Annotated in this window: 56 protein-coding genes (2 of these 56 cut by a window edge); 38 read left to right on the forward strand and 18 right to left on the reverse strand. The window is 71.9% G+C overall.

Going from position 1 to position 56,629, the window contains the following annotated elements:
- From VA596_RS35415 to VA596_RS35430, 4 genes are all read left to right on the forward strand, one after another.
- Positions 1–456, forward strand: partial view of an aminotransferase class I/II-fold pyridoxal phosphate-dependent enzyme gene (locus tag VA596_RS35415; protein WP_323332945.1) — the 3' portion only. The gene continues 789 nt to the left of window position 1, outside the view; only the last 456 of its 1,245 coding nucleotides appear in the window; its start codon lies beyond the left edge, outside the window; it ends in the stop codon at positions 454–456.
- A gap of 116 nt (positions 457–572) precedes the next feature.
- Positions 573–1,547 (forward strand): ferritin-like domain-containing protein, encoded by a 975-nt coding sequence (locus tag VA596_RS35420; protein ID WP_323332947.1) that lies wholly within the window; start codon positions 573–575, stop codon positions 1,545–1,547.
- A gap of 68 nt (positions 1,548–1,615) precedes the next feature.
- A complete protein-coding gene (locus VA596_RS35425; RefSeq protein ID WP_323332949.1) occupies positions 1,616–2,722 on the forward strand; it encodes an NAD(P)/FAD-dependent oxidoreductase in 1,107 nt (368 codons plus the stop codon).
- Positions 2,719–3,639 (forward strand): aminoglycoside phosphotransferase family protein, encoded by a 921-nt coding sequence (locus VA596_RS35430; RefSeq protein WP_323332951.1) that lies wholly within the window; start codon positions 2,719–2,721, stop codon positions 3,637–3,639. Before VA596_RS35425 ends, VA596_RS35430 begins: the two co-directional genes overlap by 4 nt.
- Here VA596_RS35430 and VA596_RS35435 read toward each other — a convergent pair.
- Entirely contained in the window at positions 3,617–4,654 is a 1,038-nt protein-coding gene (locus tag VA596_RS35435; RefSeq protein WP_323332952.1) for a LacI family DNA-binding transcriptional regulator, read from the reverse strand. The two genes, VA596_RS35430 and VA596_RS35435, sit on opposite strands and share 23 nt — an antisense overlap.
- Before the next feature lie 160 nt (positions 4,655–4,814).
- Here VA596_RS35435 and VA596_RS35440 point away from each other — a divergent pair, with 160 nt between their 5' ends.
- The 4 genes from VA596_RS35440 to VA596_RS35455 are packed head-to-tail and all read left to right on the forward strand — an operon-like array spanning position 4,815 to position 9,290.
- Entirely contained in the window at positions 4,815–6,086 is a 1,272-nt protein-coding gene (locus VA596_RS35440; protein ID WP_323332954.1) for an extracellular solute-binding protein, read from the forward strand.
- The gene (locus VA596_RS35445; RefSeq protein ID WP_323332956.1) at positions 6,086–7,018 is read left to right on the forward strand and encodes a carbohydrate ABC transporter permease; all 933 of its coding nucleotides are present in this window, start codon (positions 6,086–6,088) and stop codon (positions 7,016–7,018) included. Before VA596_RS35440 ends, VA596_RS35445 begins: the two co-directional genes overlap by 1 nt.
- A gap of 9 nt (positions 7,019–7,027) precedes the next feature.
- A complete protein-coding gene (locus VA596_RS35450; RefSeq protein WP_323332958.1) occupies positions 7,028–7,915 on the forward strand; it encodes a carbohydrate ABC transporter permease in 888 nt (295 codons plus the stop codon).
- A 16-nt stretch (positions 7,916–7,931) separates the two neighbouring features.
- Positions 7,932–9,290: a GH1 family beta-glucosidase gene (locus tag VA596_RS35455; RefSeq protein ID WP_323332959.1), complete on the forward strand. Its 1,359-nt coding sequence runs from the start codon at positions 7,932–7,934 to the stop codon at positions 9,288–9,290.
- 3 nt (positions 9,291–9,293) lie between these two features.
- Here the strand turns inward: VA596_RS35455 and VA596_RS35460 are convergent, their stop codons facing one another.
- On the reverse strand, positions 9,294–11,090 hold the full coding sequence (locus VA596_RS35460; RefSeq protein WP_323332960.1) for an AMP-dependent synthetase/ligase: 1,797 nt from the start codon (positions 11,088–11,090) through the stop codon (positions 9,294–9,296).
- 132 nt (positions 11,091–11,222) lie between these two features.
- On the opposite strand from VA596_RS35460, the gene VA596_RS35465 reads away from it, so the two are divergent.
- Genes VA596_RS35465 through VA596_RS35490 form a run of 6 tightly spaced genes read left to right on the forward strand, consistent with a single transcriptional unit; the run spans position 11,223 to position 15,403 of the window.
- On the forward strand, positions 11,223–11,636 hold the full coding sequence (locus tag VA596_RS35465; protein ID WP_410171952.1) for a polyketide cyclase / dehydrase and lipid transport: 414 nt from the start codon (positions 11,223–11,225) through the stop codon (positions 11,634–11,636).
- Between the two features lie 12 nt (positions 11,637–11,648).
- Positions 11,649–12,443, forward strand: coding sequence for a metallophosphoesterase family protein (locus VA596_RS35470; RefSeq protein WP_323332962.1), 795 nt, complete (start codon positions 11,649–11,651; stop codon positions 12,441–12,443).
- A 26-nt stretch (positions 12,444–12,469) separates the two neighbouring features.
- Positions 12,470–12,904 (forward strand): SRPBCC family protein, encoded by a 435-nt coding sequence (locus VA596_RS35475; protein ID WP_323332963.1) that lies wholly within the window; start codon positions 12,470–12,472, stop codon positions 12,902–12,904.
- A gap of 4 nt (positions 12,905–12,908) precedes the next feature.
- Positions 12,909–14,036, forward strand: a complete 1,128-nt coding sequence (locus VA596_RS35480; RefSeq protein ID WP_323332964.1) for an ArsA family ATPase — start codon at positions 12,909–12,911, stop codon at positions 14,034–14,036.
- Positions 14,033–14,449: a hypothetical protein gene (locus VA596_RS35485; RefSeq protein WP_323332965.1), complete on the forward strand. Its 417-nt coding sequence runs from the start codon at positions 14,033–14,035 to the stop codon at positions 14,447–14,449. The genes VA596_RS35480 and VA596_RS35485 overlap by 4 nt, the downstream gene beginning before the upstream one ends.
- Before the next feature lie 15 nt (positions 14,450–14,464).
- Positions 14,465–15,403 carry an ROK family protein gene (locus VA596_RS35490; protein ID WP_323333092.1) on the forward strand — a complete coding sequence of 313 codons (939 nt, stop codon included), beginning with the start codon at positions 14,465–14,467 and terminating at the stop codon, positions 15,401–15,403.
- A gap of 177 nt (positions 15,404–15,580) precedes the next feature.
- Here VA596_RS35490 and VA596_RS35495 read toward each other — a convergent pair whose 3' ends face one another.
- Positions 15,581–16,057 carry an SMI1/KNR4 family protein gene (locus VA596_RS35495; protein ID WP_323332967.1) on the reverse strand — a complete coding sequence of 159 codons (477 nt, stop codon included), beginning with the start codon at positions 16,055–16,057 and terminating at the stop codon, positions 15,581–15,583.
- 27 nt (positions 16,058–16,084) lie between these two features.
- Here VA596_RS35495 and VA596_RS35500 point away from each other — a divergent pair, with 27 nt between their 5' ends.
- Positions 16,085–16,939 (forward strand): NUDIX domain-containing protein, encoded by an 855-nt coding sequence (locus tag VA596_RS35500; RefSeq protein WP_323332968.1) that lies wholly within the window; start codon positions 16,085–16,087, stop codon positions 16,937–16,939.
- Here the strand turns inward: VA596_RS35500 and VA596_RS35505 are convergent.
- Genes VA596_RS35505 through VA596_RS35515 form a run of 3 tightly spaced genes read right to left on the reverse strand, consistent with a single transcriptional unit; the run spans position 16,929 to position 19,391 of the window.
- A complete protein-coding gene (locus tag VA596_RS35505; RefSeq protein ID WP_323332969.1) occupies positions 16,929–18,068 on the reverse strand; it encodes a glutamate--cysteine ligase in 1,140 nt (379 codons plus the stop codon). The two genes, VA596_RS35500 and VA596_RS35505, sit on opposite strands and share 11 nt — an antisense overlap.
- Positions 18,069–18,078: 10 nt before the next feature.
- A complete protein-coding gene (locus tag VA596_RS35510; RefSeq protein WP_323332970.1) occupies positions 18,079–18,627 on the reverse strand; it encodes a hypothetical protein in 549 nt (182 codons plus the stop codon).
- On the reverse strand, positions 18,624–19,391 hold the full coding sequence (locus VA596_RS35515) for an alpha/beta hydrolase (protein ID WP_323332971.1): 768 nt from the start codon (positions 19,389–19,391) through the stop codon (positions 18,624–18,626). Before VA596_RS35515 ends, VA596_RS35510 begins: the two co-directional genes overlap by 4 nt.
- 210 nt (positions 19,392–19,601) lie before the next feature.
- On the opposite strand from VA596_RS35515, the gene VA596_RS35520 reads away from it, so the two are divergent.
- A complete protein-coding gene (locus VA596_RS35520) occupies positions 19,602–20,363 on the forward strand; it encodes a lysophospholipid acyltransferase family protein (protein ID WP_323332973.1) in 762 nt (253 codons plus the stop codon).
- Between the two features lie 17 nt (positions 20,364–20,380).
- Positions 20,381–20,869, forward strand: coding sequence for a polyadenylate-specific 3'-exoribonuclease AS (locus tag VA596_RS35525; RefSeq protein WP_323332975.1), 489 nt, complete (start codon positions 20,381–20,383; stop codon positions 20,867–20,869).
- A gap of 7 nt (positions 20,870–20,876) precedes the next feature.
- Here VA596_RS35525 and VA596_RS35530 read toward each other — a convergent pair whose 3' ends face one another.
- A complete protein-coding gene (locus VA596_RS35530; protein ID WP_323332977.1) occupies positions 20,877–21,959 on the reverse strand; it encodes a 3-deoxy-7-phosphoheptulonate synthase in 1,083 nt (360 codons plus the stop codon).
- Positions 21,960–22,246: 287 nt separating this feature from the next.
- On the opposite strand from VA596_RS35530, the gene VA596_RS35535 reads away from it, so the two are divergent.
- Positions 22,247–23,272 carry a 6-phosphofructokinase gene (locus VA596_RS35535; protein WP_323332978.1) on the forward strand — a complete coding sequence of 342 codons (1,026 nt, stop codon included), beginning with the start codon at positions 22,247–22,249 and terminating at the stop codon, positions 23,270–23,272.
- Positions 23,273–23,341: 69 nt separating this feature from the next.
- Here VA596_RS35535 and VA596_RS35540 read toward each other — a convergent pair whose 3' ends face one another.
- Both VA596_RS35540 and VA596_RS35545 read right to left on the reverse strand, forming a co-directional pair.
- Complete coding sequence (locus VA596_RS35540; protein ID WP_323332980.1) at positions 23,342–24,778, reverse strand: aromatic amino acid ammonia-lyase; 1,437 nt, start codon at positions 24,776–24,778, stop codon at positions 23,342–23,344.
- A gap of 51 nt (positions 24,779–24,829) precedes the next feature.
- Entirely contained in the window at positions 24,830–25,474 is a 645-nt protein-coding gene (locus tag VA596_RS35545) for a group II truncated hemoglobin (RefSeq protein ID WP_323332982.1), read from the reverse strand.
- Positions 25,475–25,541: 67 nt separating this feature from the next.
- Here VA596_RS35545 and VA596_RS35550 point away from each other — a divergent pair, with 67 nt between their 5' ends.
- A complete protein-coding gene (locus VA596_RS35550; RefSeq protein WP_323332984.1) occupies positions 25,542–25,934 on the forward strand; it encodes a winged helix-turn-helix transcriptional regulator in 393 nt (130 codons plus the stop codon).
- A gap of 74 nt (positions 25,935–26,008) precedes the next feature.
- Here VA596_RS35550 and VA596_RS35555 read toward each other — a convergent pair whose 3' ends face one another.
- Positions 26,009–26,317, reverse strand: coding sequence for an ArsR/SmtB family transcription factor (locus VA596_RS35555; protein ID WP_323333094.1), 309 nt, complete (start codon positions 26,315–26,317; stop codon positions 26,009–26,011).
- A 170-nt stretch (positions 26,318–26,487) separates the two neighbouring features.
- On the opposite strand from VA596_RS35555, the gene VA596_RS35560 reads away from it, so the two are divergent.
- From VA596_RS35560 to VA596_RS35595, 8 genes are all read left to right on the forward strand, one after another.
- A complete protein-coding gene (locus VA596_RS35560) occupies positions 26,488–27,711 on the forward strand; it encodes a glycoside hydrolase family 18 protein (protein WP_323332986.1) in 1,224 nt (407 codons plus the stop codon).
- A gap of 86 nt (positions 27,712–27,797) precedes the next feature.
- Positions 27,798–28,463 (forward strand): DUF2461 domain-containing protein, encoded by a 666-nt coding sequence (locus tag VA596_RS35565; protein ID WP_323332987.1) that lies wholly within the window; start codon positions 27,798–27,800, stop codon positions 28,461–28,463.
- Between the two features lie 82 nt (positions 28,464–28,545).
- On the forward strand, positions 28,546–29,970 hold the full coding sequence (pyk, locus tag VA596_RS35570; protein WP_323332989.1) for a pyruvate kinase: 1,425 nt from the start codon (positions 28,546–28,548) through the stop codon (positions 29,968–29,970).
- Positions 29,971–30,006: 36 nt separating this feature from the next.
- A complete protein-coding gene (locus VA596_RS35575) occupies positions 30,007–30,903 on the forward strand; it encodes an acyl-CoA thioesterase (RefSeq protein ID WP_323332990.1) in 897 nt (298 codons plus the stop codon).
- A gap of 380 nt (positions 30,904–31,283) precedes the next feature.
- Complete coding sequence (locus tag VA596_RS35580) at positions 31,284–32,186, forward strand: helix-turn-helix domain-containing protein (protein ID WP_323332991.1); 903 nt, start codon at positions 31,284–31,286, stop codon at positions 32,184–32,186.
- A 14-nt stretch (positions 32,187–32,200) separates the two neighbouring features.
- Entirely contained in the window at positions 32,201–32,404 is a 204-nt protein-coding gene (locus tag VA596_RS35585; protein ID WP_323332993.1) for a DUF397 domain-containing protein, read from the forward strand.
- A gap of 173 nt (positions 32,405–32,577) precedes the next feature.
- Positions 32,578–32,787: a hypothetical protein gene (locus tag VA596_RS35590; protein ID WP_323332995.1), complete on the forward strand. Its 210-nt coding sequence runs from the start codon at positions 32,578–32,580 to the stop codon at positions 32,785–32,787.
- 124 nt (positions 32,788–32,911) lie between these two features.
- Positions 32,912–35,944, forward strand: coding sequence for a helix-turn-helix transcriptional regulator (locus tag VA596_RS35595; protein WP_323332997.1), 3,033 nt, complete (start codon positions 32,912–32,914; stop codon positions 35,942–35,944).
- 6 nt (positions 35,945–35,950) lie between these two features.
- Here the strand turns inward: VA596_RS35595 and VA596_RS35600 are convergent, their stop codons facing one another.
- The 3 genes from VA596_RS35600 to VA596_RS35610 all read right to left on the reverse strand — a co-directional run bounded on the left by VA596_RS35600 (position 35,951) and on the right by VA596_RS35610 (position 39,384).
- Positions 35,951–37,561, reverse strand: coding sequence for a succinic semialdehyde dehydrogenase (locus tag VA596_RS35600; RefSeq protein WP_323332999.1), 1,611 nt, complete (start codon positions 37,559–37,561; stop codon positions 35,951–35,953).
- 93 nt (positions 37,562–37,654) lie between these two features.
- On the reverse strand, positions 37,655–38,665 hold the full coding sequence (locus VA596_RS35605; protein ID WP_323333001.1) for a hypothetical protein: 1,011 nt from the start codon (positions 38,663–38,665) through the stop codon (positions 37,655–37,657).
- 101 nt (positions 38,666–38,766) lie between these two features.
- Positions 38,767–39,384: a TetR/AcrR family transcriptional regulator gene (locus VA596_RS35610; RefSeq protein WP_323333002.1), complete on the reverse strand. Its 618-nt coding sequence runs from the start codon at positions 39,382–39,384 to the stop codon at positions 38,767–38,769.
- 105 nt (positions 39,385–39,489) lie between these two features.
- Between VA596_RS35610 and VA596_RS35615 the strand changes: the two genes are divergently transcribed.
- The gene (locus VA596_RS35615) at positions 39,490–40,641 is read left to right on the forward strand and encodes an acyl-CoA dehydrogenase family protein (protein WP_323333004.1); all 1,152 of its coding nucleotides are present in this window, start codon (positions 39,490–39,492) and stop codon (positions 40,639–40,641) included.
- A 13-nt stretch (positions 40,642–40,654) separates the two neighbouring features.
- A complete protein-coding gene (locus tag VA596_RS35620) occupies positions 40,655–41,791 on the forward strand; it encodes a CaiB/BaiF CoA transferase family protein (RefSeq protein WP_323333005.1) in 1,137 nt (378 codons plus the stop codon).
- Here the strand turns inward: VA596_RS35620 and VA596_RS35625 are convergent.
- Positions 41,788–42,318, reverse strand: coding sequence for a GNAT family N-acetyltransferase (locus VA596_RS35625; RefSeq protein WP_323333007.1), 531 nt, complete (start codon positions 42,316–42,318; stop codon positions 41,788–41,790). The genes VA596_RS35620 and VA596_RS35625 overlap by 4 nt on opposite strands.
- 310 nt (positions 42,319–42,628) lie before the next feature.
- Positions 42,629–43,402: a crotonase/enoyl-CoA hydratase family protein gene (locus tag VA596_RS35630; protein ID WP_323333009.1), complete on the reverse strand. Its 774-nt coding sequence runs from the start codon at positions 43,400–43,402 to the stop codon at positions 42,629–42,631.
- Between the two features lie 102 nt (positions 43,403–43,504).
- Here VA596_RS35630 and VA596_RS35635 point away from each other — a divergent pair, with 102 nt between their 5' ends.
- From VA596_RS35635 to VA596_RS35655, 5 genes are all read left to right on the forward strand, one after another.
- Positions 43,505–43,672: a hypothetical protein gene (locus tag VA596_RS35635; RefSeq protein WP_323333010.1), complete on the forward strand. Its 168-nt coding sequence runs from the start codon at positions 43,505–43,507 to the stop codon at positions 43,670–43,672.
- Between the two features lie 363 nt (positions 43,673–44,035).
- A complete protein-coding gene (locus VA596_RS35640; protein ID WP_323333012.1) occupies positions 44,036–44,518 on the forward strand; it encodes a helix-turn-helix transcriptional regulator in 483 nt (160 codons plus the stop codon).
- A 124-nt stretch (positions 44,519–44,642) separates the two neighbouring features.
- A complete protein-coding gene (locus VA596_RS35645; RefSeq protein WP_323333013.1) occupies positions 44,643–45,557 on the forward strand; it encodes a lytic transglycosylase domain-containing protein in 915 nt (304 codons plus the stop codon).
- A gap of 163 nt (positions 45,558–45,720) precedes the next feature.
- Positions 45,721–46,113, forward strand: a complete 393-nt coding sequence (locus VA596_RS35650; protein WP_410171953.1) for a hypothetical protein — start codon at positions 45,721–45,723, stop codon at positions 46,111–46,113.
- A 23-nt stretch (positions 46,114–46,136) separates the two neighbouring features.
- The gene (locus VA596_RS35655) at positions 46,137–46,481 is read left to right on the forward strand and encodes a DUF3817 domain-containing protein (protein ID WP_323333015.1); all 345 of its coding nucleotides are present in this window, start codon (positions 46,137–46,139) and stop codon (positions 46,479–46,481) included.
- Here the strand turns inward: VA596_RS35655 and VA596_RS35660 are convergent.
- Positions 46,459–47,892, reverse strand: a complete 1,434-nt coding sequence (locus VA596_RS35660; protein ID WP_323333017.1) for an MFS transporter — start codon at positions 47,890–47,892, stop codon at positions 46,459–46,461. The two genes, VA596_RS35655 and VA596_RS35660, sit on opposite strands and share 23 nt — an antisense overlap.
- Before the next feature lie 133 nt (positions 47,893–48,025).
- On the opposite strand from VA596_RS35660, the gene VA596_RS35665 reads away from it, so the two are divergent.
- A complete protein-coding gene (locus VA596_RS35665) occupies positions 48,026–48,592 on the forward strand; it encodes a TetR/AcrR family transcriptional regulator (protein ID WP_323333019.1) in 567 nt (188 codons plus the stop codon).
- A 30-nt stretch (positions 48,593–48,622) separates the two neighbouring features.
- Here the strand turns inward: VA596_RS35665 and VA596_RS35670 are convergent, their stop codons facing one another.
- A complete protein-coding gene (locus VA596_RS35670; RefSeq protein ID WP_323333021.1) occupies positions 48,623–50,221 on the reverse strand; it encodes a solute symporter family protein in 1,599 nt (532 codons plus the stop codon).
- Complete coding sequence (locus VA596_RS35675) at positions 50,218–50,652, reverse strand: DUF485 domain-containing protein (RefSeq protein ID WP_323333022.1); 435 nt, start codon at positions 50,650–50,652, stop codon at positions 50,218–50,220. Before VA596_RS35675 ends, VA596_RS35670 begins: the two co-directional genes overlap by 4 nt.
- A gap of 1,011 nt (positions 50,653–51,663) precedes the next feature.
- Here VA596_RS35675 and VA596_RS35680 point away from each other — a divergent pair.
- The 3 genes in view from VA596_RS35680 to VA596_RS35690 are tightly spaced (at most 7 nt apart) and all read left to right on the forward strand, a layout consistent with a single transcriptional unit that may run on beyond the window.
- A complete protein-coding gene (locus tag VA596_RS35680; protein ID WP_323333098.1) occupies positions 51,664–56,085 on the forward strand; it encodes a sensor histidine kinase in 4,422 nt (1,473 codons plus the stop codon).
- Positions 56,082–56,534 (forward strand): roadblock/LC7 domain-containing protein, encoded by a 453-nt coding sequence (locus tag VA596_RS35685; protein WP_247063292.1) that lies wholly within the window; start codon positions 56,082–56,084, stop codon positions 56,532–56,534. Before VA596_RS35680 ends, VA596_RS35685 begins: the two co-directional genes overlap by 4 nt.
- 7 nt (positions 56,535–56,541) lie before the next feature.
- Positions 56,542–56,629, forward strand: partial view of a DUF742 domain-containing protein gene (locus VA596_RS35690; protein WP_323333025.1) — the 5' portion only. 629 nt of this gene lie beyond the right edge of the window; 88 of the gene's 717 nt are visible here — the first part of the coding sequence; the start codon lies at positions 56,542–56,544; its stop codon lies off the right edge, out of view.

Here is a 56,629-nt window from a genome sequence, read left to right on the forward strand (position 1 = left end):
TCCGAGGCCAACCTCGCCTGGTGGACCGGCCTGATCGGCAAGCGCACCATCGGCTCCGACAAGGTCAACCAGCTGCGCCACGCTCTGTTCCTCAAGGACGAGGACGGCGTCCGCGCGCACATGCGCAAGCACGCCGAGATCATCGGCCCGAAGTTCGAGGCCGTCGACCGGATCCTCACCGAGGAGCTGTCCGACCTCGCGTCCTGGACCAAGCCGACCGGGGGCTACTTCGTGTCGCTGACCGTGCCCGAGGGCACCGCGAAGGAGGTCGTGCGGCTGGCCAAGGAGGCCGGGGTCGCGCTGACCCCCGCCGGGGCCACCCACCCGCACGGTGACGACCCCGCCGACGCCGTCATCCGCATCGCGCCGACCTTCCCGGAGCTCGCCGACGTCGAAGAGGCCGTCCGCGCCCTGGCCGTCTGCGTCCGGCTCGCCGCGGCGCAGCAAAGCCTCTGACCTGCGAAAACAAAACCGGGAAGAACTTTTTCCCGTTTTGACCGAGCCGGGGGCCGTCCGGGTACGTATGACCGGTGGGTGAGGTGGACGAACTCGTCACGAGAGGACGTCCCCCGGTGTTCGGAAAACGCTACACACAGCAGCTGATCGAGCGCAGCGCGGAGAACGCGACCGACCGCCGCCGCTTCCTCAAGGCTGCGGGAGCGGCGGGGCTCGGCGTCGCGGGCGCCGGCGCGCTCGGAACTGCGCTGTCCTTGGGCCTCGGCTCGGCCGGCGCTACTTCGCAGTACCCGGAGCAGGGTGGCGACGCCGCCAAGGAGGCGGCCAGCGACGCCGCCGTGCTGAACTTCGCGCTCAACCTGGAGTACCTGGAGGCGAACCTCTACCTGTTCGCCGTCAACGGTTACGGGCTGAACGACAAGTACGTCAACGGCATCGGCAACCTCGGCAAGGTCACCGGCGGCCACGCGGTGAAGTTCAAGAGCGAGCACACCAAGCAGATCGTCCAGGAGATCGCGGGTGACGAGGTCGCCCACGTCACCTTCCTGCGCAAGGCGCTGGACAAGGCCGCCGTCGCGCAGCCCGAGATCGACTTCCAGTACAGCTTCACCGCCGCCATGCAGGCGGCCGGGATCATCAACAAGCAGCAGACGTTCGACCCGTTCGCGAGCGAGAACAACTTCCTGCTCGCCGCCTTCCTCTTCGAGGACGTCGGCGTCTCGGCGTACAAGGGCGCGGCCCCGCTGGTGAACAACAAGACGTTCCTCGACGCCGCGGCCGGCATCCTCGCGGTCGAGGCCTACCACGCCGGGATCGTGCGCGGGCAGCTGTTCGAACGCGGCCTCGGCGACGTCACCAACAAGATCTCCGACGCCCGCGACAGCCTCGACGGCAAGGCCGACGACGACGAGGGCGTGCTCAAGGACGGCATGGCGAACCTCGTCCCGGCCGACGCCAACGGCATCGCGTTCGGCCGCTCCGCCGACCGCGTGCTCAACATCGCCTACCTGAACCCGGACAAGGTGTCCTCCGGCGGCTTCTACCCCCGCGGCCTCAACGGCGACATCGCCACCAGTGGTGCCAAGGAGTGAGCGCCGCGTGCCGCCGTCACGGTAACGTCGTGCACGGCGGCATGCGGAGTTCATGAGGGGGCAGCAGGGTGCGGGTACTGGTCGCGGGTGGCGGGATTTCCGGCACGGTCACGGCGATGGCGCTGAAGCTGGCGGGACACGACCCGGTCGTGTTCGAGGCCTACGCTTCGGGCGGGGAAGACATCGGCGCGTTCCTGACGATCATGCACAACGGCATGGACGCCCTGCGCGCCATCGGTGCCGACGGCCCGGTGATCGACGCGTCGTTCGCGGCGCACGGCGTCGAGCTCGTCCTCCCGACCGGAGAAACCGCCGGGCGGCGCGACTTCGAAACCGAGGGCCTCGACGGCCCGCGCACGGTGACCCGCGCGACGCTCTACCGCGTCCTGCAGGACGAAGCCACGCGCCGGGGCGTCACGCTCGTCCACGGCCGCCGGCTGACCGGCGCCAAGACCGGCCCGGGCGGCGTCACGGCGGAGTTCGCCGACGGCACCACCGAAGCGGGTGACGTCCTCATCGGCGCGGACGGCCTGCACTCGGTGGTGCGGCGCCTGATCGACCCGGCTGCCGCCGAGCCGCGCTTCACCGGGCTGACCGTCGTCTACGGCTACACGCGCGCTCCCGGGCTGCCGTCGGCGCCGGGGATCTACCGGATGGTCCGCGGCAGCAAGGCGGCTTTCGGCTTCACGACGGACCCGAGCGGAGCGACGTTCTGGTTCGCCCGCGTCCCGGACGAGGAGCGGCCCCGCGCCGAGATCGCGGCGGTCACCCCGGACGGCTGGCGCGAGTTCGCGCACGCGGCGTTCGCCGGGGAACCGTTGCCCTGCGCGGACATCATCGCGGCCACGGGCGACGAGGTCTTCGGCGGCCACTCCTACGACGTCCCCGAGACGCGCGTCTGGTCGACGCCGGAGATGGTGCTGATCGGGGACGCCGCCCACGCCGCGTCGCCGGCTTCGGCCCAGGGCGCGTCGATGGCGCTCGAGGACAGCGTGGTGCTGGCGCAGTGCCTGCGCGACCGGCCGGACCCGGCGTCGGCGTTCGAGGCGTACGAAGGACTGCGCCGTGAGCGCGTGGAGAAGCTGGTGGCGGCCGGCGCCGGCCAGAACGTCGCCGACGGGACCGACTGGCTGTACTCGCACCACATCGACTGGGACGCGAAGATCGGCGGATGAGCACCACGCCCAGCCTCGGTCCCGTGCCCCGGCGCGTGACCGTCGACGTGGACCAGGTACGCCGGCTCGTCGCCGACCAGTTCCCCGAGTGGGCGAGCCTCCCGGTCCGGCCCGTGTCCCACGGTGGCTGGGACAACCGGACCTTCCACCTCGGCGACCGGATGTCGGCGCGGCTGCCCAGCGCGGCCGAGTACGCCTTGGCGGTCGGCAAGGAACAGCACTGGCTTCCGGTCCTCGCGCCTCAGCTGCCGCTGCCCATCCCCGTCCCGCTGGCGGAAGGGCGGCCCGGCGCGGACTATCCGTTTCCGTGGTCGGTCCACCCCTGGCTCGACGGCGAGCCCGCGGGCGCGGACCGGATCGCCGACCCCGTCCGGTTCGCCGCCGACCTGGCCGGGTTCCTGGCGGCGCTGCAGAGCGTCGACACCGAGGATGCTCCCGGGCCGGGCAAGCACAACTGGTTCCGCGGTGGCACCCTGCGCACCTACGACGAGGCCGCCCGGCGCGCGCTCGCGAAGCTGGACGGCCGGGTCGACACCGTTCTGGCGCAAGAGATCTGGGAAACCGCGCTGGACGCGCGGTGGGACGGGGCGGAGCGCTGGTTCCACGGCGACGTCGCCGCGGGGAACCTCCTGCTCGGCGCCGGGGAACTGGCCGCGGTCATCGACTTCGGGACCTGCGGCGCCGGTGATCCGGCCTGCGACGTGGCCATCGCGTGGACGCTGCTGACCGCCGAAGGGCGGCAGGTGTTCCGCGAGCGGCTGTCCGTCGACGACGAGACCTGGGCGCGCGGGCGCGGCTGGGCCCTGTGGAAAACCCTGGTCACCTGCGCTCAGGCCGACTCGGAATCCGTAGACGCATGGCGTGCCCTCGGCCAGATCTTCGCCGAGTACGGCTTCAAGCACCGCAGGAGTCCCTGACCACCAACCGGGTCGGCAGCAGCACCGGCTCCGGGGCCGCGTCCGTCTCGATCATCTTCAGCAGCGCCTCCGCCGCCGCCGTGCCGAAACCCGGTTTGTCCTGGGCGATCGTCGTCAGCGCGGGGTCCACAAGGGACGCCACCTCGATGTCGTCGAACCCCACCACCGCCAGGTCGTCCGGCACGCGCAGGCCGGTCGCGCGGGCCGCGAGCAGGGCGCCCACCGCCATTTCGTCGCTCGCCGCGAAGACGGCCGTCGGAGGTTCTTTGCGGGCCAGCAACCGGCGCATGCCGACAAATCCGCTTTCGCGGTAGAAGTCGCCGGACACCACGTAGTCGTCGCGGGCTTCGAGGCCGGCCGCGGCCAGGCCGTCGCGGTAGCCGCGGGTGCGCTCGGCCGCCGGGGTGTTGTCGCGCGGGCCGGTCAGCGTCGCGATCCGGCGGTGCCCGAGCCCGGCCAGGTGGGCGACGGCGTCCGCGGCGCCCCGGACGTTGTCCGACGTCACGTAGGTCGCTTTGGGACCGGAGATCGCGACGTCCAGCGCCACGCACGGCAAGCCGGACCGCGCGAACGCGGTGAACGCCTCCGCGTCCGAACCGCTGTCGATCAGCACCAGCCCGGCGAGGTGGTGCCGGCGCGTCATGCTGACGTAGCCGACCGGATCGGCCAGGGAGACGCCCGGGGTGCGGCTGCGCGCGTCGTCGCTCGTGGCGAGCAGCAGCAGGTGGTAGCCGTGCGAGCTGAGCGCGGATTTCAAGCCCAGCAACAGGTCCTGCAGGAACGGGTGGCGCCAGCCGGGCCGCCGGTGGTCGGTGTCCCAGACCAGCCCGATCATCGCCGACTGCTTGCGCGACAACGCGCGCGCCGACTCGTTGGGGGAGAAGTCCAGCTCGCGGGCGACCCGCTCGACGCGTTCGCGGGTCGGCCCGCTGACCGACGCCGGCTGGTTGAAGACCCGGGAAACGGTGGCGACGGAGACGCCGCAGAGCTCGGCGATTTCGCGGGCGGTGACCATGGTGGCTCCTTCGGCTGTAACCGGTTACATGAGTAGCACATCGGCCACCACATCGAAAAGTTCGAGACTGCGTTATCTTTTCGTTACTTGACGGCAACGCACTGGGAGCGCTCTCATAGAGGCCACTTTCCGCGCGCTTCAGCAGAACAACGGAGATCTCATGCGCCCGAACACGAGAACCGGCATGGTCCTCGCGGCCGTCCTGGCCGCCGTCACCGCCCTGAGCGCCTGCAGCGGCGGCGACGGCGGGACCGGCGGCAAGATCAAGCTCAGCCTGGGGCTGTTCGGCAACTTCGGGTACACCGACCTGATCAAGGAGTACCAGGCCGCGCACCCGAACATCGAGATCACCGAGCGCACCGCCGCCTACTCCGACCACCACAAGAACCTGGCCGCGCACCTGGCCACCGGGGGTGGCGCCGCGGACATCGAGGCCATCGACACCGGGTACGTCGCCCAGTTCAAGGCGACCCCCGACAAGTTCGTCGACCTCAACACCGTGGGCGGCGACAAGCTCAAGGACCGCTGGCTCGGCTGGAAGTGGAACGCGTCCCTGGCCAAGGGCGGCCAGCAGATCGGCTACGGCACCGACGTCGGCGGCCTGGCCATCTGCTACCGCCGTGACCTGCTCGAAGGCGCCGGCCTGCCCGCCGACCGCGACGCCGTCTCCGCGCTCTGGCCGACCTGGCAGGCGTTCTTCGACGCGGGCAAGCGCTTCCAGGCCAAGGCACCCAACGGTGTCAAGTGGATGGACGGCGGCCCGACCGTGCTCAACGCGATCTTCGGCCAGGCCCAGACCGGCTACTACGACACGAGCGACAAGCTCGTCGTCGACAGCAACCCCGCGCTGCGCGCCGGCTGGGACCAGGTCGTGGACGCCGTCAAGGCGAACCTGAGCGCCGGGCTGCTCTACAGCACGCCGACCTGGAACACCGGCTTCACGCAGGGCCAGTTCGCCACCGTCACCTGCCCCGCCTGGATGATGACCAAGATCAAGGACCAGGCGCCGGACACCGCGGGCAAGTGGGACGTCGCGAGCGTGCCGGGCGGCGGCGGCAACTGGGGCGGCTCGTACCTGACCGTGCCGAAGCAGGGCAAGCACACCGCCGAGGCCGCCGACCTCGCCGCCTGGCTGACCGCGCCCGAGCAGCAGGCGAAGGTGTTCACCAGCCAGGGCCTGCTGCCCTCGACGCCGTCGCTCTACACCGACCCGAAGATCACCGGCTACACCAACCCGTTCTTCAACAACGCGCCGGTCGGCAAGCTCTTCACGGACGCGGCGAAGAAGCTGAACCCGCAGTACCAGGGCCCCAAGGCCGGCGACGTGCAGACCGAGTTCGGCAACGCGATGCAGCGCGTCGAGCAGGGCAAGCAGGACGGCGCGGCGGCCTGGCAGCAGCTGGTCGGTGACGTCTCGAAGCTCCAGAGCTGATGGTCTCGGGAAAGACGCTGAGCTTCGCCGACCGGCGGGCGAACTGGGACGTCAAGCTCTCGCCGTTCGGCTTCATCAGCCCGTACTTCCTGATCTTCGGTGTCTTCGGGTTGTTCCCGCTGCTCTACACGGCTTTCGTGTCGCTGCAGAAGCGCAACCTGCTCGACGCCGAGGGCGCGAAGTTCATCGGGTTCGGCAACTACGAGCAGCTGCTGTTCCACGACCCGTACTTCTGGAACGCGATGGGGAACACGGTCAGCCTGTGGCTGCTGACCACGATCCCGCAGATCCTGTTCGCGCTCGGCATCGCGCACCTGCTCAACCGCAGGCTGCGCGGCCGGACGCTGTTCCGGACCGGCATGATCCTGCCGAACATCACCTCGGTGGCGGCGGTCACGATCATCTTCGCGCAGCTGTTCGGCCGGGACTTCGGCCTGGTGAACTGGGTGCTGAGCTGGTTCGGCGCCGGGCACGTCGACTGGCAGGCGGGCACGGCCAGCTCGCACGCCGCGATCGCGTCGATGGTGATCTGGCGCTGGACCGGCTACCACGCGCTGATCTTCCTCGCGTCCATGCAGGCGATCCCGTCGAGCATGTACGAGGCCGCGACGCTCGACGGCGCCAAGGGCCACCAGCAGTTCTGGCGGATCACGGTGCCGCTGCTGCGGCCGCAGATCATCTTCTCCACGGTGATCGCGACGACCGGGAACATGCGGCTGCTCGCCGAGCCGCTGCTGTTCAACCCGGGCACCGCGGCCGCGACCGGCGGGTCCGACCGGCAGTTCCAGACCGCCGCGCTCTACCTCTACGAACAGGGTTTCACCAAGTACGACTTCGGCTACAGCTCCGCGGTGGCGCTGCTGCTGGCGATCGCCACAATGCTGGTGGCGGGCGTGGCGTACCTGGTGACCCGGCGCATCCAAACCGACTGAGGAGCCGACATGTCCACCGTGCTGACCTCGACCGCGGCACCCGCCGTGGCCCGGCCGCCGAGCCGGACGCGGCGGTTCACCCAGCGGGTCACCAGCCCGTGGACCTACGCCGCGCTGATCGCGATCCTGGCCGGCTCGGCGTTCCCGGTCTACTGGTCGTTCGTCGTCTCGTCGCAGACGCCGGACGCGGTGGGCAGCGTGCCGCCGGTGCTGGTGCCGGGCGGGCACCTGTTCGAGAACATCGCCCGCGTCTTCGACGAGACGAACTTCGGGCTGGCGCTGGTGAACTCGCTGATCGTCTCGGGCACCATCACGCTCTCGGTGGTGCTGTTCTCGACGCTCGCCGGGTTCGCCTTCGCCAAGATGCGCTTCCGCGGCCGCACCGTGCTGCTGCTGCTCGTGGTCGCCACCCAGGCGATCCCGACCGAGCTGGGCGTCGTGCCGCTCTACATCATGATGGCCGACTTCGGCTGGGCCGGGCAGCTGCAGGCGGTGATCGTGCCCGGCCTGGTCACCGCGTTCGGCGTGTTCTTCATGCGCCAGTACTTCGAGCGGGCGCTGCCGCTGGAGCTGCTGGAGGCCGGGCGGATGGACGGCTGCGGCTCGCTGCGGCTGTTCTGGCACGTCGCGCTGCCCGCCGCGCGCCCGGCCGCGGCGGTGCTCGGCCTGTTCACGTTCATGCAGGCGTGGAACGACTTCTTCTGGCCGCTGGTGGTGCTGGTGCCGGAGAACCCGACCGTCCAGACCGCACTGTCCACATTGGCCAGTGGCTACACCACCGACTACACGCTCGTGCTCACCGCCGCCACCCTCGGCACCATCCCCGTCCTCGTCGTGTTCCTGCTGTTCGGCCGCCAGATCGTCGGCGGCATCATGCAGGGCGCGCTCAAGGGCTGACTCTCCCGGAGTGAACGTGACGACCAGCTTCCCGCCCGGCTTCCGCTGGGGTGTGGCCACCTCGGCGTTCCAGATCGAGGGCGCCACCACCGAGGACGGCCGTGGACCGTCCATTTGGGACACCTTCGCCGCGGTGCCGGGCACCGTCGCCGGCGGCGACACCGGCGAGCCCGCGGCCGAGCACTACCACCGCTGGCCGCAGGACCTCGCGCTGCTCACCGGGCTCGGGGTGGACGCCTACCGGTTCTCGGTGTCGTGGCCGCGGGTGCAGCCCGCGGGCCGCGGCCGCGTCGAACGGCGGGGCCTCGACTTCTACCGGCGGCTCGTGGAAGGGTTGCGGGAGAAGGGGATCGAGCCGTTCCTGACGCTCTACCACTGGGACCTCCCGCAGGCCCTGGAGGACGAGGGCGGCTGGCGCTCGCGCGACACGGCCCACCGGTTCGCCGACTACGCCGCCCTGGTCCACGCGGAACTCGGTGACCTCGTCGACCACTGGACGACGCTGAACGAGCCGTACCCGTGCGCGGTGGCGGGGTACGGCGAGGGCCGGCACGCGCCCGGCGCGAAGGAGGGCCACGGCGCGCTCGCCGCCGCCCACCACCTGCTGCTCGGCCACGGCCTGGCGGTCCAGGCGATGCGCGGGCAAGCCGCGCCCGGCCACCGGTTCGGCGTGGTGCTCAACCAGTCCCCGGCGGTGCCGGTGACCGAGTCGGCGGCCGACAAGGCGGCGGCCGCGCGCCAGGACACGTTGCTGCGGCGGCAGTTCACCGACCCGCTCTTCGGCGGCCGTTACGCCCCGGGCCTCACGGCGATGTTCGGCGCGGCGTCGGACTTCTCGTTCCGCCACGACGGCGACCTGGCAACGATCGGCGTCCCGCTCGACTACCTGGGCGTCAACTACTACTACCGGCTGCACGTCGCGGACGCGCCCCCGCGCGAGCCGGACCCGGCCCGGCGGACGGCCGCCGACATCGGCGTGGACACGACCCGCCTGCCGGACGTCCCGCGCACCGGCATGGGCTGGCCGGTCGAGCCGGAGGGCCTGACGGAGGCCCTGGTCGCGCTGCACAACGGCTACCCGGACCTGCCACCGGTGTACGTCACGGAGAACGGCTGCGTCTACCCGGACCGCAGCGACTTCGCCGACTACGAGCGCATCAGCTTCCTGAGCGACCACTTGGCAGCGGTCCGCGACGCGCTCAACGCGGGCGTCGACCTGCGCGGCTACTTCGCATGGTCGCTGCTGGACAACTTCGAGTGGGCCCACGGCTACAAGCACCGGTTCGGTTTGGTGCACGTCGACTACACGACGCAGCGCCGCACGCCGAGGGCGAGTTACCGCTGGTACCGCGACTTCGTCGCGGCCCAGCGGTGACCGCTACTTCTTGTACAGGGCCTCGATGTCGGTGGCGTAGTTCTTCGAGACCACGTTGCGCTTCAGCTTCAGGCTCGGCGTGATCTCGCCGCCCTGTTCGGTGAAGTCGTTGGCCAGCACCGTGAACTTCTTGATCGCCTCGGCCTTCGAGACCGTCTTGTTGGCCTCGTCGACCGCCGTCTGGATCTCCGCCAGCAGGTCGGCGTCCGAAGACAGGTCCGCGACCGTGGCCGAAGCGGGCTTGCCGTGCTGGGACTTCCAGGACGGGAAGTACTCCTCGTCCACCGTGACCAGCGCCGCGATGAACGGGCGCTGGTCGCCCACCACCATCGCCTGGCTCACCAGCGGGGCCGCCTTGATGGTGTCCTCGAGGCCGGACGGGGCGACGTTCTTGCCGCCCGCCGTCACGATGATCTCCTTCTTGCGGCCGGTGATCTTGAGGAAGCCGTCGGAGTCCAGCTCGCCGAGGTCGCCGGTGTGGAACCAGCCGTCGGTCAGCGACTCGGCCGTGGCCTGCGGGTTGTTGTAGTACGCGCGGAACACGACGTCGCCCTTGAGCAGGACCTCGCCGTCGTCGGCGATGCGGACCGACGTGCCGTTGACCGGCTTGCCGACCGTGCCGACGCGGAACGCCGACTGCGTGTTGACGTTCGCCGCCGCCGACGTCTCGGTCAGGCCGTACCCCTCGAACACCGGGACGCCGATGCCGCGGAAGAAGTGCGCCAGCCGCGCGCCGAGCGGGGCGCCGCCGGACACCGCCGCCACGCAGCGGCCGCCGAGGGCCGCGCGCAGCTTGCCGTAGACGAGCTTGTCGAACACCAGGTGCTTGGCCTTCAGGCCGATGCCGGCGCCGCCCTTGTCCTGGGCCTCGCTGTAGGCGACCGCGACGGCTTCGGCGGCGTCGAAGATCTTGCCCTTGCCGTCGCCGTGGGCCTTCTGCTTGGCCGAGTTGTAGACCTTCTCGAACACGCGCGGCACGGCGACCACGAACGTCGGGCGGAAGGTGCCCAGGTCGGGGACCAGGTTCTTGACGTCCGGGGTGTGCCCGAGGGTGACCCGGGCGGTGAGCGCCGTCACGGCGATCGCGCGGGCCAGCACGTGCGCCAGCGGCAGGAAGCACAGCAGCGAGTTGCCCTGTTCCATCAGCTGCGGGAACGCCTCGATGTCGGCGCGGATCTCGGCGAGCAGGTTCCGGTGGGTCAGCTCGACGCCCTTGGGACGCCCGGTGGTGCCCGAGGTGTAGACGATCGTGGCGAGCTCGTCGGCGACGACCTCGCGGCGGCGCTCGTGCAGCTCGTCGTCGGACAGCGTCGCGCCGATGGCGGACAGCTCCTCGACGGCGGGGGAGTCGCCCTCGATCTGCCAGGTGTGGTCCAGCTCGGTGAGCCGGTCGCGGATCTCGTCGACGGCGCCGGCGTGGGCGTTCGTCTCGACGAACACGGCCTTCGCGGCCGAGTCCGAGAGGATCCAGAACACCTGTTCCGGGGACGACGTGTCGTAGATCGGGACCGTCACCGCGCCGGCCGCCCAGATCGCGAAGTCGATCAGCGTCCACTCGTAGCGCGTCTTCGACATGATCGCGACGCGGTCGCCGCGGCCGATCCCGGCCTGGGCCATGCCCTTGGCGACGGCGAGCACCTCGCCGGCGAACTCCTTCGCCGTCACGTCCAGCCAGCTGCCGTCGACCTGACGGCGGAAGCTGACCACGTCGGAGAACCGCTCCGCGTTCGCCCAGACGACATCGGACATGTTTTCGTCGTCGGCCACCGGCTTGCCGGCGGGAGCGCTGTATTCGCGCACGTGGGACCTCCGTGTTCAACGCGTGCGGCGGCAGATGACACCGCTGTTACCCGCCAGTCAACTTAGCGTGAGGAGCACCTTAAGACCATGCTGACCGGCGCCGCACGGCGAGGGCGTGACATTCTTCGCTCCGTGAACCAGGCGCCGCCCGCTCTCGACGTCGTCGACGAGACGTTCCTCGTCGTCCCGCCCGCCACCGTGGCCGCGGTCTTCGCCGATCCGAGGTCCTGGACCCGCTACTGGCCGGACCTCGTGCTCGAGGTCTACACCGACCGGGGCGAAAAGGGCCTGCGCTGGACCGTGCGCGGCGCGCTCGTCGGTACGATGGAGATCTGGCTCGAGCCGGTGCTCGACGGCACCCTGCTGCACTACTTCCTGCGGGCGACCCCCGCCGACGCGGCCGGGACGCCCCGGGCGCTGGCGCCGCGTGACCTGCGCCGGGAGTTCGACCGGCGGGCCCGCGCGGCGAAGGCGATCGCACTCGGGCTCAAGGAGATCCTGGAGGACGGGCGCGAGCCCGGAGTTCCTCCGCGCGGCGAAGACTGAAGGGGACCAGGGGTGCGGGTACACGTCGTCTCGGACGTGCACGGCAACGCGGACGCGCTGAAGCGCGCCGGGGACGGGGCCGACGCCCTGGTCGTGCTCGGCGACCTGCTCGACTTCGTCGACTACCGCGAGCACGACAAGGGCATCATGGGCGCGCTCTTCGGCGGCGAGAAGGTCGGCGAGTTCGCCCGGCTGCGCCGCGAGGGCACCCGTGACGAAACCGTTGCCTACTCGCGCACGCTCTGGGCGAGCCTCGACGACCCGGCCGCGGCCGTCGACGAGGCCATCCGCGAGCAGTACGCGACGCTGTTCGCGGCGATGACCGCGCCCACCTACGCCACCCCCGGCAACGTCGACACCCCCGCGTTGTGGCCCGAGTTCGCCGGCGAGGGCATCCGCGTGCTGGACGGCGAGGTCGCCGAGATCGGCGGCCTGCGGTTCGGCTTCGTCGGCGGCGCGCTGCTGCCCGACGGGGTCGTCCCGCGCCGCCGCAAGGGCGCCGCCTGGCGCCCCTACCTGCGGGATCGCGCGGACTACGACGCGAGCGTCGCCGCGCTGACCGAGGTCGACGTGCTCTGCACGCACGCCCCGCCGGCACTGCCCGAGCTGACCTACGACGTCGTCGCGCGCCGCAGCGAGCTCGGCTCGGCGGCGCTGCTCGAGCTGATCCGGGCCCAGCGGCCGCGCTGGTCGGTGTTCGGGCACGTGCACCAGCCCCTGGCCGCCCGCGCCCGGGTCGGCCTGACCGAGTGCCGTAACGTGGGTCACTTCAAGGAGACCGGGCAGCCCTACGTGCTGCGCTGGTGACCGGCCGCGGCGGCTACGCTTCGTCCATGGCCGAGCAGTCCACACAGTCCATCGAGGTCGACGCCGAGCCCAGCCGGGTGATGGCCGTGATCGCCGACTTCCCCGCCTACCCGGAATGGGCGAAGGCCGTCCGGGAGGCCGAGGTCCTGGACACCGACGCCGAGGGGCGCGCCAAGCAGGTCAAGCTGACCCTCGACGCGGGCCCGATCAAGGACGTCTACACCCTCGAGTACGACTGGGACGCCGACGCCCTCGGCGTCAGCTGGCACCTGGTCAAGGGGCAGATGCAGAAGGCCCAGAACGGCCGGTACGCGCTCGAGGACCTCGGCGGCCGCACCCGCGTGACGTACACGCTGTCGGTCGAGCTGGCGCTGCCGATGATCGGCCTGCTCCGGCGCAAGGCCGAGAAGATGGTCATGGACACCGCGCTCAAGGAGCTCAAGAAGCGGGCCGAGGGGTAACCGGGTGCGGATCCTGCTGTTCACCGGCAAGGGGGGTGTCGGGAAGACCACGCTGGCCGCGGCGACCGGCGCCGCCCTGGCCGCTCGCGGCAGGAAGACCCTCGTCGTCTCCACCGACCCGGCGCACTCGCTCGGCGACGCCTTCGGCCACACCCTCGGCGCCGAACCGTCCGAAGTGGACGCTCTGCTTTCGGCCGTCCAGATCGACTCCCGGACGCTCGTCGACACGACGTGGCACCAGCTGCGCGCCGAGCTGCGGACGACGCTGTCCGGTGCCGGCCTCGACACCTTGGACGCCGAAGAGCTGACCGTGCTCCCGGGCGTCGACGAGCTGCTCGCCCTGAGCGAGGTCCGGCGGCTGGCCGAGCACGGCCCGTGGGAGACCATCGTCGTCGACTGCGGCCCGACGGCCGAGACGCTGCGGCTGCTCGCCCTGCCCGAGGCCGTCTCCGGCTACCTGACCCGGGTGTTCGGCCGCCGCGTCACGGACTCCGTGCGCCGCCTCGGCGGGCACCTCGACGGCCTGCGCGCGCTGCTCACCGAGCCGTCGGTGACGACGGTCCGGCTCGTCCTGACCCCGGAGCGGGTGGTCGTCGCCGAGGCGCGCCGCACGCTCAGCTCGCTCGCCCTGCGCGGCATCGCCGTCGACGGCCTGATCGCCAACCGGCTGATGCCCGCGCCCGGGTTCTGGCGCGGCGGCGCCGCGACGTGGCTGCGCACGCGCCGGACGCAGCAGGACGCCGTGCTGGCCGAGCTGCGGGCGGCCGGGTTCCGGCAGGTCGCGCGGGTCGAGCACCGCGCCGTCGAGCCGGTCGGGCTGCCGGCTCTGCTGGAGATCGCCGCCGAGCTGTACCGCGACGCCGACCCGCTGGACGGCGACGGCACCCCGGTCACCCCGCTGCTGCGGGTCCGGCCGGCGCCCGAGGGCTACACGCTGCGCATCGCGATCCCGCTGGGGCGGGACGCCGAGGTCGATCTCGCCCGCGTCGACGACGACCTGGCGATCACCGTGGACGGCTTCCGCAGGCTCATCGCCCTGCCGGAGTCGCTGCGGCCGTGCCGGATCACCGGCGCGGAATCCGACGCCGACGGCCTGCTCGTGAGCCTGGCCGGGAACCGGGGACGCCGGTGAGCGAAGAAGAGGCCGCCGACGGGCTGCGCCTGGCCGAGGAGCTCCGGCTGCTCGTGGAGATGGTCGTCGAGAAGGCCGCGCCGTGGCTCGAAGGGGTGGTCGCGGCCGGGCACGGTGACCCTGACCAGGCGAAACCCGAGGGCTCGGCGTGCGGGTGGTGTCCACTGTGTGCGATCGTCGCCGTGGTGCGAGGTGAGCGGCCGGAGTTCGCGGCGAGGCTGCTGGAACAGCTGGCCCAGCTCGTGGCGTTGCTCCGAGCGGTGCTCGCGGACCGCTGGGAACCGGACGAGGGCGTGCACATGCCCGGGTTCCGGCCCGCGCCGCGGCCGGCGGCGGACGACGTGGTTGCGCCGCGGGTGCAGCACATCACCGTCCGCAGACGGGACGAGTGGCGGCCGGATCGGGAGAGCTGAGTGCGGACGATAGGGGTGGACGTCGGCGGGACGAGCATCCGGGCCGGTGTGGTGGACGAGCGCGGCTCGCTGCTCGACACGGCCCGGGTCTCGACGCCGACCGAGGAAGGCGCCCTCGAGGACGCCATCGCGGGCGTGATCGAGGACCTGCGCAACCGGCACGAGGTGGCGGCGGTCGGCCTGGCCGTCGCGGGCTTCGTCGCGCGCGACCGGCGGTCGGTGATGTTCGCGCCGCACCTGGCGTGGCGTGGCGCGCCGGTCGCCGACCGGATCGAGAAGCGCGTCGGCCTGCCGGTGCTGCTGGAGCACGACGTCAATTCGGCGATCGTCGGGGAGCACCGCTTCGGCGCGGCCCGCGGCGCGCACGTGGCGGCGCTGGTGGCGCTCGGCACCGGGATCGGCGCCGGGCTGCTGCTGGAGGGCAAGCTGTACCGCGGCGCGTACGGCGTCGCGCCGGAGCTGGGTCACCTGACGGTGGTCCGCGGCGGCCGGCCGTGCCCGTGCGGCAAGTACGGCTGCTGGGAGCGCTACTGCAGCGGGACGGCCCTGGCGGCGACGGCGGTGGAGCTGCTCGCGCGGCACCCGGGCCGCTCGACGGTGCTGGCCCCGCAGGTCGCGGGCGACCCGGGCTCGGTGACGGGCCGGCGCGTGGCGGGCGCGGCCCGCGACGGCGACCCGATCGCCCAGCTGGCGATGGCGGAGCTGGCCAAGTGGCTCGGCGAGGGCCTGGCCCTGGTGGCAGACGTGTTCGACCCGGAGATCATCGTGATCGGCGGGGGTGTGTCGGAGTCGGCCCCCCTGTTCCTGGACGAGGCCCGAGAGCACTACGCGGGCGCGATCACCGGGGCGAGGCACCGCCCGCTGGCCCGCATCCGCACGGCCCACCTGGGCGACGACACGGCGATCGTGGGTGCGGCGGCGCTGGCGGTGGAGATGGCCAAAACCCCGGTCTGACCGCCCGAGTCCACTCCCGAGCGTCACCCGAAATGGCCACCCCGCTTCGCGCAGAGACGCATCTTTCGCTGAGAAAGTGACGCCTCAGGGGTGCGAAGACCGCACTTTCCCAGCGAAAGTGCGGCTTTGACGCGCAAAGTTGGTGACTGTGTCACCCGACTGAGGCGGCCGCCGTGGTCACTCCTCCGGGAAGCTCCCCGAGGGCACCAGTCCTTCGGCGAACGCGCGGAACGTCGGGGCCAGCGGCAGCTCCGACTCCAGCTCCACGTCGAACCAGCCGACCGACGGCTCGGTGGAGCGGCGGTAGTCCAGCGCCACCCACGTGTGGCCGTCGCCGGACAGCACCACCAGCCGTTTCGGCAGGTCCCATTCGGTGCTCAGGTACGGCGAGTCCAGCAGCGACAGCCGCCCGCCGACGCCGAGGAGCCGGTCGAAGGGGACGTGCGTGTCGCTGTAGGACGTCGGCCTGCTCGTCGGGAAGGCGTCGCAGTGCGCGGCGACCGTGCCGCCGTTGCGCAGGCCCAGCAGCTCGCCCAGCTCGAGCGGCAGCCGGACGCCCAGCTCGCGGCCGGCGTGGGCGAACTCCCTGGCACTCAGCGGCTCGCCGGGGCCGCGGTCCCAGAACGTGGGCTTGAGCTGCTCGAACGAGGTCATACCGGAGAGTGTGCCAAGGTGGACGGGGTGAGCCAGCAGCCGTCCGCGAGTGTGTTCGTCCGGTGTTCCTGCGGGCACCTGCACTGGGGCCGCTACGGCGCCGCCGGCCTGCTGCTGTTCGACCCGGCGCGCGGGGTGCTGCTGCAGCGCCGGGCCTGGTGGGTGCACAACGGCAGCACCTGGGCCCTGCCCGGCGGGGCGATCGAGGCGGGGGAGACCGCCGTCGAGGCCGCCGCCCGGGAAGCCTTCGAAGAGGCCGCCATCCCCGTCGACGCGTTCCGGGCGCTGTCCGCCTCCGTGGTGGACCATGGCGACTGGAGCTACACGACCGTGCTCGCCCTGGCCGACGACATCGACGCCAAGGTCGCGAACACCGAGAGTGCGGAGGTGCGCTGGGTGGACCCCGACGAGGTCCCGGGCTACCGCCTGCACAGCGGGTTCGCCGCGGCCTGGCCCGCGCTGCGGCCGCGGGTCGGGCAGGAGCTGGTGCTGGTCGTCGACGCCGCGAACGTCGTCGGCTCGCGGCCGGACGGCTGGTGGCACGATCGCCACGGCGCCGCCGAACGCCTGCGCGACCAGCTGGCGCGCCTCGCCGAAGCCGGCCTTCAAGACCCGGACGATCCCACGCTGACCTGGTGGCCGCGGGTGATCCTGGTCGTCGAGGGCAAGGCGAGCGGCGTGCGGCCGGTCAAGGGCGTGGCGGTCGTGCCGGCCGACACCGACGGCGACTCGAAGATCGTCGAGGTCGCCGGGCAGCACCGCCAGGCGAAGGTGCTCGTCGCGACGGCCGACCGCGAACTGCGCCGCCGCGTCGAAGCGCTCGGCGCGTCGGCGATGGGCCCCGGCACCCTCCGGACCCAGCTGGACCAGCTCAATCCTTGAGGATCCCGTCGCGCATCTCCGCGACCAGCGACGCGACGACGGCCTTGAGACTGCCCTTGTGCCGCGTCGCGACCGCCCGCTGCCGCCGGTAGCTCGGCCCGTACTTCAGGATCGTCTCGACGTCCCGCAGCTCGGCTTCGCAGTCCAGCCGCCGCGCCACCGGTTCGAGCCGGTTCAGCAGGTCGCAGACGTCGTCGGTGACCAGCCGCTCGCGCCCGGCCGCGTCCAGGATGACGATCGCGTCGGTGCCGTAGCGCGCCGCGCGCCACTTGTTCTCCTGGACGTGCCACGGCGGCAGCGTCGGCAGGATCTCGCCGTCGTCGAGGCGCTCGCTGAAGTCGTCGACCAGGCACTGGCTCAGCGCCGCGATCGCGCCGACCTCCTCCAGCGTCGGCAGCCCGTCACAGACCCGCAGCTCGATCGTGCCCAGCTGGGGCGAAGGCCGGATGTCCCAGCGGATCTCCGAAAAGCTGTCGATCACGCCGGTGGTGAACATGTCGTCGACGTAGTTCTCCAGCTCCGCCCACTTCCGGAACTGGAACGGCAGGCCGGCGGTCGGCAGCTGCTGGAAGATCAGCGCCCGGTTCGAGGCGTACCCGGTGTCCTCGGCGCCCCAGTACGGCGACGACGCCGACAGCGCCTGCAGGTGCGGCGCGTAGTTGAGCAGCGCGTCGAGCACCGGCAGCACCTTCTCGCGGTGGTCGAGCCCGACGTGCACGTGGACGCCGTAGATCAGCATCTGCCGCCCCCACCACTGGGTGCGGTCGATCAGCTTGGCGTAGCGCTCCTTGTCGGTGACCTTCTGCTGGTACCAGTTGGAGAACGGGTGCGTCCCGGCCGAGAACATCTCGACGCCGAGCGGGTCGGCGACGCCGTGCACGACGTCCAGCGACTCGTCCAGGTCCGCCTTGACCTCGGCGATCGTGTCGCAGACACCGGTGATGATCTCGATGGTGTTGAGCAGCAGCTCCTGCTTGATCTTCGGGTGCTCCGCCTCGCCGTCCGGGCGCACGGCGTCGAGGATCCGCTCGGCGGTCGACGACAGGTCGCCGCTGCGCCGGTCCACGAGGCCCAGCTCCCACTCCACGCCCACGGTGGATCGCCGCGAAGGCGTGAATTCGATGGTCATCGGGGCCGGGTCAGACCTGGGCGCCGTTGCTGGGGTCGGCGCCGGGCGGCGGGCCCTGCCGGACGCGGAGCAGCAGCAGCGCGATCGACGTCGCCAGCGCGAGGATGCCCAGCGGCGTCGCCACGGTCGGGCCGACGCCGATCGCGGCGGGGAAGATCAGCAGGAACAGCCCGGCCAGGAACAGCAGCAGGATGAGGAACGCGCCCATCTTCGGCCGCGGCAGCGGCGGCGGCTCCGGCGGGACGAAGTGCTCGTCGTCGTCCGCCGGGTCGTCGGAGAACATCGTGCTGTCCCACGTCGTGCCGCCGGAGCGCCAGTTCGTCTCCGGCGGGTCGGCCGCGGCGGGCGGCTTCGGCGGCTTCGACGGCTCGGCGGGCCGGTCCGGCGCCTTCCGGGACTCGCTCTCCTCGGCCACCCCGCGCCCCGCGGTGCCACCGGTGTCCCCGGCGTTGTCGGCGGTGTCCATCTCGGGGAGCCCGAACCCGTCGGCCCGCAGGTCGGCGACGATCTCGGCGAACGTCGCGTCGACGTCCTCCGGCCCGTCCTTCCCTCGGCTCATGCGGTCTCCTCCGCTTGCCCGGCGTGCGCCTTCGCGAACTCGACGCTCCGGGTGAAGATCACGTCCGCGTCGTTGTCCTGGGTCGCCACGTGGTAGCTGTTCTCCAGCACGACCTCCGTGACGTCGGTGCTCGAAACCCCGGCCAGCACCAGCCGCGAGTTCTCCGGCTCGACGACGTGGTCGACCGCCGAATGCAGCAGCAGCACCGGCTGCGTCACCTTCGGCAGGTCGGCGCGCACCAGCGCCCACAGCTTCGCCAGGCTCGCCGCGGCCCGCACCGGCGTGCGCGGGTAGGCCAGCTCGGTCTCGCCCGGCTTCTTGATGTCGTTCGCGATCGCCGGCACCGACGGCACGATCTTGCCCAGCACCGGCAGCAGCTTGGTGTCCCACTTCAGCCGCGTCACCGACGGGTTGACCAGGACGATCCCGGCGATCCGGTCACCGAACTCCTCGGCCAGGCGCAGCGTCAGCGTGCCGCCCATCGACAGGCCGCCGACGAACACGGTCTTACAGGACGAAAGCAGCTCGAGCAGGGCTTCGCGGACGGCGCCGTACCAGTCCTGCCACGTCGTGCGGTTGAGGTCCGGCCAGCGGGTGCCGTGCCCCGGCAGCAGCGGGCAGCGCACGGTGAACCCGGCCTCGGCGAGGTGGTCACCCCAGGCCCGCATGCTGGCCGGGGTACCGGTGAAGCCGTGGCAGAGCAGGAACCCGGTCTCGGCCGAACCGGTGTGGCCGAACGGTTCCGCGCCGGCGAGCACGCCCATGCGATCGCCTTCCGTGTGAGCGGTGTAGGCCATCCATGCTCTCACGGGTCGAGGGCGTTGTGGGGGTCCGCCCGGACCCGTAATTCTCTGTGAGATCGATCGCTGCCCGGAGGTATCCGGGTGGTCTCCGTTGTGCGGAGGCCGTCCGGCTTCGTAGTCTGGTCGACGCGGGTTACAGGGGTTGAGCTGCGATGGAGGACTGAGGCACCGGTGCTGTACTGGCTCATGAAGTGGGTGTTCATCGGTCCGCTGCTCAAGACGCTGTGGCCGACGAAGGTCACGGGCGCGGAGAACATCCCCGAGACCGGCGGGGCGATCCTGGCCGGCAACCACCTCGCGGTCGCCGACTCGTTCTTCATGCCGCTGCGGGTCAAGCGCAAGGTGACCTTCCCGGCCAAGTCCGAGTACTTCACCGAGCCCGGCTTCAAGGGCCTGCTCAAGAAGTGGTTCTTCACCGGCGTCGGCCAGTTCCCGATCGACCGCTCGGGCGGCAACGCGGCCCAGGCCGCGCTCGACACCGCGACCCGGCTGGTCAAGGCCGGTCACCTGCTCGGCATCTACCCCGAGGGCACCCGCTCCCCGGACGGCCGCCTGTACAAGGGCAAGACCGGCGTCGCCCGGATCGCGCTGGACTCCGGCGGCGTCGTCGTCCCGGTGGCGATGGTCGGCACCGACAAGGTCAACCCGATCGGCTCCAAGATGTGGTGGCCGCGCCGCCTCGAGGTCCGCTTCGGCAAGCCGCTCGACTTCTCGCGGTACGAGGGTCTCGCGGGCGACCGCTTCATCGAGCGGTCGATCACCGACGAGATCATGTACGCGCTCATGGAGCTGTCCGGCCAGGAGTACGTCGACATCTACGCGGCGAAGGCCAAGGAGCTGCTCGCCGCGGAGGCCGCCGGCGCGAAGCCGAAGGTCCCGGCCCAGCCCACCGCGCGCGACGCCGCCCGGGTGCCCGACAGCAAGGTCGGCTGACCCACTACTGTTCACCAGTGCGTTTTTTCTACGACACCGAATTCATCGAAGACGGCGTGACCATCGATCTGGTGTCCATCGGTGTCGTTGACGAGCGTGGCCGCGAGTTCTACGCGGTCTCCACGGACTTCGACCCGGGTCGCGCCGGGCCGTGGGTGCGCGACAACGTCCTGCCGAAGCTGCCCTCACCGGCCGACCCGGTCTGGCGCAGCCGCGAGAAGATCCGCGCCGACCTGCTGGAGTTCTTCGGCAAGCCGCCGGGCGGCATCGAGCTGTGGGCCTGGTTCGCGGCGTACGACCACGTCGCGCTGGCGCAGCTCTGGGGCCCGATGCCGGCCCTGCCGCGCCAGCTCCCGAGGTTCACCCGCGACCTGCGCCAGCGCTGGGAGGACGCCGGGAAGCCGAAGCTCCCGGCGGCCCCGACCGACCAGCACGACGCCCTGGCGGACGCGAAGCACAACCGCGCCCGCTGGGACGTCATCGAGTCCTACTTCCCCCGCCGCTGACCCTGGCTCAGCGGCGCGAGCGGACCGCTTCCGCCAGCTCTTCCAGCAGGGGAGCGGTGTCGTCCCAGGCCATGCAGGCGTCCGTGATCGACTGGCCGTAGGTCAGGTTCTCCGGGTGGCCCAGGTCCAGGTCCTGGCGCCCGCCTTCGAGGAAGCTCTCCATCATCAGGCCGACGATCCCGCGCTCGCCGCCGCCGATCCGCGTCGCCAGCTCGCGGACCACCTCGGCCTGGCGGACGTGGTCCTTGCCGCTGTTGCCGTGGCTCGCGTCGATGATCACGCGCTCCGGCAGGCCCGACTTCGCCAGCCGCGCCAGGGTGTCCGTCACCGTCGCGGTGTCGTAGTTCGGGCCGCCCGCGTGGCCGCGCAGGATCACGTGGCAGTCCGGGTTGCCGGACGTCGTGAGCAGCGCCGCCAGGCCGTCGGTGTTGATACCGGGGAACACGTGGCTCGCCGCGGCCGCGCGGGTCGCGTCGACCGCCACCTGGACGTCGCCCTCGGTGGAGTTCTTGATCCCGACCGGCATGGACAGCGCGCTGCACAGCTGCCGGTGCACCTGGCTGGCCGCGGTGCGCGCGCCGATCGAGCCCCAGGTGACGATGTCGGCGATGAACTGCGGCGTGATCGGGTCGAGGAACTCGCAGCCGACCGGCAGGCCGAGCCCGGAGACGTCGAGCAGCAGCCGCCGCGCCATCCGCAGGCCCTTGTTGACGGCGAAGGTGCCGTCGAGGTCCGGGTCGTTGATCAGGCCCTTCCAGCCCAGCGTCGTGCGCGGCTTCTCGAAGTACACGCGCATCACGACGTGCAGCTCGCCGCGCAGCTCTTCGGCCTTCGCCGCCAGGCGGCGGCCGTAGTCGAGGGCGGCCTTGGGGTCGTGCACCGAGCACGGGCCGACGACGACGAGCAGCCGGTCGTCCCGGCCCTCGAGGATGTCGACGGTTTCGGCCCGCCCGTGGCGCACCAGCTCGGCGACGCCGTCGTCGACCGGATGGTCTTCGCGGAGCATCGCCGGCGAGATGAGCGGGCTGATCGACGTGGTGCGCGCGGCGTCGAGGTCACCGATGGTGGCCGGACCTGCGGAGAGTGTCATCGCGGGGGTGGTTCCTTCCTGGTGGAAACCGACCCGCGGGGGACCTCGCCGAGCCGGTGTGGACGTCCGGCTCGGGGGTGGTGGTCAGCGCAGGTTGACGCCGCCGTGCCCACCCGGGGCCGGCTCCGTAAACCAGTAATAACGCTGCACGGCGCCAAATTAGCACACCTCGATCGTGTACCGATTCGCCAGGTGGTCCGGGCTGCACCGATCCAGACGGAAGCGGCTACGCTTGGCACTGGCGAAATGTGACTGTCATCTCCAGCGAACACAAACGGAGGATTCTCATGCGTGTCGGTGTGCTGACCGGCGGCGGCGACTGCCCGGGTCTCAACGCGGTCATCCGCGCGGTGGTCCGCAAGGGCATCGAGGTGCACGGCTGGGACTTCGTCGGCTTCCGCAACGGCTGGAACGGCCCGCTCACGGGCGACAGCCGCCCGCTCGGCCTGAACGACGTCGAGGACATCCTCACCCGCGGCGGCACGATCCTGCGCTCGTCGCGGACCAACCCGTACAAGGTCGAGGGCGGGGTCGACCAGATCAAGAAGGTCCTCGCCGAGCAGGGCGTCGACGCGCTGATCGCGATCGGCGGCGAGGACACCCTCGGCGTCGCGAAGCGGCTCACCGACGACGGCGTCGGCGTCGTGGGCGTGCCCAAGACGATCGACAACGACCTGGGCTCCACCGACTACACGTTCGGCTTCGACACCGCGGTCTCCATCGCGACCGAGGCGATCGACCGGCTGCACACCACCGCCGAGTCGCACCACCGCGCGCTGGTCGTCGAGGTCATGGGCCGGCACGCCGGCTGGATCGCGCTGCACTCCGGCCTGGCCGGCGGCGCGAGCGTGATCCTGGTGCCGGAGCGGCACTTCAACGTCGACCAGGTCGTCTCCTGGGTCGAGCGCCGCTTCGAGAAGGAGTTCGCGCCGATCATCGTCGTGGCCGAGGGCGCGCTGCCCGAGGGCGGCGAGGAGAAGCTGCTCACCGGCGAGAAGGACGCCTTCGGGCACGTCCGCCTCGGCGGCATCGGCACCTGGCTGGCCGACGAGATCGCGCGCCGCACCGGCAAGGAGTCGCGCGCGGTCGTGCTGGGCCACGTCCAGCGCGGCGGCACGCCGACCGCGTACGACCGCGTGCTCGCGACCCGCTTCGGCCTCAACGCCGTGGACGCGGTGGCCGACGGCGACTTCGGCGTCATGGTGGCCCTGAAGGGCACCGACATCGTCCGCGTGAAGCTGTCGGAGGCGACCGCCGAGCTGAAGACGGTCCCGGCCGAGCGCTACGAAGAGGCCGAAGTCTTCTTCGGCTGAGCCTGAGCTAGTGGTCCGTGAAGGCCACCTTGAGGGACTCTATGTCCCGCAAGGTGGCCTTCACGGCTTTCAGATGCGGGCGAGATCGTCCAGGACCGTGATCGCCCGGGCGATGTCGTCGGTCAGCGGGCGGTCGTCGGTGCTCTCGTCCAAGACCTCGGACGCCGCGTCGAAGGCGTCGCGGACCGGGAGGTCCACCAGGTCGGCGTCCCGCATCCGCAGCGCGCGGACCGCCGCGACCAGCTCGCACGCCAGCACCTGCTGGTACGACGTGCAGGCCGCCGTCGCCGCGCGGGCCGCCTGCGTCGAGAAGCTCGCGTGGTCCTCGATGCCGCGGGACACGACGGCCGTGCCGAGCGTCGCCGGCAGCGCCGCCTGCCGCAGTTCGGTGAGCGCGTCGTGCGCCACGTACTCCAGGATCATCACGCCCGAGCTGCCCGCCGGCCCGGCCGCGAGGAACGGCCGCAGCCCGGTGAACTCCGGCTCGACCAGGTCGCCCAGGCGCGCCACCGACAGCTCCGCCACCTGGTGCACGGTCGCACGGGCCTGGTCCAGCGCCGTCGACACGTACGCCGTGTGGAAGTGCGCGTGGTGGTAGGCGTCGCCGTGGACGGTGGAGATCATCGGGTTCTCGGTGCTCGCGTTGATCTCCACGGCCAGCACGTCGCGCAGGTAGTGGATCGCGTCCAGCGCCGGGCCCTGGACCTGCGGGAACGCCCGCAGCCCGAACGGGTCCTGGATCCGGCGCCCCGGCTTCGGCGTCTGGTGCATGCCGAGCAGCCGCCGCATCTCCGCCGCGCAGGCGACCTGCCCCGCGTGCGGCCGCGCCTCGTGCACCGGCGTCGCGTACGCCTCGGGGTTGCCGTCGAGCGCGACGTACGTCAGCGCGGCGATGGCGTGGCTGGCGCGGGTCAGGGTGTCCAGCCGCATCGCGGCCAGGGTCGCTTCGGCGAGCGTCGCGGCGTTGCTGCTCATGAACGCCAGCGCGTCGCCCGCGTGCACCGGCACCGCCGGCACGTGCCCGGCGACCCACTCGCGTTCGCCGGTGAGCGCGAGCGCCGTCTCGGCCAGCGGGGCCAGGTCGCCGGTGCCGATCGCGCCGAGCCGGTGCACCAGCGGCAGCGCGCCGGTGCGGACGGCCTCGGCCAGCGCGCCGATCAGCTCGGGGCTGATCCCGGACCGCCCGGCGAGGAGCTGGTTGAGCCGGATCAGCATCATGCCGCGGACCTGGCCGGGCGGCATCGGGTCGCCGCTGCCGCCGGCGTGGCTGCGCAGCAGGCGCAGGCCGTGTTCCTTCGAGCTCGCGACCGTGTCGTCCTTGTTGGCCCCGACGCCGGTGGTCCGGCCGTAGACCACCCGGCGTGTGCTCAGCTCTTCGGCGAGCTTCCAGGCGTGCTCGGCGCCGCGCAGCGCGGCGATCGAGACGTCGATTCCCAGCGGACCCCCGGTGCGCGCCGCCGTCACGACGTCCGCGCACCGCAGGGTCCGACCGTCCACCCGGATCAAGGGCAGCCTCCTTTCGACTGCCCTCACTATGCGGCTAGAACGACTGTGCGGCTAGGACGGCGCGGGCGGCCAGGGCGGCATGGGCCAGTCCCAATGGGGGACGGGTTCGTGCAGGTTGGGCTGGGCGCCGGGGGCCGAGAAGACGACGGCCAGCCGGCTGCCCCACTCGAGGTAGCCGGCGAACGCGGCGCGGAACTCGGGGTCGCCGGGCAGGCCGGTCTCGTCGGCGGCGTCGAGCAGCAGCGTGACCCAGCGGCGGCGCTGCTCTTCGGTGATGCCGCGCCCGAGGTGGCGGCCGATCATGTGGGCGTGCCCGCCGTGGCCGGAGGTGTAGGCCGCGGGGCCGCCGAGGACCTCGCCGAGCCAGGTCGCGACGTGCTCGGCGTGGTGCGCGTCCATGCTCCGGAACACCGGCTCGAGCAGCGGGTCTTCGAGGACGTGGCCGTAGAAGACGGTCAGCAGCTTCACGAGCGCTTCGTGCCCGCCGGCCCACTCGTAGAGCGTGGGCGTGGTGGTCTCGTACCGCTCGGGCTCGCCGTCGGGCGTGAAGCCCTCGATGCCCGCGAACGGCGCGCCGCCCTTGACCTTCACCAGGTACCGGCCGGGAGCGCGTTCGATCTCGTGCCCGGCGGCGGCCTTTTCGAAGTCCGCGGCCGCGGTTTCTGGCACGGTGTAGCGCAGGTAGTCGACGATCACCCGGCAAGGCAACCAGCGGCGGCCCGGCCGGGCAACCACTTACTTTCCGGTGCGTGGGGAGAACGGGATGAAGCGCTACCACTGCGCGACGGAGCTGGCGGTCGACCTGATCGGCGGCAAGTGGAAGCCGGTGATCCTGGCCCACCTCAAGGAGGGCGCGCACCGCTACGGCGAGCTGCGCCGCCGGATGCCGGGGGTGAGCGAGAAGATGCTGACCCAGCAGCTGCGCGAGCTGGCGGCGGACGGCATCGTCCGCCGCGAGCAGTTCGACGGCCGCGTCCCGCACGTCGAGTACCACCTGACGGCGGTGGGGGAGGAGCTGCGCCCGGCCCTCACGGCCCTGTACGAGTGGGGCGAGCGCCGCGCGGCGGCCGCAGGCATCACCTTCGAACCGGCCGACACGCGTACCCGCACGGACGACACGCGTACGCGGATGGACGACACGCCGCACCCGGCCTGAGCGCGGCCGTGTCGTCCATCCAGGTACGCGTGTCGTCCGCCTGGGTACGCGTGTCGTCCACTCGGGTACGGGGCTCAGGCGGGGTCCGTCTCGTTGAGACGCTGTTCCAGCGCATCCAGGCGGCCGTCCCAGAAGCGGCGGTAGGGGGCGAGCCAGGCGTCCACTTCGGCCAGTGGGTCCGGGCGCAGCGCGTAACAGCGGCGCTGGGCCGCGATCCGCACCGTCACGAGCCCGGCTTCGCGCAGCACCCGCAGGTGCTTGGACACCGCGGGCTGGCTGAGGTCGAGCTCCTCGACGAGCTCGCCCACGGAGCGTTCGCCGTCCCGGAGCAGGTCGAGGATGGTGCGGCGGCGGGGTTCGGCGAGGACGTCGAAAGTCTGCATCACCCTGGAAATGTGCGCCGCCGGGCATATTCCTGTCAAGGCATGTGCGACGTGTCCAGTGGTGCTGCTTGGTCTGAACCATTGACCTGATGGTCTAGTCCATTTACGGTTGGTGTGGTCTCCACCACGTGGTCCCCATGGTTGTCGGTAATTCTCCGAAGGGAGAAGACATGTCCCGTTTCCGCAGGAAGAGCTTCTCGGCGCTGCTGACCGTGGCGGCCGCCGCGGGCCTGGTGGCGGGCGCCGCCGCGGCCCCGGCCGCCACCGCCGCCCCCGCGCAGGCCGAAGCCTCCGTCGGCAAGGTCGTCGGCTATTTCACCGACTGGGGGGTGTACGACCGCAACTACCACGTCAAGAACATCGAGACGTCGGGCTCGGCGAGCAAGCTGACGCACATCAACTACGCCTTCGGCAACGTCACCAACGGCGGCTGCGCCATCGGTGACGCCTACGCCGACTACCAGAAGACCTACGACGCCGCGGGCAGTGTCGACGGCGTCGCGGACACCTGGGACCAGCCCCTCGCGGGCAGCTTCAACCAGCTGAAGGAGCTCAAGGCCAAGCACCCCGGCCTCAAGGTGATCTGGTCGTTCGGCGGCTGGACCTGGTCGGGCGGCTTCGGCCAGGCCGCGCAGAACCCCGCCGCGTTCGCCGACTCGTGCTACAGCCTGGTCAACGACCCGCGCTGGGCCGGCGTCTTCGACGGCATCGACATCGACTGGGAGTACCCCAACGCGTGCGGCCTGAGCTGTGACTCCAGCGGTGCCGACGCGTACAAGAACCTGATGTCCGCCCTGCGCGCCAAGTTCGGCTCCCAGCTGGTCACCTCGGCGATCACCGCCGACGGCACCGACGGCGGCAAGATCGACCTGGCCGACTACGCCGGCGCCGCCCAGTACGTCGACTGGTACAACGTGATGACCTACGACTACTTCGGCGCGTTCGCCGCGCAGGGCCCGACCGCCCCGCACTCGCCGCTGACGTCCTACGACGGCATTCCGACGCCGGGCTTCTACTCCGACGCCGCGATCCAGAAGCTCAAGAGCAAGGGCGTGCCGGCGAGCAAGCTGCTGCTGGGCATCGGCTTCTACGGCCGCGGCTGGACCGGCGTCACGCAGGACACCCCGGGCGGCACCGCGACCGGCCCGGCGCCGGGCAAGTACGAGCCGGGCATCGACGACTACAAGGTCCTCAAGACGTCGTGCCCGTCGACCGGCACGATCGCCGGCACCGCGTACGCGAAGTGCGGCAGCGACTGGTGGAGCTACGACACCCCGTCGACCATCGGCGGCAAGATCGGCTACGCCGAGCAGCAGGGCCTCGGCGGCGCGATGGTCTGGGACCTCTCCGGTGACACCACCGACGGCGAGCTGATCAGCGCCGTCGCGAAGTAAGGGCTCCCGGTGCGGCCGGCCGCGCGCGGCGTGCCGGCCGCACCGGGTTTCAGTTCCTGTCGGTACCCCCGATTACCCTCCTCACCGTGAAGTTCAGCGGATTCGGCGAGTACGCCGTCGACTTCTACGACGGTCTCGTGGAAGACAACTCGAAGCCCTACTGGGACGACCACGTCGAGACGTACAAGTCCGACGTCCGGGCCCCGATGGAGGCGCTGCTCGCGGAGCTGGCGCCGGAGTTCGGTGACGGCTTCGGCGACCCCAAGGTGTTCCGCCCCTACCGCGACGTCCGGTTCGCCAAGGACAAGACGCCCTACAAGACCCACTGCGGCGGCGTGCTCGAACAGGGCCGCGGCGGTGGCGCCTACTACGTCGAGGTCGGGCCGGAGGGCCTGCGCGTCGGCGGCGGGTGCTTCTTCCTCGCCTCCGACCAGATCGCCCGGTTCCGCAAGGCCGTCGACACCGAGCTGCACGGCGAAGCGCTCCAGAAGATCATCACGAAGCTCGAGCGCGGCGGCTGGGAGGTCAAGGGCGACCGGCTGAAGTCGAAACCGCGCGGCTTCGACGCCGAGCACCCCCGCCTCGACCTGCTGCGCTACCGCTCGGTGTACGCCGTGCGCGCCTGGGAGCCGGACGACGTGCTGCACGAGCGCGGTGCCCTCGACCGCGTGCGCAAGGCATGGCGGCAGGTGCGGGAGTTCAACGAATGGGCCCGTGACCGGGTCGGTCCCAGCGAGCTGCCGCGCCGCTGACCCCAGAGTTTCTGAACCGTTTCTCTGAACTTTTCGGGATCGGTACAGACGAACGCGCCGACAGGGTCTACGCTATGCGAACGTGAGCCGACGCGCGAAGATCGTTTGTACCCTGGGCCCCGCCACTGCCACCCCGGAGAAGATGCGGGCTCTCGTCGACGCCGGAATGGACGTCGCGAGAATGAACTTCAGCCACGGCAGCCACGGCGACCACAAGCAGGTCTACGACCTGATCCGGGACGCCGCGGCCGCCAGTGGCCGGGCCGTCGGCATCCTCGCCGACCTGCAGGGCCCGAAGATCCGCCTCGGCACCTTCGCCGGCGGGCCGGTCGAGTGGCAGAACGGCGACATCGTCCGGATCACCGTCGAGGACGTCGCCGGCACCCACGACCGGGTCTCGACGACCTACAAGGGCCTGGCCAAGGACGCCAAGCCCGGTGACCGCCTGCTCGTCGACGACGGCAAGGTCGGCCTGGTGGTCAAGGAGGTCGACGGCCAGGACGTGGTCTGCGAGGTCACCGAAGGCGGCCCGGTCAGCAACAACAAGGGCGTCTCGCTGCCCGGCATGGACGTCTCCGTGCCGGCCATGTCCGAGAAGGACATCGAGGACCTCGAGTTCGCGCTGGAGCTGGGCGTCGACTTCATCGCCCTGTCCTTCGTCCGCTCGCCCGCCGACATCGACCTGGTCCACCAGGTGATGGACCGCGTGGGCAAGGGACGCCTGCCGGTCGTCGCGAAGATCGAGAAGCCCGAGGCGGTCTACAACCTCGAGGCCATCGTGCTGGCCTTCGACGCGGTGATGGTCGCCCGCGGCGACCTGGGCGTCGAGCTGCCGCTGGAGCAGGTCCCCCTGGTCCAGAAGCGCGCCATCCAGATCTGCCGCGAGAACGCGAAGCCGGTCATCGTCGCGACGCAGATGCTCGAGTCGATGATCAACAACTCCCGGCCGACCCGCGCCGAGGCCTCCGACGTCGCGAACGCGGTGCTCGACGGCGCCGACGCGCTGATGCTGTCCGGTGAGACCAGTGTCGGCCGGTACGCCATCGAGGTCGTCCAGACGATGGGCCGGATCATCGAGGCGGTCGAGACCGACTCGCCGGTCGTGCCGCCGCTGACGCACGTCCCGCGCACCAAGCGCGGCGTGATCTCCTACGCCGCCCGCGACATCGGCGAGCGCCTCAACGCGAAGGCCCTGGTCGCCTTCACGCAGTCCGGCGACACCGTGCGCCGCCTGGCCCGGCTGCACACGCGGCTGCCGCTGCTGGCGTTCACGCCCGAGGACTGCGTCCGCAGCCAGCTCTCGATGACCTGGGGCACCACCACCCAGATCGTGCCGCGGGTGGAGTCCACGGACCAGATGATCCAGCAGGTCGACCACTCGATGCTGGAGATGGGCAAGTACCAGAAGGGCGACCTGGTCGTCATCGTGGCCGGCTCGCCGCCGGGGACCGTCGGGTCGACGAACCTGATCCACGTCCACCGCCTTGGTGAAGACGACCACGCGTAAGGGACGACGGGGACGAGTACCGAATAGGGTCTGGCCATGACTGAAATGGCCAGGACGGCCGCCACCGAGCTGGAGATCCCGGGTGGCGGCCAGCCCGTGCTGGACCGCCTGGTGGCGCTCCTCGACCTCGAGAAGATCGAGGAGAACATCTTCCGCGGCGTGTCGCCCGCGCACTCACCCGTGCGCGTGTTCGGCGGCCAGGTCGCCGGGCAGGCGCTGGTCGCCGCCGGGCGCACCGTGCCCGACGAGCGCCGCGTCCACTCGCTGCACGCGTACTTCATCCGCGGCGGCGACCCCAGCGTGCCGATCGTCTACGAGGTCGACCGGATCCGGGACGGCCGCTCGTTCACCACGCGCCGCGTCATCGCGATCCAGCACGGCAAGGCGATCTTCTCGCTCTCGGCGTCCTTCCAGAAGGACGAGCCGGGCATCGACCACGCCGAGGAGATGCCCGAGGGCGTGCCCGCGCCGGAGACGCTGCCGACGCTGATGGAACGCGCCGAGGGGTACGCGATCGGCGCGCACAGCCGCCCGCGCCCGATCGACCTGCGCTACGTCAACGACCCGCCGTGGGTCACCCGCCAGACCGGCGATCTCCCCGCGCGCAACCAGGTGTGGATGCGCGCCGACGGCAAGCTGCCCGACCAGCAGTTGCTGCACGTCTGCGTGCTGACCTACGCCTCGGACATGACGCTGCTGGACTCGGTGCTCGCGCGCCACGGCGTCTACTGGGACACCGACAAGGTGCTCGGCGCGAGCCTCGACCACGCACTCTGGTTCCACCGGCCGTTCCGCGCCGACGAATGGTTCCTCTACGACAGCGTGTCACCGACCGCCTCCGGAGCGCGGGGGCTGGCGACGGGCCGCTTCTTCGGCGCCGACGGCACCCTCATCGCCACGGTCGTCCAAGAAGGACTCCTGCGCGTCCTCTGAACGGTGGCGGGAAAATCACCCTTACGGGCGACAAATAGTCGGGGTATTCGCCGACGGAATAGGGCATTCGGACCGGTGAAGGGGGCCGGGACCGATCGGGGGACGGTCCCGGACCCCTTCTCCGAATGACCGCACGGCGAACCGCGCAGCCATCGTCTACGCTGCTCACAGGCCCGGACAGGGCCTGATGGCCGAACGACCCCGGCCCGTGCCGCGTCCTGTCGCAGTGCAGAGTGCGAGGATACAAGAGCATTCTGCAAATTGCAGATGCGACGCGCGCGACGGGGCCGGAATCGCTGCCGTGTTAATGCCGCACTGTCCTGGTTAGATACTGGGAGCAAGCGAACGGCTACGACGCCGTCGACATCCGGAGGTGCCGAATGGCCAGGGGACAGAGCCCCACGGTTCGCCGCCGGAGGCTCGCCGGTGAGCTGCGCCGGCTGCGCGAGGCCGCGGACCTCACCATCGACGAGGTGGGCGAGAAGCTCGAGTGCTCCGCGTCGAAGATCAGCCGGATCGAGACCGGTCACGTCGGGGTCACCCCGCGCGACGCACGGGACATGCTGGCGCTCTACGGGATCACCGGTGACGAGCAGGAAGCGCTCGTCCAGCTGGCCAGGGAGGCCCGCAAGCGCGGCTGGTGGCACGCCTACAACGAGGTCTTCACCGGCACGTTCGTCGGGCTCGAAGCCGACGCGAGCTCGCTGCGGGCGTTCCAGGCGCTGCTGGTGCCCGGCCTGCTGCAGACCGAGCGGTACGCCCGCGCGGTGATCCGCGCCCTGCGCCCGGACGCCGAGGACGCCGAGACCCGCCGCCGCGTCGCGGCCCGGATGGCACGCCAGGAGCTGCTGTCCGACACCCCGCCGCCGGAGTACTGGGCCGTGATCGACGAGGCCGTCCTGCACCGCGTGGTCGACAGCGCCGAGGTGATGGCCGAGCAGCTCTACCGCATGGTCGCCGTCGCCGAGAAGCCGAACGTGACCATCCAGGTGGTGCCGTTCGGCGCGGGCGCGCACCCCGGGATGGAAGGCCCCTTCCTCATCATGGGCTTCCCGGAACAGGCCGACCCGGACGTCGTCTACGTCGACGACAGCACCTCCAGCGGCCTCTACCTGGAGGAACCCACAGACGTGCGGCGCTACGGGCTGATGTTCGACCATCTGCGCGCGGCCGCACTGAAACCGGACGACTCGGTGGAGCTGATCGCCGAGGCCGCCGGCCGGTTCGCCGAACGGGCGGCCGTGCCGGCACCGGTGCACCACTTGGATCCGAGGACACAGTAAGGGAGTTGGGGACCATGGAAGCCGAATTTTCGGGTGCGCGCTGGCGCAAGAGCAGCCACAGCGGTGGCGGGAACGACTGCGTCGAGGTCGCGTTCGTCGCCGGCGGTGCCGCGGTGCGCGACTCGAAGGACCCCGAGGGTGGTGCGTTCCGCCTGCCCGCATCGGGCTGGCAGGGGCTGCTGGCCGCGGTGCGGCCCGGCGGCCCCGAGCGCGACTGAGTCGATTTCGGAGACCCCTTACCCCCGTCGAGCTGGGCTCGGAGGGGAGTAAGGGGTCTTTTCCGTGCCAGGGGTACGTGATCACCCGATGCCTGAGGCATCCCCTCAGGACGAACCTGAGTGCTACCAGCCGGTGAACTCCCGGCGGTGAACTCAGGGAACAGGGGAACGACATGCACTCCGATCTGCTTCTGGACGCGGTCCGGGCCGAAGCGGCCTACCGGGCCGAGGAACTGCGGAAGGCCGGGCGCAGCGCCTGGGCCGCCCGCGCGCGCCGCGCCGTCCGCCACGTGCGGGCCGCCCGGAGCACCGTCGACGTGCCGGCGCAGGAGCGCCGCGAGGCCTCGCGGGCGACCGCGGGTGCCGGCGAGACCGCCCGGTAGGGGCGAGGTGATGGTGTCCAAGGCGATAAGCGTGCGGAACTTGTCGGTGACATCTGGGGCTTCGCCCCAGGTCGGGGGCTTCGCCACCCGAACCCCCGGAAAAATGTCAGTGGGGTGAGCAAGAATGCACCTTGTGCCCCGACTCGGCTCCGGAATCCCGCTCGTCGCCCGTACCCACGAGATGCGGCGGCTCCGCGCCGCCTTCGCCCGCGCTGAACGGGGCGAGGCCGGCGCGGTGCTGCTCTCGGGGGACGCCGGCGTCGGCAAGACCCGGCTGCTGACCGCGCTCGGCGAGCACGTCGACGCGTGTGGCGCGCTGGTGCTCACCGGCCGCTGCATCGACGTCCGCGAAGGCGGTCTTCCTTATCTTCCGTTCGCCGAGGCGCTCGCCCCGCTGGGGGTCGCGGCGGACCCGGCGGTCGCCGCCGCGGTGCGGGCCCGGCCCGCGCTCGGCCGGCTGCTGCCGCAGGGCCAGGGCCTCGAGGAGCCCCGGGCGGCCGAACACGCCCCGATGACCTCGAACGACCGGGAAACGATGGTGCGTCCCCGGCCGGAGCAGGATCTCGGTCAGCTGCAGTTGTTCGACGCGGTACTGGGGGTGCTGACCGAGATCGCCGAGTCGCGGCCGGTGGTGATCCTGCTCGAGGATCTGCACTGGGCCGACGCCTCGACCCGCAACCTGCTGTCGTTCCTGCTCAGCAGGCTGCGCGCGCAACGGCTCCTGGTCGTGGGCAGTTACCGGGAGGAGGACGTGCACCGGCGCCACCCGCTGCGCGGCCTCCTCTCGGAGCTGGTCCGGCTCGCCACCGTCGAGCGCGTCGACCTGCAGGCCTTCGGCACCGCCGACGCCCGCACCTTCGTCGAGGCGCTGGCCGACGAGCCGCTGCCCGCCGACGTCGTGGCCGACATCGTCAGCCGGTCCGAGGGCAACCCGTTCTTCGCCGAGGAGCTGCTCGCCACCAAGACCGAGTGCAACGACCTGCCCGCGGGCCTGGCCGAGGTGCTGCTCTCCCGGTTGGAGCGGCTTTCGCCGGACACCCGCCGCGTCGTGCGCGTCGTGTCGGTGGCCAACGAACCCGTGATGCACGCGGCCCTGGCCGAGATCTCCGCCCTGGGGGAGCTCGAGCTGGACGAGTCGCTGCGCGAGGCCGTCCAGCACCACGTGCTGGTCGTGATGCCGGACGGTGCCTACTGGTTCCGGCACGCGCTGCTGCAGGAAGCGGTGTACGGCGACCTGCTGCCGGGGGAGCGGTCGCGCACGCACGCGGCGTACGCGGCCCGGATCCTGTCCCGGCCACAGGGCCGCGGGCACGACGCGAAGCTGGCCTACCACTCGCTGCAGAGCAGCGATCTCGTCACCGCGCTGCCGGCGTTGCTGCGCGCGATGGACGAGGCGGAGAAGCTGGGCGCGCCCGGATCGGCGCTGCGCCACGTCGAGCAGGCACTGTCCATCTGGGACGCCGTCCCGGCCGCCGACCGGCCCGAGGGGTTCGACGAGCTGCGGCTGCTGCACGAGGCGTCGTACTTCGCGGGCACGTCCGGCGAGCCCGAGCGGGCGGCAGCGTTCGCCCGCTCGGCGACGCAAGCCCTGACCCCGGACGGCTCCGCCGACCGCGCCGCCAAGACGTGGCGGCGGCTGGCGGAAGCTTTGCTGGCGCTGGAAGGCACGCTCGACGAGGCCGTCGCGGCGATCGACAAGGCGTGGGACCTGGTCAAGGACACCGAACCCAGCGGCACCCGCGCTTGGGTGCTGGCCAGCCGGGCGGGGTTCCTGCGGGTGCTCGACCAGCCGGACGCGGCGCTGGACAGCGCGCTCACCGCGGTCGCCGACGCGCAGGCGGTCGACGCGGCGGGCGCGGAGGCGTCGGCCCTGGTCACGCTGGGCACGCTGGCCGACTCGGCGGGCGACGCCGCGGAGGCGCGCGAACGCTTGCGCCAGGCCGAACGCAAGGCGCGGGACGCCGGGGCACTGAACACCGAGAACCGCGCGACCTACTTCCTGGCGCTGAGCTACGACGACCAGGCCGAGTACGCCGAAGCGCTCGAACACGCGTCACGCGGGGTCGCCCGGGCCGAAGAGGCCGGGCTCAGCTGGAGCGTCTACGGCCTGGAGCTGCGGGCGCGGCAGCTGACCCTGCGGTACCTGACGGGCGACTGGCCGGACGAGAGCGCCGGCCGGGCCGGGCGTGGCGTGTCGAGCGCGGTCGCCGCGCGGATCCTCGCCATCTGGTCGCTGTTCGTCGTCGCCCGCGGCCGGTTCGACGAGGCCGCGAAGCTCGTCGCCGGGCTGCGGCAGCACTGGGCGGCGGACATCCAGATCCCGCTGTCGGCCGGGGACGCCGGGATCGAACTGGCGTACTGGCGCGGTGACCACGCGGACGCGGTGAAGCGCGCGCAGGACCTCGTCGGCTGGCTCGAGCGGATCGAACCCGGTCTGCTGGCCGGAATCCGGGTGGCCGCGCTCGGGGCCACCGCCGCCGCGGCGCAGGCCGCCGACGCCCGGGTCCGCGGTGACCAGGCGGCCGTCGACGCCGCGGTCGAGGCGGGGGAGCGGCTGCTGGCGCACGGCCGGATGTGCGCGGTCGTCGGGCAGCCGCGGTCGGTGGAGCTGGGGCCGGAGGGCCGGGCCTGGCTGGCCCGGCTCGAGGCGGCGGCGTCCGGCCTGGCCGGCCGGGGCGACCCGGCGAAGTGGGCGGCCGCGGCGGAGGCGTTCGGCTACGGCGCGGTCTACGAGCAGGCGATCTGCCGCCGTCACGAGGCGGAAGCGTTGCTGCTGGCCGACGACGTCGACGGCGCGCGGGCCGCCCTGGAGTCGGCGCACGCCGTCGCGACCCGGCTGGGCGCGCTCCCGCTGCGTGACGCCGTCCGCGACCTGGCGCACCGCGCCCGGGTGGACCTGGCGGGCGTCGAACCGGCGGCCCCGGCCCGCGCGGTCGTCGACCCGCTGACCGACCGCGAGCGCGACGTCCTCGAGCGCGTGGCCCTGGGCCGCACCAACCGCCAGGTCGGCGAAGAGCTCTACATCAGCGAAAAGACGGTCAGCGTCCACCTGTCCCGCGTGATGGCGAAGCTCGGCGCGAGCCGCCGCGCGGAAGCCGTCGCGATCGCTTACGACCGAGGCCTGCTGACGGCTCCCACCGCGGGCCAGAACGCGTAGAGCCCGTCAGCGGGGGAGGCGGCGCAGGGCTTTCAGGCCCAGGGTCATGCCGCGGGACCACAGCGAACCCGGGATCCGGCGCGGCGGGCGCAGGGCCAGGCCGCGCTGGAGCGCGATCGACTGGGACTCGGTGTACTTCAGCAGGCCTTCGGCGCCGTTGCGGCGGCCGACGCCCGAGTCCTTCATGCCGCCCATCGGGACGCCGACGCTGCCGAACGTCGCCGCGTACCCCTCGTTGACGTTGACCGTGCCCGCCTTGAGCCGGGCCGCGACCTCCCAGCCCGCGCGGCCGTTGCGCGACCACACGCTGGCGTTGAGCCCGAACGCCGTGTCGTTGGCGCGGTCGATGGCCTCGGTGACGTCGGTGTAGCCGTAGATCGAGACGACCGGCCCGAACGTCTCCTCCGCGAACGGCACCATCTCCGGCGTCACTCCCGAAAGGACGGTCGGCTCGTAGAACAGCGGGCCGAGGTCGGGCCGGGCGCGGCCGCCGGTGAGCACCGACGCGCCCTTCGCGCGGGCGTCCTCGACGTGCGCGGTCACCGTGGCGAGCTGGTCTTCCGACGTCAGCGACCCCATCTGGGCCTGGTAGTCCAGCGCCCCGCCGAGCTTCACCGCCGCGGTGCGGGCCACGAACGCGCGGGTGAACTCCTCGCGGATCGACTCGTGGACGTAGATCCGCTCGACCGACACGCACAGCTGCCCGGCCGAGGAGAAGCACGCGGTCACCGCGCCCGTCGCGGCCTTCGCGACGTCGGCGTCGGGCAGCACGATCATCGGGTTCTTGCCGCCGAGCTCGAGCGAGTACGACGTCAGCCGCTTCGCCACCTGCCCGGCCAGCTCCTTGCCGGTCGGCGTGGACCCGGTGAAGCACAGGTAGTCCGACTCCTCGACCAGCGCGGTGCCGATCTTCGAGCCGCGGCCGAGCACGATCTGCCAGGTCCCGGCCGGCAGCCCGGCCTCCTCGGCGAGCTCGTGCAGCCACAGCGCCGAAAGCGCGGTCTGGTTGTCCGGCTTCTGCACGACGGCGTTGCCGGCCGCGAGCGCCGGGAAGACGTCCATCGCGGTGAGGGCCAGCGGGTAGTTCCAGGGCGAGATGACGCCGACGACGCCCTTGGGGTGCCGCAGCTCACCGGCGCGGGTCAGGCCGGGGATGACCCCGGCGACGCGGCGCGGGGCGAGGATCTTCGCCGCGTGCCTGCCGTAGTAGGCCGCGACCAGCGCGGTCGCGCTGACCTCGTCGAACGCGTCGAGCCGCGCCTTGCCCGCCTCGACCTGGACCAGGTCGAGGACCTCGTCCTGCTTGGCCAGCACCAGGTCGTGCAGCTTGGTCAGCACCCGGGCGCGCTCGGCGGGGGAGTGCTCCGCCCACGCCCGCTGCGCCGTCCGCGCGCTCGCGAACACCGCGCGGACGTCGGCGTCGGTGGCCTGGGGCAGGGTCGCGATCGGCAGCCCGGTGAAGGGCGCGTCCATCCGGATCGGGGCCGAGTCCGCGCCGCCGGCCACCCGGGCGACGAGCTGGGCCGCCCGGGCCGCGGCCGGGGCACCGGCGACCCCGCCGACGGTCGGCGGGAGCGCGGTGTCGTGGACCGGGTTCGCGGGGGTCGTGCTGGTCATGACGTCTCCGTTCCGCGCGGCGACGCGCAGGGGTTACCGACGAGTACAGCATACCGTCGGTACGTCAGCTGTCCAGCTCGATGTGAATATGTTTCACGTTTGGGGAGGGTGGGGCGGCGGGTTCAGCGGCGGGAGCTGGTAGGTCGGCTCGGTCGGGGACGACGCCGGCGCCGCGGGCGGCTCGTCCGGATGCGGCTGGGCCTGCGTCGCCTCGTAGATGCCCTCGGGCTGCTGCGCCGGGAACGGCTGGGACGGCGGCGCCTGCGCCGGGAACGGCTGCGACTGGGGATTCTGCGTGGGGAACGGCTGGGAGGGCGGGCCCTGTACGGGGAACGGCTGCGACTGAGGGGCACCGTAGGGCTGCTGGCCCGGGTACGGCGACGAAACCGGGTAACCGCCGGACTGCTGCGGCCCGACCGGGTACGGCCGCGACTGCTGCTGCGGCGGGTACCCCGGGCCGCCGTGCAGGTTCGGCGGCCCGGCGGGCGTCTTCACGCGCCGTCCGGCCAGCAGCGCGAACGCCAGGGCCGCCACCGCGAGGACACCCGCGCCGAGCAGCAGCCAGAAGCCGGTCCCCGTCGAGTAGTGCGACTTGATCGAGTCGTCGTCGGACTCGTAGCTCAAGGTCGCGGACACGTCCATGCCGAGCATCCAGACCGCGGCGGCCACGCCGGCGCCGCCGACGAGCAACGCCGTCCGCGAGCCCGAGCGCACACCCGGACCCGCCGTGCGCCGGGCGCCGGCGAACGCCAGCACCGCACCGGCCAGCAGGACGACCGCGGCGACCGACAGCGGGATGCCGTAGTGCGCGACGTGCGTGTTCTCGTAGAACTTCGCCGCTTCGGCGGCCGGCTCGACGCCGAAGGACCGTGACCACGCGCTGATCGTCTGGCTGCTCTCGGTCTTGCCGCCGACGATCTGCTCGAACGTCGTCTGCGGCAGGAACGACCCGACCACCACCAGCACGGCGGCGAGGGCGCCGAAGATCCCGGCGAGCAACCGGAAGAGACCACCCGGGTCGGCCGGCGGCTGCGGCCGCTGCATCGGTGGCGGGCCGTAGGAGTACGGCTGCGGCGGGTACGGAGGCGGCGCGCTGGCGGTCATCAAATCTCCCTCTTTGCGGGGATTGGACCACGAATCCGCCTGCGGGATAAGGGGCTGAATGACGCCAACTGACCCCAAATGACGCGGATGCGCCGCGCCGGTCAGGCCGGTGCGGTGGTGGCGTCCTGGTAGAGCAGGACGGCGATCCGCTTCCACTCCTCGAGCAGCTGACGCCGCCGCTTCGGGTCGCCGCCGAGCTCGGCGTCCAGCGCCAGCCCGCGGGTCAGGTTCACGGTGAGCCAGAACAGCATCTCCGCGCGTTCCGGCGGGAGCTCGCCGGCGACCTGGGTGACGTGCTCGAGGGTGGCGCGCCCGAGCGCGCGGTCGACCGGGCGGATCGCCGCGCGCAGCTCGGGGTCGGTGCGGGCGGCGACCCACAGTTCGGTGACGGCTGTCGAGAGCGTGCCGGAGTACCCCGTCCACAGCAGGTCGATCGCCGCGGCGACGCCGGTGCCGCCGCTGGGCAGCTTGCCGAGCGACGCGGCGAGCTGGAGGCGCAGCTTGGTCGTCAGGTGCTCGACCGCGGCCGCCATCAGCTCGGCCTTCGCGGTGAAGTGGTGCTGCACCGCGCCCTTCGAGACCCCGGCGCGGGCGCAGATCTCCTGCACGGTGGTGCGCGCGTACCCGAGGTCCACCAGGCAGCCGATGGTGGCGTCGAGCAGCGCCGTGCGGGTCTGCTCCCGCCGCTGCGCCTGCGTGCGGTGCGCCGTCTCGGTCACGCGGCCTCCCTGCTTTACCTACAGGCCGGTACGGATGTACATTCCGGAGAGAACTTACATGCTGATCGTCATGTTTTCCAGCACTCGTCCTGCAGGAGGGTCCCCGTGCCGCTGAAACTCCCGAAGAGCTCCTGGAGCACGACCGAGCTCGAAGACCTCCGCGAACTCTCGCGGTCGTTCATGCAGAAGGAGCTCGTGCCGCACCAGGAGCGGTGGGCGGCGGACAAGAAGGTCGACCGCGAGCTGTGGAACAAGGCGGGCGAGGTCGGCCTGCTGTGCCTGTCCATCCCCGAGGAGTACGGCGGCGGTGGCGGCACGTTCGCGCACGAGGCCGTGCTCTACGAGGAGCAGGCCCGCTCCGGCGACAGCGCGTGGGGCGTGACCGTCCACAACGGAATCGTCGCGCACTACCTGAGCGCGTACGCCTCCGAAGAGAAGAAGCGCGAGTGGCTGCCGAAGATGGCCGGCGGCGAAATGGTCGGCGCGATCGCGATGACCGAACCGGGCACCGGCTCGGACCTGCAGGGCATCAAGACGCGCGCGGTGCGCGACGGTGACCACTACGTCATCAACGGCGCGAAGACCTTCATCACCAACGGTTTCCACGCCGACCTCGTGGTCGTCGCGGTGAAGACCGACCCGGACGCGGGCGCCCAGGGCGTCTCGCTGATCGCCGTCGAGACCGACACGCCGGGCTTCCGCCGCGGCCGCGTGCTCGACAAGGTCGGCCTCAAGGGCCAGGACACCGCCGAGCTGTTCTTCGACGACGTCCGCGTGCCCGCCGCCAACCTCCTCGGGGACGCCGAGGGCCAGGGCTTCATCCAGCTGATGCTGCAGCTGCCGCAGGAACGGCTGATCATCGCCGTCACCGCGGTGGCCGGGCTGGAGGCGGCGGTCGACCTGACCCTCGAGTACACGAAGGAGCGCACGGCGTTCGGCCGGCCGATCTTCTCTTTCCAGAACACCAAGTTCAAGCTCGCGGAGGCCGCCACCGAGGCCGCCGTCGCGCGGGCGTTCCTCGACCAGTGCATCGAGCGCCACCTCAAGGGCGAGCTCGACGTCCAGGGCGCGGCGATGGCGAAGCTGTGGACCACCGAGCGCGTCAACAAGGTGATCGACGACTGCGTGCAGCTCTTCGGCGGCTACGGCTACATGTCCGAGTACCCGATCGCGCGCGCCTGGGCCGACGTCCGGATCTCGCGGATCTTCGGTGGTACCAGCGAAATCATGAAGGAAATCATCTCCCGGTCGCTCTGAAGGGAACCGCGCCATGAAAGCAGGTCCGCTGAGCGGCCTGAAGGTGGTCGAGCTGGCCGGGCTCGCGCCCGGGCCGTTCGCCACGATGATCCTCTCCGACCTCGGCGCCGACGTGGTCCGCGTCGACCGCGCGACGCCGGGTCAGGACGTGCTCGGCATCCCGGTCGACCCGCTGGCCCGCGGCCGCCGGACCGTCGGGATCAACACCAAGACGCCCGAGGGCGTCGAGCTGGTGCTGAAGCTGTGCGACACGGCCGACGTCCTCGTCGAGGGCTTCCGCCCGGGCGTCGCCGAGCGGATCGGGCTGGGCCCGGACGTCGTGCACGCCCGCAACCCGCGGCTGGTCTACGGCCGGATGACCGGCTGGGGCCAGGACGGCCCGCTCGCCACGGCGGCCGGCCACGACATCAACTACATCGGCATCTCCGGCGCGCTCGAACCGATCGGGCGCGCGGGGGAGCGGCCGGTGCCGCCGCTCAACCTCGTCGGCGACTTCGGCGGCGGCGGGCTGCTGCTGGCGATGGGCGTCCTCGCGGCGCTCTACGAGCGGAACACGTCCGGGAAGGGCCAGGTCGTCGACGCGTCCATGGTCGACGGCGCCGCGCTGCTCACCACCAGCCTGCACGGCATGGCCGCGGCCGGGCTCTGGGGCGGTGACCGCGGGGACAACATGCTCGACGGCGGCGCCCCGTTCTACGACACCTACGAGACCGCGGACGGCAAGTACGTCGCCGTCGGCGCGATCGAGATGCGGTTCTGGGGCGACCTGGTGCAGGTCCTCGGGCTCGACCCCGCGGAGCTGCCGCTGCACGTGGACAAGACGCAGTGGCCGAAGCTGCGGGAGATCGTCGCCGAGGCGATCGGCAAGCACACGCGCGACGACCTGGTCGCCCGCGCCGAGGGCACCGACGCCTGCCTGACGCCGGTGCTGTCGCCGCAGGAGGCGGCGGGCCACCCGCACAACGCGGCCCGCGGCACGTTCGTCGAGATCGGCGGCCTGGTCCAGCCGGCCCCGGCGCCGCGCTTCGGCCGGACGCCGCCGGAGACGCCGGAAGCCCCGCGCACCAAGGGATCCGACACGGAGGCGGTACTGGCCGAGCTGGGCGTCACGGACCTCGGGGCGCTCCGGGAGGCCGGCGCGATCGTCTAGTTCTTCGCGAGATCGGAGCGCACGACCGAGTAGATGACGTTGTCGCGCCACTGGCCGTCCCGGAAGCCGTAGCCGCGAAGGATTCCTTCGCGCGTGAAGCCGGCTTTCTCGAGGGCCCGCTGCTCGGCGCGGTTGTCGACCTCGGTCGTCGCTTCGACGCGGTTGAGCTGCGTGTGCGCGAAGAGGTAGTCGACGAGCAGGCGCTGGGCCTCGGTGCCGTGGCCGTGGCCGCGCGCTTCGGGGACCAGCACCAGCCCGATGTTCCAGCAGTACGACGTCGGCCCGCTGCGGCTGCGGTGCCAGGACACCAGGCCCAGCAGGCGCCCGCCGAGCGTGGGCACCAGCATGCCGGTCTCGGCCGTCAGCATCCCGGTCTCCCGCCAGCGGCGGTGCAGGTAGTGCGGGTCGTGCCAGCCGAACCACTGGTGCGCGCCCGCCGCGACCGGGTCGTTGGTCAGCTGCTCCAGCAGGTCGAGATCGGACTCCGCGACCGGCCGGAGCACGACTCTGCTGACGTCGTCGTCCATCAACCGACCCTATCGGCCGCACGCCCGGCTCCGCCGCGACGCGGCGCGATCCACCCGGTGGAGGCACCCCCGGTCACAGACCGCGTGCGCCGCGGGGCATCACCCGTGCGCCACGGGGCATCACGCGTGTGCTGCGGGGCATTACGCGTGATCAGGCGGGCATCACGTGTGCGCCGCGGGGCATCAGCGCGATGCCTCCCCAATCACGAGTGATGCCCCGCCAATCACGCGTGATGCCCCTTCAATCACGGGTGATGCCTCCCCAATCACACGTGATGCCTCCCCAATCACGCGTGATGCCTCGTGGCGCTCAGCCGAAGCTGCCGTGGCGGCCCGCGCCGCCGCTGAACCTCGCCGCGCCGTCCACCGCTTCGGCCGCCAGCACGCCCGTGTCCAGCGCCGCGCCGAACTCCGCGGCCAGCGCGTCCTCCTCGGACCGGCCCCACTGCGCCAGCGCCGACGCGCGGTCGCCGCGCAGGCAGGTCTGCGGGAACGCGGCCAGCTGCCGCGCCAGCTCCTGCGCCGCCGCGACCGCCTCGCCCGCGGGGACCAGGCGGTTCGCCAGGCCGATGGCCAGTGCCTCGTCGGCGTCGACCGGGCGTCCGGTCAGGATCAGGTCCATCGCCCGGGACCCGCCGATCAGCCGCGGCAGCCGCACGGTGCCGCCGTCGATCAGCGGGACGCCCCAGCGCCGGCAGAAGACCCCGAACACGGCGGTCGTGTCCGCGACCCGCAGGTCGCACCACAGCGCCAGCTCGAGCCCGCCCGCGACGGCGTGGCCGTGGACGGCCGCGATCACCGGCTTGCCGAGCGTCATCCGGGTCGGGCCCATCGGGCCGTCCCCGTCCGGGTGAGTCCGGTTCATCCGGTCGGTGCCGATGGCCTTGAGGTCGGCGCCGGCGCAGAACGCGCCGCCCGCGCCGGTCAGCACCGCGGCCGCGGCGCCGGGGTCGGCGTCGAACGCGCGGAACGCGTCAACCAGTTCGGCGGCCGTCGGACCGTCGACGGCGTTGCGGGCGGCCGGGCGGTCGATGGTGATCGTCGTCACGGGACCGTCCCGCTCGCCCAGCACGTTCCGCGACATCGGGGCTCCCTGGGGGTGATCGGCGTGTCTTCCGGGCAAGGCTCTCCTAGAGTAGGGATCCAGCCACTCCCGGACGGGGACGGCGAGCCGGGGAGGAAGCACATGTCGAGCGGCGTGAAGAAGATCCTCATCGTGGGGGTGGTCGCGCTCGTGCTGTTCTTCCTGATCACGCAGCCCACCCAGTCCGCCGACTTCGTCCACCGCGTCCTCGGGTGGCTGAAGGACGGCGCGGAGGCGATCGTCACCTTTTTCCGGACGCTTTTTTCCTGAACCTGGGCCAGTCCCGTGAACCGGCGCCGCATTCGGGCGGCATCGGTGGTGACAGCGCGTGCAATCGGACGGTAAATCACTCAGCGTCACGGATCTCAGAATTCGGGCCGTACGCTCGACCATCCGGGTGGATTGCGACTGAAAACGCGCAGGTCGGCGAATTCGTGCCTGCCGGGGTCTGGCGAAGGGGACCACCCCGGCCCTACGGTGCTCACATTGCGTGATCGGGTAGTTCTCCGTACCCCTCGGGACCCCCGGTACGCAGGCAGTTTCCACTCAGCAAGGTGCACTTGGGTGCTGCGGCGCAGCCGCGTGGGACAGGTAGTCAGGACCTGTCCGTCGGGGACCTATGAGGAGGCAGGGATGACCGGAGATCCCGGAGTGGACGCGTTGATCCGGCAGTGGGCCGCCGAGCGCGAGCGGACTCCCGAGGAGCAGGAGGTCGACCGCATCGCGTCCGCGTGGCTGGCCGACGCTCCGGCGCCGGCGCCGGGCATTCCCGGCCAGCGCGCCCGGACGGGCTCCGCCCGCTGGGCCCAGGTCGAAGCGGCCGACCCCGGTTACCTCGACGCGATGCGCCGCAGGCTGCCGGAAGTGCCCGAAGAGCTCCTCACCGCCGCCGCGGGCTGGTGGCAGATGGTCGGCGGCGTCGCCGAGGCCGAGGAGTGGTGGGACGCCGGCATCAGCCCGCTCGACCAGCGGGCCCTCGACTACCGCGCGGCGGGACTCTCGCCGTCGGACCTCAGCCGCCGTCTCGGCCCGATGACCGTTTTGCAGCACCTGCGCCGCGGCAGCGCCCCGGCCTGGTGCGTGGCGCGGCTCGCGCGCCAGCAGAAGTCCGCCTGACCGGGCGGGCTTCACACGGCCGGGTGAACCGGTGTGGTGAGACGATCTCGGCGACCCGCGTAACGCTAACCTGCGCGGGCTCGTTGACCCATCGTCGACAACCATGCTGGAGGACCGGAGTTTCGTGCGCACGAGTACCGGAAAGACCGAGGACGACCCGATCGACTCCGTCGACGAGCCCGCCCCCGCCGCCCCGGCACCGCGCTCCGCGGGCTTCGCCGTGGTCACCCGGCTGATCGTGGTCTTCGTCGTGCTGGCGGTCGCCGGCGGCGGCGTCTGGCTCGTCACCCGCGCTTCGACGCCGGAGGCGAGCCCGACCACCACCGAGATCCCCGCCCTGCAGGTCAAGGCGGCCGACGTCCGCCCGGGGTCGGTCGCCCCGGCCGGCGGCGCCGTCGCGGGCGGCGCCGACCAGCAGACCGCTCCGCAGCAGGCCCAGACCCGCAGCAACACCGGACCGGCGACGCTCGCGCAGTGGGCGAGCCAGGTCGCCGGGGCCAGCGGCGTCCCGGCGCGGGCCCTGGCGGCGTACGGCAACGCCGAGCTGGCGATGCGCGCGACCCAGCCGAACTGCAAGATCTCCTGGGCGACGCTCGCCGGCATCGGCCGCATCGAGTCGAACCACGGCCAGTACGCCGGCGCCGTCCTAGGCGCGGACGGCCGCCCGTCGAAGCCGATCATCGGCGTCCCGCTCGACGGCTCGTCCGGCGTCCAGGCCATCGGCGACACCGACGGCGGCCGTTACGACGGCGACGCGGGGGTCGACCGCGCGGTCGGGCCGATGCAGTTCATCCCCAGCACGTGGCGCAAGTGGGCCTCCGACGGCAACGGCGACGGCCTCGGCGACCCGCAGCAGATCGACGACGCCGCCCTCGCCGCGGCCCGCTACCTGTGCGCGGGTGGCCGGGACATGCAGAGCCCGTCGGGCTGGTGGGCGGGCATCCTATCCTACAATAACTCGACCGAGTACGCGCAGAAGGTGTTCGGCCTGGCCGACGGGTACGCCAAGGCCGCCCAGTCGGTGCGCAAGCAGGGCTGACCGCGAACGATCCACAGGGCCGGCCGAATGTGGACAACCGGTGCCGGATCACCCGCGAATCCGGGAATCGACGGCAGTAGCCGATAAACTGGACTGGGGACGCCCCCCGAGGAGAGGGCGGGGGCCGGGCCTGCTCCGGGCGCCCAGTGCTAGCTTGGGGCTCGTGCCAGCATCCCCTCCGCCGGCGGGGTCCCCCTGGGGCCGCCGGATCGCGATCGTCGCGACGTGCCTGGTGAGCCTGCTGATCTGCTGCGGACTCGCCTGGTGGCAGTGGGACCGGTTCACCTCGGCGAACGGCACCTTCCAGAACCTCGGTTACGTCCTGCAGTGGCCGTTGTTCGGGCTGTTCCCGGCCTTCATGTTCTGGCGGATCCGGCGGCTGCGGGAGAAGGCCGAGGCCGAACCCGCCCCGGAACCGGTCCCCGTCGCCGAAGTGCCCGCCCCTCGTTCCCGTCCCGACGTGCAAGCGCCGGTGGACGACGAGGACGAGGAGCTGGCCGCGTACAACCGTTACCTGCGCGAGCTGAACGCCCGCGACCAGCAGGCCGCAGAGTGAGGCCGCAAAGTGAGGACGTCCCGATGACCACCCGCACCGACGGCGCCGCGCAGACCGCGGTCCCGCTCACCGGCCCCCTGGTCCGGTTCCGCACCGCCGCCTACGTCACCGGCGTCGGCCTGCTCGGCCTGTGCTTCGTGATGGTGCTGCGCTACGGCTTCGGCAACCCGACGCCGTCCGCGGTGTACTCGCCGATCCACGGCGTGCTGTACATGATCTACCTGGTGCTGACCATCGACCTGGCCATCAAGGCCCGCTGGTCGATCAAGGGCACCGTGCTGGTGCTGCTGGCCGGCTGCGTCCCGTTCGTCTCGTTCCTCGTCGAGCGCAAGGTGACGCACAAGGTCAAGGCCGGCCAGAAGCTGTAACCCGCCGGAAGGTCAGCGCCACCAGGACGGTGCCCGCGGCCACCGCCGCGGCCGTGGCGAACGCCGCGGTCATGCCGTCGACGGTGAGCTGCGCCCCGGTCACCCCGGACGCCGCCGCCGAGCGGGTGGCCGAGCCGAACACCGTGATCAGGATGCCGAGCCCGAGCGTGCTGCCGACCTGCTGCATCGTCTGCAGCACGCCGCCCGCGGCCCCGGCGTCCTCGGCGGGCACGGTGGCCATCACGATCACGTTGAGCGGCGCGAACCCCAGCCCGCCGCCGAGGCCCATCAGCAGCAGCGGCCCGAGCAGGGCCGGGAAGTACGCGCTGTCCGTCGTGAGCAGCCCCAGCCAGCCGGCTCCGGCGACCATCAGCACCGCCCCGGTGACGGCGAGGGGCTTCGGGCCGTAGCGGGGGAGCAGCCGGGGCACGAGCCGGCTCATCGTGAAGATCAGCGCCGCCATCGGCAGGAACGCGAACCCGGTGGCCAGCGCGGCGAAGTGCCGGATGTCCTGCATGAACTGGGTGAGGAAGAAGAACATCGACATCATGGCCATCGGCCCGAGGAAGAAGTTGACGTAGGCCGCGCTGCGGTTGCGGTCGGCGAACAGCCGGAGCGGGACGAGCGGCCTCGCCGTCCGCGCTTCGATGGCGACGAACCCGGCCAGCAGGAGCAGGCCGCCGGCGAGCGAGCCGAGCGTCACCGGGTCGCCCCAGCCGTCGGACGCGGCGTGGGTGAAGGCGAACACGAGCGCGCCGACGCCGAGCGTGCCGGTGATCGCGCCGGGCAGGTCGAGGTGCGCGGGCCGGCGTTGCGGCTCCGGCACGAACCGCGGTGCGAGCAGCACGATCGCCAGGCCGAACGGCACGTTGATGAACAGCGCCGCGCGCCAGGAGATCCACTCGGTGAGCAGGCCGCCGACGATCAGGCCGATGGCGAACCCGCCGCTGGACATCGCGGAGAACAGGGCCAGGGCCCGCACCCGGGCCTTGCCTTCGGTGAACGTCGTCGCGACCAGCGCCAGGGTGCTCGGGCCGGCCATGGCGGCGCCGACGCCCTGCAGAACGCGGGCCGCGATGAGCAGCTCGGCCGTCCCGGCCAGGCCGCCGGCGAGCGAGGCGAGGGTGAACACGGCGGTGCCGGCGACGAACATCCGGCGCCGGCCGAACAGGTCGCCCGCGCGGCCGCCGAGCAGGAGCAGGCCGCCGAAGACCAGGCTGTAGGCGGTCATCACCCAGGACAGGCCGGTGGCGGAGAACCCCAGGTCGGACTGGATGCGCGGGAGCGCGACGTTCATCACCGTCGCGTCGAGGACGAGCATGAGCTGGCAGGTGAGGATGATCGCCAGGACCAGCCCGCCGCGGCGGGCCGGGGCAGGCTCCACCGCGGGATGGATCGTCTGCTGGGACAAGAGATACTCCCCCAAGGAGCACGAAGGTAAGCGGAGAGTTTCTCCACTTGGTCCGACGCGATAATATGGAGACTGTCTCCGGATGCGCAAGTGAATTCGGAGAATCTCTCCGGTTAAGGGCGAGGAGGCAGGGATGCCGAGGGACGACGCGGAGCGCCCGATGCGCGCGGACGCGCGGCGCAACTATGAGCGCATCGTGGCGACGGCCAAGGTGCTGTTCGCCGAGCACGGCGCCGACGTCCCGCTGGACGACATCGCGAAGACGGCCGGCGTCGGCGCGGGCACGCTGTACCGGCACTTCCCGACGCGGGAGCAGCTGATCGAGACCGTCTACCGGGACGAGATCGGCCTGCTGGCCGACCGGGCGCTCGTGCTGCACGACGAGCTGGCGCCCTGGGAGGCTCTCGAGGCCTGGATGCGGGAGCAGGTCACCTGGGTCGTCGAGCGGCACAAGCTGGCCGCGATCCTCAAGGAGTCCATCGACTCCGGGTCCGAGACGTTCCAGTACTGCCAGAAACGGCTGCGCGGGGCGACGGGCACGCTGGTCGAGGCCGCGCAGGCCGCCGGTGTCGTGCGCGCCGACGTCACCGGCGCCGACGTGCTGCGGCTGGGCCACGGCGCCGGCATGGCCGTGCGCAACTGCAGCCCGGAAGAGGGAAAGCTGGTGCTGAGCGTGATCCTGGACGGCCTGCGCGCGTGACGCAGGCCGCCCAGAGGCCTCTTCTGGGGTCTAGCTGCCGATGCCCGTGAGGGACCGGACCTCCATCTCGGCGTGCTTGTCCGCGTCCGCCTTCGGCTTGCCGACGAGCGTGCCGACGAACCCGCAGAGGAACGAGAACGGGATCGAGATCAGGCCCGGGTTCTTCAGCGGGAACCAGGCGAAGTCGACGCCCTTGATGATCGAGTCGGGCGCGCCCGACATCACCGGGGAGAAGACCACCAGCAGCAGGCACGCGATCAAGCCGCCGTAGATGCCCCAGAGCGTGCCGGTCGTGTTGAACCGCTTCCAGAACAGGGAGTACAGCAGCGTCGACAGGTTCGCCGACGCGGCGACGGCGAAGGCCAGCGCCACCAGGAACGCGATGTTCTGCCCGTTGGCCAGGACACCGCCGACGATGGCCAGCGCGCCGACCACGATCGCGGTCAGCCGGGCCACCCGGACCTCGTCGGCCGGGTCCGCCTTGCCGCGCTTGAAGATGTTCGCGTAGACGTCGTGGGCGAACGAGGCCGACGCGGTGATCGTCAGCCCGGCCACCACGGCCAGGATCGTCGCGAACGCCACCGCGGCGATGATGCCGAGCAGCAGCGTCCCGCCGACGTGCAGCGCCAGCAGCGGCGCCGCCGAGTTCTCGCCGCCCGGGGCGCCCTTGATCTCGTCCGCGCCGACCAGCGCGGCCGCGCCGAAGCCGATCACCAGCGTGCACAGGTAGAACACGAACATGCACGCCGTCGCCCAGACGACGCTTCGCCGCGCTTCGCGCGAGTTCGGCACCGTGTAGAAGCGCATCAGCACGTGCGGCAGGGCCGCCGCGCCGAGCACCAGGGCCAGCGCCAGCGACACGAAGTCGAGCTTCGTGGTGCCGTTCTTGCCGTAGGAGCCGCCCGGCTCGAGGAGCTTCTCGCCGAGCGGGCTGTTCTCGGCCGCCGAGGACAGCAGGTTCGAGAACCCGAAGCCGAACTTGCCGAACAGGAACACCGTCAGCAGCACGCCGCACATCAGCAGGATCGTCGCCTTGATGATCTGCACCCACGTGGTGCCCTTCATCCCGCCGACCAGCACGTACAGCACCATGACCAGGCCGACGACGCCGATCACCAGCGCCTGGCCGAGCTTGGAGTGCACGTTGAGCAGCAGCGCCACCAGGCCGCCGGCGCCCGCCATCTGCGCCAGCATGTAGAAGAACGAGATGACCAGGGTCGACGTCGCCGCCGCGGCGCGGACCGGGCGCTGCTTCATGCGGAAGCTCAGGACGTCGCCCATCGTGAACCGGCCGGTGTTGCGCAGCAGCTCCGCGATCAGCAGCAGGTCCACCAGCCACGCGACGAGGAACCCGATCGAGTAGAGGAAGCCGTCGTAGCCGTGGATCGCGATGGCGCCGGCGATGCCGAGGAACGACGCCGCCGACAGGAAGTCGCCCGACAGCGCGATGCCGTTCTGGCGGCCGGTGAACGCGCTGCCCGCGGCGTAGTAGTCCGACGTCGAGGAGTTCCGGGAGCTGGCCCGGTAGACGACGTACAGGGTGATCGCCACGAACAGGGCGAACACGGCGGTGTTGACGATCGGGTCGCTGGCGGGCGTGCCCGCGGCGAGCGCGGTCGGTGTGCTCATCGGGACGTCCCCTCGGTCAGGCCCTCGCGGGCCCGGAGCTCGGCCACGCGCGGGTCGAGGTGGCGGCGGGCGTAGCGCAGGTAGAGCCAGGTGACCAGCGCCGTGCTGGCGAACTGGCCGATGCCGAGCAGGATGCCGACGTTGACCTGGCCGAACACCTTGGTGCTCATGAAGGCGTGCGCGTAGGCGGCCAGCAGCACGTAGGTCATGTACCAGGCGAAGAAGGCGAGGCTCATCGGGAAGACGAACGCCCGGAACCGGCGGCGCAGCGCGGTGAACTCGCGCCCGGCCTGGATCGCGGGGTAGTCGGGACCCGAGCGGGGCCGGGTCTGGCGGTGGGCGCCCGGCGGGCGGTCCCCGGTGAACAGGGCCGGCATCTGGCCGGTCTCTTCCAGGGCGTTGCCCGTCACGGGGCGCGCGACGTCGTACATGGGTTGCCTCCGGCGGAAAGCCTTCCGTGGCGGCGGAGCACCGGGGAGCCTGCCGAGCAGGGCGCCGGGCCGCCCTTGCGGACTGCGAGGCGCACATCGTAACTAGGCCGTCTGGCGTTATCGAAAGGCGGCCGGGCGTTTGCGAACCGCCGGGGCGCGGTATTCGTTTTCCTGTCGAAAGTGTCGAAAGCGCAGCTGCGACATGATCGCGGGCGGCTCACCCGTAATGATGAAAAGAATTGTGACGGCGTGCTGTCGTCATTGGTGTTCGCTGCGGCGAACGGGGTATTCACGCCGGGCTCGGGTAGTCATCTGTCACTCAGAGTGCTCGAAGGGGTCGGTGGTCGCCTCGGAGAGGGTCGCCCGGCAGCGGGCGTGGCGGAGAAGATCCACTGGTCAGTGCGGGGTCTCGAAAGGAATCACCAGGTCGGGCGACGGTCGGACGGAATGCCACAACATCGGGCACACCTTGGCACTTGACCCACCCGATGGGGGTACGGAGTGTAGATCGTCCGTGGGAGTTGACTGCGCTGGGTGGGCTAATCGGGTGACCGCCGGACGCTCGCGGCCGCCGCGTCCGGTAACCGGAATTCCCTCTTCCGCCCCCGACCGTGCAGAATGAGTCCGCCCACCACCGGGCCGGAATCTACTTTTCCCAGGTCAGCGTACGAATCGGGAACAAAATTGACCGTACTGGCCGCGGGGGTACGATTCTTTGGCCCAGCTGACCGCAGCGATCCGATTGGCACCGATTAAGTTGATCTCGACGACCGTGCAGACCGCAACTTGCGCCGTGCACGTGCAGAGTCCCGGGCACGGGACCTCGGGACGGTGCCTGCTGCGCGCGGACGGAAGGGCAGCCGGGGACGTGCGAGGGGGCCCGGGGAGCGGCTGGGCGGTGGCGGCACGACCGCCCGCCGGAACGCCGCGAGCCGGGACGCCGTGCGGCCGACGCGGATCCATGACGCCGGACAGGGAGTCACTCACGTGACCGTTGCAGGAGAAGGTCAGGTGCCCGTCGGGGAACTGCTCGGCCGAGCACCCCGGCGGTCGAAGGGGAAGGCCGTCTGGCAGGCGCTGGTGCGCTGGCGCGACTGGAGCCTCCCCGTCAAGCTTTCGGCCGTCACCGTCGTGCCCATCGCGCTCGCGATGGTCCTCGGCATCACGACGATCGCCGGCCAGGTCGGCCGCTCGGACGACTACCAGCGGCTCGACCGGCTGGTCACCCTCGGCGGCCAGGTGCGCGCCCTCACCAGCGCCCTGCAGCAGGAGCGCACGGTCACCGCGGCGATGCTCGCCGAGGGCACCGTCGGCGGCACGCCCGAGCTGGCCGCGGCCCGCAAGGCGGCCGACGCCGCGGTCGTCCCGTTCACCGACGCGCAGGCCCGCGCGTCCGCCATCGAGCCCGGTGTCGCCGGCGCCGCGGGCGCGGCCACCGCGCAGGTCAACAACCTCGGCTTCCTCCGCCGCCAGGTCGACGGCGGCCAGCTCGACCCGGGCCAGGCCGTCACCGCCTACTCCGGCGTCACCGGCGCGCTGATCGGCCTCGACACCGCGGCCACCGCGGGCGCCGGCGACGGCACCCTCGGCGGCACGCCCGCCGGCCTGCACGAGCTGCTCGTCGCGGGCGAGCAGGTGTCGGTCAGCCAGGCGCTGGTGTCCTACGGCATCGTCCGTTCCGCGCTGTCGCCGAGCGAGCTGGCCACCCTGCGCGCCGCCGAGCTGCGGCTGGCCGACCGGCTCGTCGACTTCCGGTCCGCGGCGGGCGACTCGCTGCAGCGCGACTTCGCCGCGATCGCCGAGGGCGCGCAGGCGCAGAGCCGCGCCCGGATGGTCGAATCCGTGCTCGGCGTGCAGCCCGACTCCGCGCGCGACGCCTTCCGTTCCCTGTCCGCGGCCGACTGGAACGCCGCGTCCACAGCGATGCGGACGCAGATCGCCCAGGTCGCCGACCGGCTCGGCACGACGGCGTCGGACACGTCGTCGAGCCTGGTCGAGGACGCCAGCAGCGGGGCCGGCCTGCTCGCCGTGCTGCTGTTCGCCACCATGGTGCTCGCCGTCGCGGTCGTCTTCCTCATCACCCGCCAGCTGCTGCGCTCGCTGAAGGTGCTGCGGCTCAGCGCCCTCGACGTCGCCGAGACCGCGCTGCCCGAGGCCGTCCGCAACATCCAGGAGGGCCGCGCGCAGGGCACCGACGTCACGCCGGTGCCGGTGCGCACCGACGACGAGGTCGGCGAGGTGGCCCGCGCGTTCGACAAGGTGCACCACCAGGCGCTGCGCCTGGCGACCGAGCAGGCCGCGATGCGCACCGGGTACGGCAGCGTGTTCGTCAACCTGTCGCGGCGCAGCCAGAGCCTGGTGCAGCGGCAGCTGCAGCTGATCGAGCAGCTCGAGCGGGACGAGGAGGACGCCGACCAGCTCGCGACGCTGTTCCAGCTCGACCACCTCGCCACCCGCATGCGGCGCAACAACGAGAACCTGATGGTCCTCTCCGGCGCCGAGCCGGGCCGCCGGTCCGGCAAGCCGGTCGGCACCACCGACATGCTCCGCGCCGCGGTGTCGGAGATCGAGCAGTACCAGCGGGTCCAGGTCCAGCCGCCGCCCCCGGCGCGGATCGTCGGCTACGCCGCGAGCGACCTGATGCGCCTGGTCGCCGAGCTGCTGGACAACGCGACCGCGTTCTCCGCGCCGGAGACGTCGGTGACGGTGGCGTCGCGGCTGGGCGAGGACGGCTCGCTCAACGTCGACATCCTCGACAAGGGCATCGGCATGAACGAGGCCGAGGTCACCGAGGCGAACACCCGGCTGACCGAGGCCGGGTCGGTCGACCTGGCGACGTCGCGCCGGATGGGCCTGTTCGTGGTCGGCCGGCTGGCCAGCCGGCACCGGATCGGCGTCTCGCTGCACGGCGGCAAGGACATCGTCGGCGTCCGGGCCACCGTCGTCGTCCCGGCGGAGCTGGTGATGCCGGCGACCGACGGCCCGCTGACCGGCCCGATCGGCACGCTGCAGCAGTCGCCGCTGAGCCCGCCCGCCGGCTCGCAGCTGCCGCGCCGCCAGGTCAACGGCAACTCCCGCCCGCAGCCGGTGGTCCCGCAGCAGCCGCCGATGGGGGAGGAGCGGTGGCCGTCGGCCAGCGATCTCGCCGGGCTGGCCAACGGGCACGGCCCCGCCACCGAGCGGCCGCCGTCGGACCTGGAGATCTCGGGGACGGACCTGTTCGCCCCGATCCCGAAGGACGACCCGGCCCCGCCGCCGCGCCCGACCCTGCCGCCGGTGCCCGCGGTGCTGCCGGTGCCGCAGCCGCCGCGCCACGACGACCTGCCTTCGGGCAAGGACCTGTTCTCCGCCAACGAAACCACGCTCAGCGACTGGTGGCGGCACGCGACCGGGAAGCCGTCCCCCGCGGCCAAGCCCGCCCCGGCCCCGGACCGCTCCGAGACGACGCCGATCTTCGACGAGATGCTGTCGGCGTGGTTCCGCGAGGACAAGCCCGCCGAGAAACCGGCCCCCGCGCCCGCTCCCGCGGTCACCGAGGAGCCGGTCGCCGAGGAGGAGCCGGCCGCCGAGCCGGAGGGCCGCAGCTGGGACTTCGCGAGCGACGAAGAATTCCGCACGGTCCAGGCGGTCACCAAGGCCGAGCCGACGGCCTTCACCGACGCGGGCCTCCCACGCCGCCGCCGCGGCGAGCAGCTGATGCCGGGCAGCGCGACCTCGAGCCCCTCGGCTCTCTCACCGGCCCCGGCCCGCTCAGACCTCCCGGTCCGCGACCCGGCAGACGTCCGCGGCCGCCTGAGCAGCTTCCAGCAGGGAGTAACCCGAGGCCGCGAGGAAGCCCGCCAGGCCGCGGCTGCGGGTGCAGGTTCGCCGCAGGAGCAGGACAAGGCTCAGGCAGAGCAGCCGGCCGACCTGCAGCAGTCGAGCGAGCAGCCGAGCGGCTTGCCCTCGGACGGGCAGCAGCAGTCCGACGAGCGACCGGGCGACGGGCAGCCGAGCGGCCTGCGGGCGCGCGGGCCGCAGCAGTCTGAGGAGCAGCAGCCGGGCGGCCTGAACTCGGACGGACGGCAGGAGTTCGGCGAGCGTCCGGGTGACCAGGAGCCGGGCGGCCTGCGGGCACGCGGGCAGCAGGCTGAGGAGCAGTCGGGCGGGCAGCCCGAGGCGCAGCAGCCGGGCGGCCTGTACGCGGCCGGACAGCAGCAGCCGGGCGACCAAGAGCCGGGCGGCATGCAGGCGGGCGGGCAGCAGGAATTCGGCGAGCAGCCGAATGGCCGGCCCGGAACGCCGCTGCCGGGCCGACGGTCCGCGGCGCAGTATTACGAGGGCCAGCCCTCGGCGTCCCAGCAGTTCGGTGGCCAGCCGGGAGACCAGCGGACACCGGAAGGACAGCAGCCCGGGGGGTTCCGGCAATTCGGCGGGCAGGCGGGAGAACAGCAGTCCCCGGAGGGGCAGCAGCCCGCCAATGGGCAGGACCCGGCGAGGTATCCCGGCGGTCGGCCGCCGGTGCCGCAGCGGGCGGCGTTCCAGCCGCCTGACGGGCAGCCTCGTGAGCAGTACCCCCGTGAGCAGCAGCCCGGCGACCAGCGCGCGGGTCAGCCTTCGGGGTTCCACCAGCCCGTCCGGCCGCAGCCCAACGGCGGCCAGCCCAACGGTCAGCCCCCAGCGTTCCGGCCCGGTGAGCAGCAGCCCAACGGGCAGCAGCCCAACGGGCAACCCGCAGCGTTCCAGCCCGGTGAGCAGCAACCCCGGCAGGCGCCGTATCAGCCCGGGGCCTTCCCGCCGCCTGGTTCGGGGCAGTTCTCCCTGCCGCGGCAGTTCGGCGGGCAACCGCCGCAGCCGGGGCAGGGGCGGCCGCCCGGCTTCCAGGAGCCGGGGCGGCACCCCGTCCCGCCGGCGGCCTACCGGCAGTCGGGACAACCGGGCCGCCAACGCCCAGGCGAGCAGCAACTCGGCCAGCGCGCGGGCGAGCAGCAACTCGGCCAAGGCCAGGTAGAGCAGCAGCCACCGCAGCAGCAGGATCTGCCGCAGCAGGGCGGGCGACCAGGCCAGGAGGCCGGCCGTCCGGCCACGCAAACCCAAGCCGGCGAGCCGGCCGAACGCCAGGAGGTGCCTCCGGCGCTTCGCCGGGAGGAAACCGCCCTGGAGGCGACCGCCGAGTGGAACTTCGGGCCCGATGAGGGCTGGCGGGCCGTGCAAGCGGTCTCCCAGTCTGCGCCCGCGACGTTCACCTCGGCAGGATTGCCCCGGCGCCGTCGCGGGGAGCAGCTGCTCCCGGGCAGCGCCGCACCACCCACCGGGGGCACGGCCCCCCGGCCACAACGCGACGCACACGACGTACGCGGTCGCCTGCGCAGTTTCCAGCAGGGCATCGAGCGCGGACGCCACCGCAACGCTCGGGCGACCGAGAAGAACCACGAGACACTGGAGGGTGAATGACCTCGCCGAGTAGCGCTCAGCCGACGCAGAATCAGTTCGGCTGGCTGGTCAACGACTTCGCCGAGCGAGTACCCGGCGTGGCGCACGCGGTGGTCGTCTCGGCGGACGGCCTGCTGCTGTCCGCGTCGAACCGGCTCCCGCTCGATCGGGCCGACCAGCTCGCCGCGGTCGCGTCGGGACTGGTCAGCCTCACGCAGGGCGCCGCGCGCTGCTTCGAGGCCGGCGCGGTGAACGAGACGGTGGTCGAGATGGAGCTGGGGATCATGGTGCTGATGTCGATCAGCGACGGATCCTGCCTGGCCGTGCTCGCCGCCCCCAACTGCGACATCGGTCAGGTCGCTTACGAGATGACGATGCTCGTCGATCGGGTGGGCCAGATCCTGACCCCGGAGCTGCGCGCCCAGCTCCAGGGTTCGGGTGGGTCGCTGATCGGCGAACCGGTGGGATGATGGCGCGATGAGCACGGGGCCCGGATCTTTTGGCGAACCCCCGGAGGCGGACGCCTCCGGTCAGGGGGGCGACGGCACGTTCGCCGACGTCTTCA

It is taken from the genome of Amycolatopsis heterodermiae, from assembly GCF_034929455.1.
Lineage (GTDB): Bacteria > Actinomycetota > Actinomycetes > Mycobacteriales > Pseudonocardiaceae > Amycolatopsis > Amycolatopsis heterodermiae.

Coding starts and splice junctions, on each gene's coding strand:
- VA596_RS35505 (WP_323332969.1), bottom strand. CDS start 18,068: ATGACCATCGAATTCACGCCTTCGCGGCGATCCACCGTGGGCGTGGAG.
- VA596_RS35595 (WP_323332997.1), top strand. CDS start 32,912: ATGCACCTTGTGCCCCGACTCGGCTCCGGAATCCCGCTCGTCGCCCGT.
- VA596_RS35625 (WP_323333007.1), bottom strand. CDS start 42,318: ATGGACGACGACGTCAGCAGAGTCGTGCTCCGGCCGGTCGCGGAGTCC.
- VA596_RS35670 (WP_323333021.1), bottom strand. CDS start 50,221: ATGAGCACACCGACCGCGCTCGCCGCGGGCACGCCCGCCAGCGACCCG.
- VA596_RS35605 (WP_323333001.1), bottom strand. CDS start 38,665: ATGACCGCCAGCGCGCCGCCTCCGTACCCGCCGCAGCCGTACTCCTAC.
- VA596_RS35515 (WP_323332971.1), bottom strand. CDS start 19,391: ATGGGCGTGCTCGCCGGCGCGGAACCGTTCGGCCACACCGGTTCGGCC.
- VA596_RS35535 (WP_323332978.1), top strand. CDS start 22,247: ATGCGTGTCGGTGTGCTGACCGGCGGCGGCGACTGCCCGGGTCTCAAC.
- VA596_RS35495 (WP_323332967.1), bottom strand. CDS start 16,057: ATGACCTCGTTCGAGCAGCTCAAGCCCACGTTCTGGGACCGCGGCCCC.
- VA596_RS35430 (WP_323332951.1), top strand. CDS start 2,719: ATGAGCACCACGCCCAGCCTCGGTCCCGTGCCCCGGCGCGTGACCGTC.
- VA596_RS35510 (WP_323332970.1), bottom strand. CDS start 18,627: ATGAGCCGAGGGAAGGACGGGCCGGAGGACGTCGACGCGACGTTCGCC.
- VA596_RS35665 (WP_323333019.1), top strand. CDS start 48,026: ATGCCGAGGGACGACGCGGAGCGCCCGATGCGCGCGGACGCGCGGCGC.
- VA596_RS35435 (WP_323332952.1), bottom strand. CDS start 4,654: ATGGTCACCGCCCGCGAAATCGCCGAGCTCTGCGGCGTCTCCGTCGCC.
- VA596_RS35590 (WP_323332995.1), top strand. CDS start 32,578: ATGCACTCCGATCTGCTTCTGGACGCGGTCCGGGCCGAAGCGGCCTAC.
- VA596_RS35475 (WP_323332963.1), top strand. CDS start 12,470: ATGGCCGAGCAGTCCACACAGTCCATCGAGGTCGACGCCGAGCCCAGC.
- VA596_RS35550 (WP_323332984.1), top strand. CDS start 25,542: ATGAAGCGCTACCACTGCGCGACGGAGCTGGCGGTCGACCTGATCGGC.
- VA596_RS35635 (WP_323333010.1), top strand. CDS start 43,505: ATGTCGAGCGGCGTGAAGAAGATCCTCATCGTGGGGGTGGTCGCGCTC.
- VA596_RS35575 (WP_323332990.1), top strand. CDS start 30,007: ATGACTGAAATGGCCAGGACGGCCGCCACCGAGCTGGAGATCCCGGGT.
- VA596_RS35440 (WP_323332954.1), top strand. CDS start 4,815: ATGCGCCCGAACACGAGAACCGGCATGGTCCTCGCGGCCGTCCTGGCC.
- VA596_RS35560 (WP_323332986.1), top strand. CDS start 26,488: ATGTCCCGTTTCCGCAGGAAGAGCTTCTCGGCGCTGCTGACCGTGGCG.
- VA596_RS35585 (WP_323332993.1), top strand. CDS start 32,201: ATGGAAGCCGAATTTTCGGGTGCGCGCTGGCGCAAGAGCAGCCACAGC.
- VA596_RS35450 (WP_323332958.1), top strand. CDS start 7,028: ATGTCCACCGTGCTGACCTCGACCGCGGCACCCGCCGTGGCCCGGCCG.
- VA596_RS35675 (WP_323333022.1), bottom strand. CDS start 50,652: ATGTACGACGTCGCGCGCCCCGTGACGGGCAACGCCCTGGAAGAGACC.
- VA596_RS35600 (WP_323332999.1), bottom strand. CDS start 37,561: ATGACCAGCACGACCCCCGCGAACCCGGTCCACGACACCGCGCTCCCG.
- VA596_RS35630 (WP_323333009.1), bottom strand. CDS start 43,402: ATGTCGCGGAACGTGCTGGGCGAGCGGGACGGTCCCGTGACGACGATC.
- VA596_RS35555 (WP_323333094.1), bottom strand. CDS start 26,317: ATGCAGACTTTCGACGTCCTCGCCGAACCCCGCCGCCGCACCATCCTC.
- VA596_RS35640 (WP_323333012.1), top strand. CDS start 44,036: ATGACCGGAGATCCCGGAGTGGACGCGTTGATCCGGCAGTGGGCCGCC.
- VA596_RS35685 (WP_247063292.1), top strand. CDS start 56,082: ATGACCTCGCCGAGTAGCGCTCAGCCGACGCAGAATCAGTTCGGCTGG.
- VA596_RS35580 (WP_323332991.1), top strand. CDS start 31,284: ATGGCCAGGGGACAGAGCCCCACGGTTCGCCGCCGGAGGCTCGCCGGT.
- VA596_RS35530 (WP_323332977.1), bottom strand. CDS start 21,959: ATGACACTCTCCGCAGGTCCGGCCACCATCGGTGACCTCGACGCCGCG.
- VA596_RS35445 (WP_323332956.1), top strand. CDS start 6,086: ATGGTCTCGGGAAAGACGCTGAGCTTCGCCGACCGGCGGGCGAACTGG.
- VA596_RS35620 (WP_323333005.1), top strand. CDS start 40,655: ATGAAAGCAGGTCCGCTGAGCGGCCTGAAGGTGGTCGAGCTGGCCGGG.
- VA596_RS35655 (WP_323333015.1), top strand. CDS start 46,137: ATGACCACCCGCACCGACGGCGCCGCGCAGACCGCGGTCCCGCTCACC.